The 40979-nt window shown below is 69.8% G+C and carries 37 protein-coding genes; 13 read left to right on the top strand and 24 right to left on the bottom strand.

Annotated elements, in window-relative coordinates; all coding sequences use genetic code 11:
• Positions 1–46 precede the first annotated feature (46 nt).
• From D7W82_RS16785 to D7W82_RS16710, 15 genes are all read right to left on the bottom strand, one after another.
• On the bottom strand, positions 47–1957 hold the full coding sequence (locus D7W82_RS16785; protein WP_120619320.1) for an ATP-binding protein: 1911 nt from the start codon (positions 1955–1957) through the stop codon (positions 47–49).
• 101 nt (positions 1958–2058) lie between these two features.
• Positions 2059–2457 (bottom strand): 50S ribosomal protein L19, encoded by a 399-nt coding sequence (gene rplS / locus D7W82_RS16780; RefSeq protein WP_120553445.1) that lies wholly within the window; start codon positions 2455–2457, stop codon positions 2059–2061.
• Positions 2458–2576: 119 nt separating this feature from the next.
• Positions 2577–3314, bottom strand: a complete 738-nt coding sequence (gene trmD / locus D7W82_RS16775; RefSeq protein ID WP_120619319.1) for a tRNA (guanosine(37)-N1)-methyltransferase TrmD — start codon at positions 3312–3314, stop codon at positions 2577–2579.
• Entirely contained in the window at positions 3311–3859 is a 549-nt protein-coding gene (rimM, locus tag D7W82_RS16770) for a ribosome maturation factor RimM (RefSeq protein WP_120619318.1), read from the bottom strand. The genes trmD and rimM overlap by 4 nt, the downstream gene beginning before the upstream one ends.
• Entirely contained in the window at positions 3856–4140 is a 285-nt protein-coding gene (locus tag D7W82_RS16765; protein WP_120619317.1) for a KH domain-containing protein, read from the bottom strand. Before D7W82_RS16765 ends, rimM begins: the two co-directional genes overlap by 4 nt.
• Before the next feature lie 23 nt (positions 4141–4163).
• Positions 4164–4424 carry a 30S ribosomal protein S16 gene (rpsP, locus tag D7W82_RS16760; RefSeq protein ID WP_014397299.1) on the bottom strand — a complete coding sequence of 87 codons (261 nt, stop codon included), beginning with the start codon at positions 4422–4424 and terminating at the stop codon, positions 4164–4166.
• A 103-nt stretch (positions 4425–4527) separates the two neighbouring features.
• Entirely contained in the window at positions 4528–5658 is a 1131-nt protein-coding gene (gene rlmN / locus D7W82_RS16755; RefSeq protein ID WP_120619316.1) for a 23S rRNA (adenine(2503)-C(2))-methyltransferase RlmN, read from the bottom strand.
• Positions 5659–5947: 289 nt separating this feature from the next.
• Positions 5948–6370, bottom strand: coding sequence for a nucleoside-diphosphate kinase (ndk, locus tag D7W82_RS16745; protein WP_014397302.1), 423 nt, complete (start codon positions 6368–6370; stop codon positions 5948–5950).
• A gap of 42 nt (positions 6371–6412) precedes the next feature.
• Positions 6413–7309, bottom strand: coding sequence for a succinate--CoA ligase subunit alpha (gene sucD, locus D7W82_RS16740; RefSeq protein ID WP_120566134.1), 897 nt, complete (start codon positions 7307–7309; stop codon positions 6413–6415).
• 32 nt (positions 7310–7341) lie between these two features.
• Positions 7342–8502, bottom strand: a complete 1161-nt coding sequence (sucC, locus tag D7W82_RS16735; RefSeq protein ID WP_120619314.1) for an ADP-forming succinate--CoA ligase subunit beta — start codon at positions 8500–8502, stop codon at positions 7342–7344.
• Positions 8503–8770: 268 nt separating this feature from the next.
• Positions 8771–9577, bottom strand: a complete 807-nt coding sequence (gene sdhB / locus D7W82_RS16730) for a succinate dehydrogenase iron-sulfur subunit (RefSeq protein WP_120619313.1) — start codon at positions 9575–9577, stop codon at positions 8771–8773.
• Positions 9578–9664: 87 nt separating this feature from the next.
• A complete protein-coding gene (gene sdhA / locus D7W82_RS16725; RefSeq protein WP_120619323.1) occupies positions 9665–11542 on the bottom strand; it encodes a succinate dehydrogenase flavoprotein subunit in 1878 nt (625 codons plus the stop codon).
• A gap of 228 nt (positions 11543–11770) precedes the next feature.
• Positions 11771–12712: a malate dehydrogenase gene (mdh, locus tag D7W82_RS16720; RefSeq protein ID WP_120619312.1), complete on the bottom strand. Its 942-nt coding sequence runs from the start codon at positions 12710–12712 to the stop codon at positions 11771–11773.
• Positions 12713–12741: 29 nt separating this feature from the next.
• Entirely contained in the window at positions 12742–14037 is a 1296-nt protein-coding gene (gene icd, locus D7W82_RS16715; RefSeq protein WP_120619311.1) for an NADP-dependent isocitrate dehydrogenase, read from the bottom strand.
• Between the two features lie 178 nt (positions 14038–14215).
• Entirely contained in the window at positions 14216–14767 is a 552-nt protein-coding gene (locus D7W82_RS16710) for an ATP-binding protein (RefSeq protein ID WP_120619310.1), read from the bottom strand.
• A gap of 402 nt (positions 14768–15169) precedes the next feature.
• Here D7W82_RS16710 and D7W82_RS16705 point away from each other — a divergent pair, with 402 nt between their 5' ends.
• Together D7W82_RS16705 and D7W82_RS16700 are read left to right on the top strand one after the other, a co-directional pair.
• Complete coding sequence (locus D7W82_RS16705) at positions 15170–17317, top strand: hypothetical protein (RefSeq protein WP_171424819.1); 2148 nt, start codon at positions 15170–15172, stop codon at positions 17315–17317.
• A gap of 11 nt (positions 17318–17328) precedes the next feature.
• Positions 17329–18072, top strand: coding sequence for a hypothetical protein (locus D7W82_RS16700; protein WP_120619308.1), 744 nt, complete (start codon positions 17329–17331; stop codon positions 18070–18072).
• 7 nt (positions 18073–18079) lie between these two features.
• Here D7W82_RS16700 and D7W82_RS16695 read toward each other — a convergent pair whose 3' ends face one another.
• Complete coding sequence (locus D7W82_RS16695; protein ID WP_120619307.1) at positions 18080–19720, bottom strand: bifunctional 3-(3-hydroxy-phenyl)propionate/3-hydroxycinnamic acid hydroxylase; 1641 nt, start codon at positions 19718–19720, stop codon at positions 18080–18082.
• Positions 19721–20164: 444 nt separating this feature from the next.
• On the opposite strand from D7W82_RS16695, the gene D7W82_RS16690 reads away from it, so the two are divergent.
• Together D7W82_RS16690 and D7W82_RS16685 are read left to right on the top strand one after the other, a co-directional pair.
• Positions 20165–20959 (top strand): class I SAM-dependent methyltransferase, encoded by a 795-nt coding sequence (locus D7W82_RS16690; RefSeq protein WP_147439358.1) that lies wholly within the window; start codon positions 20165–20167, stop codon positions 20957–20959.
• A 107-nt stretch (positions 20960–21066) separates the two neighbouring features.
• Complete coding sequence (locus D7W82_RS16685; protein WP_120619305.1) at positions 21067–21267, top strand: hypothetical protein; 201 nt, start codon at positions 21067–21069, stop codon at positions 21265–21267.
• Positions 21268–21337: 70 nt separating this feature from the next.
• Here the strand turns inward: D7W82_RS16685 and D7W82_RS16680 are convergent, their stop codons facing one another.
• The 7 genes from D7W82_RS16680 to D7W82_RS16650 form a co-directional block, all read right to left on the bottom strand.
• Entirely contained in the window at positions 21338–22663 is a 1326-nt protein-coding gene (locus tag D7W82_RS16680; RefSeq protein ID WP_120619304.1) for a cytochrome P450, read from the bottom strand.
• Between the two features lie 105 nt (positions 22664–22768).
• Positions 22769–24232 carry an o-succinylbenzoate--CoA ligase gene (menE, locus tag D7W82_RS16675; protein ID WP_120619303.1) on the bottom strand — a complete coding sequence of 488 codons (1464 nt, stop codon included), beginning with the start codon at positions 24230–24232 and terminating at the stop codon, positions 22769–22771.
• A 42-nt stretch (positions 24233–24274) separates the two neighbouring features.
• Positions 24275–25429 (bottom strand): o-succinylbenzoate synthase, encoded by a 1155-nt coding sequence (gene menC, locus D7W82_RS16670; RefSeq protein WP_120619302.1) that lies wholly within the window; start codon positions 25427–25429, stop codon positions 24275–24277.
• Positions 25430–25438: 9 nt separating this feature from the next.
• The gene (locus D7W82_RS16665) at positions 25439–26359 is read right to left on the bottom strand and encodes a 1,4-dihydroxy-2-naphthoate polyprenyltransferase (protein WP_120619301.1); all 921 of its coding nucleotides are present in this window, start codon (positions 26357–26359) and stop codon (positions 25439–25441) included.
• On the bottom strand, positions 26356–27207 hold the full coding sequence (gene menH, locus D7W82_RS16660; protein ID WP_120619300.1) for a 2-succinyl-6-hydroxy-2,4-cyclohexadiene-1-carboxylate synthase: 852 nt from the start codon (positions 27205–27207) through the stop codon (positions 26356–26358). The genes D7W82_RS16665 and menH overlap by 4 nt, the downstream gene beginning before the upstream one ends.
• Positions 27198–28967 (bottom strand): 2-succinyl-5-enolpyruvyl-6-hydroxy-3-cyclohexene-1-carboxylic-acid synthase, encoded by a 1770-nt coding sequence (menD, locus tag D7W82_RS16655; protein WP_120619322.1) that lies wholly within the window; start codon positions 28965–28967, stop codon positions 27198–27200. Before menD ends, menH begins: the two co-directional genes overlap by 10 nt.
• Entirely contained in the window at positions 28967–30262 is a 1296-nt protein-coding gene (locus D7W82_RS16650; RefSeq protein ID WP_120619299.1) for an isochorismate synthase MenF, read from the bottom strand. The genes menD and D7W82_RS16650 overlap by 1 nt, the downstream gene beginning before the upstream one ends.
• Before the next feature lie 147 nt (positions 30263–30409).
• On the opposite strand from D7W82_RS16650, the gene aroF reads away from it, so the two are divergent.
• From aroF to D7W82_RS16610, 8 genes are all read left to right on the top strand, one after another.
• Positions 30410–31306, top strand: a complete 897-nt coding sequence (gene aroF / locus D7W82_RS16645) for a 3-deoxy-7-phosphoheptulonate synthase (protein ID WP_120619298.1) — start codon at positions 30410–30412, stop codon at positions 31304–31306.
• Entirely contained in the window at positions 31303–31992 is a 690-nt protein-coding gene (ubiE, locus tag D7W82_RS16640) for a bifunctional demethylmenaquinone methyltransferase/2-methoxy-6-polyprenyl-1,4-benzoquinol methylase UbiE (RefSeq protein ID WP_120619297.1), read from the top strand. Before aroF ends, ubiE begins: the two co-directional genes overlap by 4 nt.
• A 103-nt stretch (positions 31993–32095) precedes the next feature.
• On the top strand, positions 32096–32572 hold the full coding sequence (locus D7W82_RS16635; protein ID WP_233587670.1) for a shikimate kinase: 477 nt from the start codon (positions 32096–32098) through the stop codon (positions 32570–32572).
• On the top strand, positions 32572–33819 hold the full coding sequence (locus D7W82_RS16630; protein ID WP_370451014.1) for a shikimate dehydrogenase: 1248 nt from the start codon (positions 32572–32574) through the stop codon (positions 33817–33819). The genes D7W82_RS16635 and D7W82_RS16630 overlap by 1 nt, the downstream gene beginning before the upstream one ends.
• Positions 33816–34835, top strand: a complete 1020-nt coding sequence (aroC, locus tag D7W82_RS16625; protein WP_120619294.1) for a chorismate synthase — start codon at positions 33816–33818, stop codon at positions 34833–34835. The genes D7W82_RS16630 and aroC overlap by 4 nt, the downstream gene beginning before the upstream one ends.
• Positions 34832–35902: a 3-dehydroquinate synthase family protein gene (locus D7W82_RS16620; protein WP_120619293.1), complete on the top strand. Its 1071-nt coding sequence runs from the start codon at positions 34832–34834 to the stop codon at positions 35900–35902. Before aroC ends, D7W82_RS16620 begins: the two co-directional genes overlap by 4 nt.
• Positions 35899–37194, top strand: coding sequence for a 3-phosphoshikimate 1-carboxyvinyltransferase (locus tag D7W82_RS16615; protein WP_120619292.1), 1296 nt, complete (start codon positions 35899–35901; stop codon positions 37192–37194). The genes D7W82_RS16620 and D7W82_RS16615 overlap by 4 nt, the downstream gene beginning before the upstream one ends.
• A gap of 86 nt (positions 37195–37280) precedes the next feature.
• On the top strand, positions 37281–38576 hold the full coding sequence (locus tag D7W82_RS16610; protein WP_014397329.1) for a citrate synthase: 1296 nt from the start codon (positions 37281–37283) through the stop codon (positions 38574–38576).
• Positions 38577–38653: 77 nt separating this feature from the next.
• On the opposite strand, the gene D7W82_RS16605 is transcribed toward D7W82_RS16610, so the two are convergent.
• Positions 38654–40474, bottom strand: coding sequence for a long-chain fatty acid--CoA ligase (locus D7W82_RS16605; RefSeq protein WP_199727768.1), 1821 nt, complete (start codon positions 40472–40474; stop codon positions 38654–38656).
• A 95-nt stretch (positions 40475–40569) separates the two neighbouring features.
• Here D7W82_RS16605 and D7W82_RS16600 point away from each other — a divergent pair, with 95 nt between their 5' ends.
• Positions 40570–40926, top strand: a complete 357-nt coding sequence (locus tag D7W82_RS16600; RefSeq protein WP_233587668.1) for a hypothetical protein — start codon at positions 40570–40572, stop codon at positions 40924–40926.
• Positions 40927–40979: the final 53 nt, after the last annotated feature.

Below are 40979 nucleotides of genomic sequence, written 5' to 3'. Positions count from 1 at the left end.
GCACCGTTAACGTCTAGCCGCCGCCCCTCGCGCTTCTTCGCGGCGGCTAGACGTTAACGGTGCCATCCGACATCTGGCCGAAGCCGGGGTGGGCGGTGACGTGCAGCACCTGCGTGAGCGTGCCCAGGTGCTTGAGCATGCGGGCGACGAGGGGCAGCTTCGCCTCGTCCACGCCCGTCAGCACGTCATCCAGGAGGAAGGGGCGCTTCACCCGGGCGCACGTCTTCTCGACCACCGTCAGGCGCAGCGCCAGGTAGTAGAGGTCGATGTCCTTCGGGGACAGCTCGCCCACCGGGATGCGGCTGTTCGGCGCGAGCAGGAAGGCGTTGCCCTCGCGGTCCCACTCCACGCCCTGGTAGCGCTTGTCCGTGAGCGCGGTGAGGTACTGCACGCAGCGGTCCTTCAGGAGCGCCTGCACCGACAGCATGTCGAGCGTGAGCACGTCCGCGGCCTGCGACAGCACCAGGGGGGACGGGTCCTCCAGCGGATCCACGGGTGCGGGCGTCTGGCCGGGGGCCACGGCCACCGGCACCGGGGGTGCCTTCGCCAGCGCGATGGACTCCTTCAGCCGGGACAGCTCCCGCTCCACCTCGCGCAGGTCGCGCACGTAGGTGCCCTTGGCGGACAGCTCCGCGTTGAGTTCCTCTTGCTGCGCGCGCATCTCCTGCCCGTCGCGCAGGGCGCCCTGGTACTCGGCGGAGGCCTCGAACTCCTCCAGCTGCGTCTGCAGCTCCCCCAGCCGGATGCCGAGCAGATCCTTCTGCTCCAGCGCCCCGGGGATCTCCGTGTAGTCCTCCAGGTTCAGGGCCTTGACGGCCATGCGCACGGGGGCGTCCTCGAGCTCGAACTCGTCGAGGATCTTCTTCTGCCGCGCGTCCTTGCGGTTGTCCTTGGAGCCCTTGCGCGTGGCGTGCTGCAGGTCGTCCACGTAGCGCAGCGCCATCAGCGCGGCCGTGCCGAAGGCGGGGATGTTGAGCAGCGCCAGGTAGCGCCACATGGGCTGCGCCGCGGCGATGCCCAGGCCCACGCTCAGGCCCATGAAGAGCACGCCCGCGCCCAGGCCGCCCCAGAAGTAGCGGTTCTGCGTGAGCGGCGGCACCTTCAGCGACGCGTCCTCCTGCTCCGGATCCCGGTCCGTCTCCAGCCGCGCCAGCGCCTCGTCCCGCCGGGCCACCGCCTTCGGGTAGCGCTTCACGCGCGTGAGGATGTCCAGCGGCAGGCCCAGCGACTCCGGAGAGGGCGCCGCGCGCCACGCGGCCTCCGCCTGCGAGATGGCTTCCTTGAGCCCCTCACCGCCCTTGAGCTTCGAGTCCGCCTCGAAGATGAGCGACGCCAGCTCGTCCACCTTGAACTGGAGCTGATCCACCGCCTTCGCGGTGACGAGCTCCTTCTCCAGCACCTTCACCTTCGCTTCGGCGGCCGGGACGTCCTCCGCCGGCAGCACCTGGGTGGCGGCCGCCAGCGACGGCGTGGCCCCGGAGGCCTTCGCGCCCGCGGCCGCCGCGGCCTTGGCCAGGCTCTTGCGGGGCCGGCGCGACGGCAGCATCACCAGCTGCAGGCAGTACACCTGCTCGAAGGTGGTGCGCGGCGGCAGGCCCGCCTGGCCGCGCAGGTACTGGTTGATCTCCGAGACGTCCGTGGAGACCAGCTCCGGCTGGCTGGTGGCCGGGTTGAGCCGGTGCAGCGAGCCGGAACCCCCGAGCTCGCGCAAGATCCGGTACGTCATCCCGTCCTGCCCCACGAACGTCAGCGCGGCCTTGCCAGAGCGCCCCGCCGAGCCCACCAGGCTCGAGTCTCCACCCCGGCCATCCGCGAACAGCAGGGACAGCGCCAGGTTCCCGAGCGGCAACATGTCCGCCGTGGGCGGCTTGAGGATGAGGTACCCGGTCTTCAGCGGGAAGCGTCCGGTGGGAGAGAACCCACGGACGTTCTGGATGGCGACCTCGACGAAGTGCATGGCGCGCGCAGTCTAGCCCGAACGAAAAAAGGAGCGTCCAATGAAGGACGCTCCTTCTCTCACGCGGCCGCGAAGGCCGCGAGAGGGTTTCTGCGGACCTACTAGCCCTGAGCGGCGGCGGCCTTGGCGGCCTTGGCGGCGGCCTTCTCAGGATCCACCAGCACGTCCACGCGCGAGGCCTTGCCCTTCAGCTCGCGGAGGTAGAACAGGCGCTTGCGGTTCACGTCGCCGCGGGTGAGGACTTCGATCTTCTCGTAGCGCGGGCTGTGGATGGGGAAGATGCGCTCCACGCCGACGCCGAAGGACATCTTGCGCACGGTGAAGGTCGCGCGGTTCGTGCCCTTGGTCTTGCGGATGACCACGCCCTCGAAGGCCTGCACGCGCTCCTTCTCGCCTTCCTTGACCTTCCAGTGGACGCGAACGGAATCACCCGTGCGGAACTCGGTGATGTCCTTGCGCAGGAACTTGTTTTCGACGTGCTCGATGAGGCTGCGGCGCATGACGGACTCCAGAAAGCGGAACTTGACGCGTAGGACGCGTGGAAAAGAGCGGGCCGTCCTAGCAGAGACCGCCGGGACGAACAAGCCTGCAACAAAAGGTTCCGCGAGAACACGCAGGGTTACAACGCTTCTTCTTCCCTGGCGAGCAGTTTCTGATCCGCTTTGCTGAACACCAGCCGCGCGAACAGGTCTGGCCGCCGCTCCTGCGTGAGCTTGATGGCCTTCCACCGGCGCCAGCGGGCGATGCGGGCGTGATCGCCGGACTGGAGGGCGGCAGGCACCTCGGCCCCCCGGAAGACGGGCGGCCGGGTGTAGTGCGGGTGCTCCAGGAGGTTCTCCTCGAAGCTCTCCGACACGGAGGACGCCTCGTTGCCCAGGACGCCCGGCACCAGCCGCGCCACCGCGTCCACCACCGCCATGGCCGCGACTTCCCCTCCGGTGAGGACGAAGTCGCCCAGGGACAGCTCCCCGTCCAGGAAGGGCATCACCCGCTCGTCCACGCCTTCATACCGGCCGCAGACGAGGATCAGCCCGGCCTCGTGCCGCGCAAGCTCGCGCGCCGTCCCTTGCGTGAACGTGGGCCCGCGCGGGCTCATCAGGAGCGCCTTCGCGCCGGGCTGACGGGCCCGGGCGGCCTCGATGGCGGCCACCAGCGGCTCGGGCTTCATCACCATGCCGGCGCCGCCGCCGTAGGGCGCGTCGTCGGTGACGCGGTGCTTGCCCTCGGCGTAGTCGCGCACGTCGGTGAGCGTGACGGAGAGCAGCCCCTTCTCCTGGGCCTTCCCGAGGATGCTCGCGCCCAGGTAGCCGGACACCATCCCGGGGAACAGCGTGAGCAGCTCCACGCGGTAGCTCACCCGCCGTCTCCAGAGCCTTCGGGCCCGTCCGCCTCCAGGTACTCCGGAGGCCGGATCACGATGCGCCCCGCGGGCACGTCCACCGCCGGCACGAACTCATCCGCGAAGGGCACCACCAGCTCCGGCCGGCCCTTCGCGCGGATCACCAGGTTGGGCACTTCACCGGTGGCCCAGACCTCCTCCACCGTGCCCAGGGAGGCGCCCTGCTCGTCCACGGCGTTCAACCCCACGAGGTCGCCCTGGAAGAACTCGCCCTCCTCGGGCGGCTCCAGGTCCTCGCGATAGACGAACACCTTCGCGCCCACCAATGCCTCGGCGGCCGCGCGGGACGCCACGCCCTCGAAGAACACCAGGTCCTCCTTGTTGGCAGGACGGAAGGTCTCCAGGGCGTACTCGCGCTCTTCACCCGAGCGCAGGCGCAGCCGGACACGCTCGACGGTGCCGAGCGTCTCCGAGGCGGGGTCGAAGCTCTTGACCGCCACCTCGCCGCGCAGCCCGTGCGCACGGGCCACGTAGCCCAACTCCAGACAGGCCTGCGCGCTCACCGCGCGGCGTCCGGAGCGGGCGGCGCCGGGGGAGAACCCGGGGCGCGGCGATCGTCGAGTATCTCCAGGCGGACCTTCTGGCCCTGCTTCTGGGCGGCGGCGTTGATCAGCGTCCGGAGGGCGTTCACGGTGCGCCCATCACGTCCGATGACCTTGCCGACGTCCTCGGGGGCGACCTTCAGCTCATAGAGCTGGCCGCCATCCGCCTCGGAGATGCGCAAAGTGACCTGGTCGGGTTGATCAACCAGGGCCTTCGCCAGATACGTGAGCAGCGGCTCCACGTCTTGTCCAGACGGGGGCGTGCTCAGGCGGTGGTCGCCGGGGCCTGCTTCTTCGCCGTCTTGATCAGGTCCGCGACCGTCTCGGAGGGCAGCGCGCCGCTCTTCAGCCAGTAGTTCAGCCGCTCCTCGTTGAACTGCACCTTCGCGGGGCTGTGGTTGGGGTCGTAGGAGCCGACCTGCTCCAGGAACTTGCCGTCACGCGGGCTGCGCGAGTCGGTGGCAACCACGTGGTAGTACGGCATCTTCTTGGCGCCCGCGCGGGCAAGACGGAGGACAACGGCCATGGATCGCTCCAGCGAAATCGTGAGACTTCTACGGTAACAGTGCGGAGGGGGGCGCTCTTAGCGCCCTGCCGACTGGATTGTCAAGGAAGCTCGGGTGCTTATGTCACGTCGGGGCTTCCGCGGCCGTCTCGTCGCGATTGGCGAGCTGGCCACAGGCCCCGGCGATGTCCCGGCCCCGGTTCTTCCGGATGTATGCCGCGACGTGCGCCTCGGCAAGGATGGCCCGGAACTCCTCGGCCCGCTGCTCGCCCGTCGTCTGGAACCCCAGGCCGGGGTTCTCGTTGTACGGGATCAGGTTCACCTTCGCGGGAATGTCGCGCAAGAGCTCCTTCAGCCGGTGCGCGTCCTCGTCGCTGTCGTTGAACCCTTTGAGCAGCACGTACTCGAAGGTGATGCGGCGGCCCTGGCGCAGGGGGAACTTGCGGCAGGCCTCCAGGAGCGCCTGGATGTTCCACTTGCGGTTCACCGGCATCGTCTGGCTGCGCTGCTCGTCCGTGCTGGCGTTGAGCGAGATGGCCAGCTTGACGTCCGTCTCCTGGCCGAAGCGCTCAATCATGGGCACCAGACCCACGGTGGAGACGGTGATGTGCCGGTGGCTGAAGTTGGGCCCCTCCTCCGACTGGAGGATGGCGAGCGCCGTCTTGAGGTTCTCGAAGTTGTGGAGCGGCTCGCCCATGCCCATGAACACCAGGTTCGTGAGCGGACGCAGCGTCTCCAGGCTCTCGTTGCGGCGCACCTCGCGGTTCACCGCGTGCACCTGGGCGACGATCTCTCCAGCCGTGAGGTTGCGCTTGAGGCCCAGCGTGCCCGTCATGCAGAACGAGCACGCCATGGCGCAGCCCACCTGCGTGGACACGCAGAGCGTCTTGCGGTCCTCCGCCGGCATGTAGACGGACTCGATGAAGCGCCCGTCGCGCGTCTTGAAGCGGTACTTGATGGTGCCGTCGACGCTGCGCTGCTCCAGGTCCTTCACCAGCGGGACGATCTCCGCCTTGACCCTGAGCTTCTCGCGCAGGGCCTTGGACAGGTCCGTCATCTCGTCGAAGGAGGTGGCGCCGCGCTGGTGCAGCCAGCGGTAGAGCTGCGCCGCGCGGAACGGGCGCTCGCCCAGCTGCTCGCTCAGGAACAGCGCGAGCTTCTCGCGCGACAGGCTGGCCACGTCGACCAGCTTCGCGGGGGCCGGCACCGGCAGGGGCTCGGTGACTGGGAGGGCTGTGGCGGTAGGCTCGGACATCGTTCAGTCGGGGCTAACGGAGGGCAATGGGGCGTGCTTCCCACAAGAAGGCACGGCAAGTCAAAGGAGAGCCCGCCCCCTTCCCTGCCTACCCCTTCGAGTCGTGGTGCTCGGCGGCGCCGCGCTTCCAGTCGCCCGTCACCCGCACCCAACTCTTCCGCGTCCGCGACCTCGATGGAGGCGAACGCGCGCCTGCCCGCCGGCAGCTCCTTGCTGGAAATGACGACGGCCCGGGTCCGCGCCGCGTGGGGCGTGGACACCGGGCCGCTGTCACCAGGCTGGAAGCTGCTCAGCCCTGGATTTCGGTCTCGCGGAAGAAGTACGCGACCTCGTTCTTCGCGTTCTCCAGGCTGTCCGAGCCGTGGACCGTGTTCGCGTCGATGCTCTGGGCGAAGTCCGCGCGGATGGTGCCCTTGTCGGCCTTCTTCGGATCCGTGGCGCCCATCAGCTCGCGGTTCTTCAGGACGGCGTTCTCACCCTCCAGGGCCATCAGGACCACCGGGCCGGAGATCATGAAGGACACCAGGTCCTTGAAGAACGGCCGGGCCTTGTGGACGGCGTAGAAGCCCTCGGCCTCCGCCTGGGACAGCTGCTGCCGGCGGATGGCGACAGGCTTCAGGCCCGCCTTCTCGAACCGGGCGATGATCTCGCCGACGTGGTTGTTCTTCACTCCGTCGGGCTTGATGATGGACAGCGTGCGCTCGATGGCCATGGTGTTTGGCTCCTCGTGTGTGTGTCGTGTGAAGGGTTCGGCTCAGCGCTTCGGGGGGCCGCGCTTGACGGCCTCCTGCAGCGTGGTGCCCAGCTCGGCGGGGCTGGCGGCCATCAGGATGCCCGCGGCCTCCATCGCCTTGATCTTCTCCGAGGCCGTGCCCTTGCCGCCGGAGATGATGGCGCCCGCGTGGCCCATGCGCTTGCCCGGGGGCGCGGACTGACCGGCGATGAAGCCGGCGATGGGCTTGGTGAACTCGCGCTTGACGTACTCGGCGCCCTCTTCTTCCGCGCTGCCGCCAATCTCACCGATCATGATGACGGCGTCCGTCTCAGGGTCGGCCTGGAAGAGCTTCAGCACGTCCACGAAGTTGGTGCCGTTGACGGGGTCGCCGCCGATGCCCACCGCGGTGGACTGGCCCAGCCCCAGCTGCGTCAGCTGGTGCACGGCCTCATAGGTCAGCGTGCCGGAGCGGGACACCACGCCGATGCGGCCCGGCTTGTGGATGTGGCCCGGCATGATGCCGATCTTGCACTTCGCGCCGGGGGTGATGACGCCCGGGCAGTTCGGGCCGATGAGGCGCACGCCCGGCTTGCCCTGCAGGTAGCGCTTGGCGCGCACCATGTCGTTGACCGGGATGCCCTCGGTGATGGTGATGATGAGGGAGATGCCGGCGTCCGCGGCCTCCATGATGGAGTCAGCGGCGAAGGGCGGCGGCACGAAGATGACGGACGTGTTCGCGCCCGCCTGCTTCACCGCGTCGGCCACCGTGTTGAACACGGGGACCTTGCCCTCGAAGGAGGTGCCGCCCTTGCCCGGCGTGACACCGCCCACAATCTTCGTCCCGTACTCCAGCATCTGCTTGGCGTGGAACGAGCCCGCCGAGCCGGTGATGCCCTGGACGAGGACCTTCGTGTTCTCGTTGACGAGGATGCTCATGGCGTTCTTTCAGGAAAGAGGGAGCGAAGGCCCTACTTGATGGCCGCCACGGCCTTCTCGGCCGCCTGGCGCAGGTTGTCCGCGGGAGTGATGGCGAGGCCCGAGTTGCGGAGCAGCTCCTTGCCCTGCTCCACGTTGGTGCCTTCCAGGCGCACGATGAGCGGGATCTTCAGCTGCACTTCCTTCGCCGCCGCGATGATGCCTTCCGCGATGACGTCACACTTCATGATGCCGCCGAAGATGTTGACGAGCACCGCCTTGACCTGCGGATCCGCGAGGATGAGCTTGAAGGCCGCCGTCACCTTCTCCTTGCTCGCGCCGCCGCCCACGTCCAGGAAGTTGGCCGGAGCGCCGCCCACCAGCTTGATGGTGTCCATGGTGGCCATGGCCAGGCCGGCGCCGTTCACCATGCAGCCGATGTTGCCGTCCAGCGCGATGTAGGCCAGGTCGTACTCCTTGGCCTGCGTCTCGCGGGGCTCCTCCTCCGCCAGGTCGCGGTACTCCAGCAGGTCCTTGTGCCGGTAGAGCGCGTTCTCGTCGAAGGTCACCTTCGCGTCGAGCGCGACCACGCCGCCGCTCTTGCGGATGACCAGCGGGTTGATCTCCACGAGGGACGCGTCCGTCTCCATGTACATCCGGTAGAGCGCGGAGCAGAACTGGACGAACTTGTTCACCGTGGGGCCCGTCAGGCCCAGCCCGAAGGCCAGCTCGCGGCCCTGGAAGTCCGCGAAGCCCACCGCGGGGTCCACGACGGCGCGGAGGATCTTCTCCGGGTGCTTCTCCGCCACTTCTTCAATCTCCACGCCGCCCTCGGTGGACGCCATGAAGGTGATGCGGCTGGTGGCGCGGTCGAGCGTCACGCCCAGGTACAGCTCCTGGCCGATGTCGAGCCCTTCCTCGATGTAGACCTTGTGGACCTTCTGCCCTTCCGGGCCGGTCTGGATGGTCTTGAGCATCATGCCCAGCATCTGCCGGGCCAGGTCCTTGGCCTCCGCGGGGCTCTTGGCCAGCTTCACGCCGCCGCCCTTGCCGCGGCCGCCCGCGTGGATCTGCGACTTCACGACGACGACGGGCGTCGCGAGCTCCTTCGCCGCGGCCTCCGCCTCGTCGGGAGAGAGCGCGAGGATGCCGCGCGGCGTGGGCACGCCATACTTCCGGAAGAGTTCCTTGCCCTGGTACTCGTGGATCTTCATCGAATCTCCGGGTGGGACGAGGGGAGACGAGGACAACCCCTACACGGGGCGTCAACGCGGGCCCTCATTGCGCAGAAAACGACGGATGGCAAGGCCGTTTGGCCTCCAGCGTCGCGACGGGACACAGGCTCCGCCTCTCAGCAATAACACCCGGTGTCCGGGCGGATGAGGCGGTCTTCACCCTAATGGACACGGCCCCGCCCGGCGCCCCAACGACAGGGGGCGCAGGCACGGGGCCGCGAGCAAGCCAGGTCAGCGTCCGGGAGGGTCAACCCGGACCGGCGGAGGCCTTCTGCTCCTCTTCCTTGAAGAAGATGTCCTTGATGATCAGCTTGCTCACCTCGCGGTTCATCACCGCGATGGAGGTCGTGAGGGGGATCTCCTTCGGGCAGACCTTCACGCAGTTCTGCGCCTTGCCGCAGTCCTGGATGCCGCCGGGGCCCATGAGGGCGCGCGTGCGCTCCTCCGCGTTCAGCTTGCCCGTGGGGTGCATGTTGAACAGGCGGGCCTGGCTGATGGGGGCGGCGCCGATGAAGTCGTTGTCCAGCGTCACCTGGGGGCACGCCTCCAGGCAGCTGCCGCAGGTGATGCACGTGGACAGCACGTACATCACGGAGTGGTCCTTCTGCGACTGGCGCGGGCCGGGGCCCAGGTTGTACGTGCCGTCGACGGGGATCCACCCCTTCACGCGCTTGAGCGACTCGAACATGCGGTCGCGGTCCACGGTGAGGTCGCGCACCACCGGGAACTTCTTCATCGGCTCCAGGGTGATGGGCTGCTGGAGCTTGTCCACCAGGGCGGAGCACGCCATGCGCACCCGGCCGTTGATGTTCATGGCGCAGCTGCCGCACACCTCCTCGAGGCACGCGGAGTCCCACACCACGGGGGCCACCTTCTTGCCCTCCGCGGTGACGGGGTTGCGCTGGATCTCCATCAGGCAGGAGATGACGTTGGCGCCCTTCGCATAGGGAACCTTGAACTCTTCGAAGTGCCCGGGCTTGTTCGGATCATCCTGCCGCCAGATGCGGAAGGAGATGGTCTTCGAGCTGACGGCGCTGGCCTGTGCGGTGTCCATGGTGCGGCTGCCCTTCCCTTCACTGCCAAATCAGGTGGCGGAAACCCGCGCCTGGAAGCGCGCGGGCCCGGAAAGAAAACGAACGCCTTACGCGTACCAGCGGGGCTCGGGCTCCAGCACCGGCGTGGGCAGGTCCTGGTAGGAGATCTGCGGGCCCTGGGCGGCGTAGGTGGCGATGGTCGTCTTCGCCCACTTCTCGTGGCGCTGGCGCCACAGGGTCATCCACTCCGGATCCTTTGTCGGGTCCTTCACCTTGGGCTCCGGCAGGGAGAAGTCCGGCTTGTAGTGGGCGCCGCGGCTCTCGTCGCGCAGGAGCGCGCTGGTGGCGATGACTTCGCCCAGCTCCAGCATGTTCCACACCTGGTTGGTGTACGACAGCGCGCGGTTGGCGACGACGCCCGTGTCCAGCACGTTGACGTTGTTCCAGCGCTGCTTGAGCTCGCGGACGCGCTCGATGGTCTTCTTCAGGCGGTCGTTGTAGCGGACGACGGTGCAGTTCTCCGTCATCACCTCGCCCAGCTCCTTGGCGATCTGGTACGGGTTCTCCTGCCCGTTCATCGCCTTGATGGTGGCGAAGCGGTCCTGCCAGTACTTCTTCGCGTCCGCGAAGTACTTCTCCGGCATCGCCGCGGCGCTGGTCGTCTGGTTCTTGGCGAAGGCCGCCATCGCCGGGCCGCCGATCATGCCGGAGTAGATGCAGGACAGGAGCGAGTTGGCGCCCAGGCGGTTCGCGCCGTGGAAGGCGTAGTCCGCCTCGCCGGCCGCGTAGAGGCCCGGGATGCGCGTGCTCTGGTTCACCGGGCTGCCGTCCAGCGGCGTCTGGGTGCGCGAGTCCGCCTCGAAGGAGACGTGCAGGCCGCCCATCGAGTAGTGCATGCCCGGGAAGATGACCATGGGCGTGTGGCGCGGATCATCTCCGACGAACTTCTCGTAGATCTCCATCACGCCCTTGATCTTCGCGTCGAGCGTCTTGGCCGGGATGTGCGTCACGTCCAGGTACACGCCGTCGCGCCCGCCCAGGCCCATGCCCAGGTCGCGGCAGACCATGAAGATCTCGCGCGTCGCCACGTCGCGCGGCACCAGGTTCTTGTACTTGGGGTACTTCTCTTCCAGGAAGTACCAGCGCTCGCTCTCCGGGATCTCCCGGGGGTTGCGCGTGTCACCCTTCTTCTTGGGCACCCAGACGCGGCCGCCCTCGCCGCGCACGGACTCGCTCATCAGGCGCAGCTTGTCCTCGCCCGGGATGGACGTGGGGTGCACCTGGATGAACTCACCGTTGGCGTACAGCGCGCCTTCCATGTACGCGCGGCCCGCGGCGGTGCCGGTGTTGATGATGGAGTTGGTGGAGCGCCCGAAGACGATGCCCGGGCCGCCCGTGGCCAGGCACACCGCCTCCGCCGGGAAGGTGCGGATCTCCATGGTGCGCAGGTCCATGGCCACGCTGCCGATGCAGCGGCCGGACTCGTCCTTCACCGTGCCCAGCCACTCCCAGTACTCGTACTTGGTGACCTTGCCCTCCGCCTCGTAGCGGCGGACCTGCTCGTCCAGCGCGTAGAGCAGCTGCTGTCCGGTGGTGGCGCCCGCGAACGCGGTGCGGTTGTGCAGGGTGCCGCCGAAGCGGCGGAAGTCCAGCAGGCCTTCCGGCGTGCGGTTGAACGTCACGCCCATGCGATCCAACAGGTAGATGATGCCGGGCGCCGCGTAGCACATGCCCTTCACGGACACCTGCTCCGCGAGGAAGTCGCCGCCGCGCAGCGTGTCCTTGACGTGGATGTCCGGGTGATCGCCCTCACCCTTCGTGTTCACCGCGCCGTTGATGCCGCCCTGGGCGCAGACCGAGTGGGAACGCTTGACGGGGACGAGCGAGAGCACGTCCACTTGGTGACCCGCCTCCGCCAGCTTGATCGTCGTCATCAGCCCGGCGAGACCGCCGCCCACCACCGTGAATCGCGCTGCTGCCGCCATCATCGTCTCCTTGAGCACCGGCTGCCGGGGGGGTGCCTTCACGGGGGGCCGCTGAAGTCCTGCTTCGCGACGCTGCCCCGCACCCGTGCCAGGTACGAGTCCAACACGCTAGTTAACTTGGAAAAATACCGCCGCAAGGACGGGGGGCCGGGGGATAAGCCCGGATCATTCACGGCATCAGGCGGGGCCCGCCAGGAGCATTCAGGCGGGCCCGCCGACAGCCGGGGACTACAGCTTCACGAGGTCGACGGTGCCCTTGACGGAGGTGAAGGACTTGTTCAGCTCGGCCTTCTCCGCGTCGTTGAGCTCCACCTCGATGATCTTCTCCACGCCGTTCGCGCCGATCTGCGCGGGGACGCCGAAGAAGAAGTCCTTGATGCCGTACTGGCCCTTGAGCAGGGCGGCGGCCGGCAGCACGCGCTTGCGGTCGAAGAGGTAGCTCTCCGCCATGGCGATGGCGGAGGAGGCCGGGGCGAAGTAGGCGCTGCCCGTCTTGTACAGGCCCACCAGCTCCGCGCCGCCCTTGCGGGTGCGGTCGATGATGGCGTCCAGCTTGTCCTTGGCGATGAGCTGGGTCAGGGGCACGCCGCCCACGGTGCTGTGGCGCACGAGCGGGACCATATCGTCACCGTGGCCGCCGAGGACGAGCGCCTCCACGTCACGGATGGAGCAGCCCAGGGCCTCGGCCACGAAGCACTTGAAGCGGCTGGTGTCCAGCACGCCCGCCATGCCCACGACCATGTTGTCCTTCAGGCCGGCGATCTTGTGGAGCGCGAACACCATCGCGTCCAGCGGGTTGGCCACGTTGATGACGAAGGCGTCCGGGGCGTGCTGCTTGATGTTGCCCGCCACGTCCTTCATGATCTTCAGGTTGACCTCGAGCAGGTCCTCGCGGGACATGCCGGGCTTCCGGGGCACGCCGGCCGTGATGATGATCACGTCCGAGCCCGCGACGTCCTTCCAGTCCGTGGAGCCGGTGACGCGGCTGTCGTAGCCATCCACCGCGGACAGCTGGTTGATGTCCAGCGCCTTGCCCTTGACCAGCCCCTCCGCCGCCGGGATGTCGTAGAGCACCACGTCGCCCAGGTTCTTCTGGACCGCCAGCAGCGCCAGGTTGCCGCCGATCTGACCGCCACCGATGAGGCCGATCTTCTTCTTCTTGTGAGCCATGGTTTCGCCCTCCTGCTTTGGGGTGGGGACTACATGTGCTTGATGATGGCCTGACCGAACTCCGAGCACTTCACCTCGGACACGGTCTCCTTCGTCTCCAGCTTCATCAGGCGCGCGAAGTCGTACGTCACGGTGCGCGCCGCGATGGCCTTGTCCATGCCCTTGATGATCAGGTCCGCGGCCTCGTGCCAGCCCAGGTGGCGGAGCATCATCTCGCCGGAGAGGATGACCGAGCCCGGGTTCACCTTGTCCAGGTCCGCGTACTTCGGCGCGGTGCCGTGGGTGGCCTCGAAGACGGCGTGGCCGGAGACGTAGTTGATGTTGCCGCCCGGCGCGATGCCGATGCCGCCCACCTGCGCCGCGAGCGCGTCCGACAGGTAGTCGCCGTTGAGGTTGAGCGTGGCGATGACGTCGAACTCGTCCGGACGGGTCAGCACCTGCTGCAGGGTGATGTCCGCGATGGAGTCCTTGATGATGATCTTCCCGGCGGACACCGCGGCCTTCTGCTCGGCGTTGGCGGCCTCCTCGCCCTTGGCGGCCTTGGTGGCCTCCCACTGGTCCCAGGTGTAGACCTTGTCACCGAACTCACGCGCCGCGAGGTCGTAGCCCCACTTGCGGAACGCGCCCTCGGTGAACTTCATGATGTTGCCCTTGTGGACCAGGGTGACGCTCTTGCGCTTCAGGTTCACCGCGTACTGGATGGCCGCGCGCACCAGGCGCTCCGTGCCTTCCTGCGACACGGGCTTGATGCCGATGCCCACGTTCGCCGGGAAGCGGATCTTGCCCGCCTCCTTGGGGAACTCCTGCTTCAGCCAGCCCAGGAACTTCTCCGCCTGCGCGGTGCCGGCCTCGAACTCGATGCCCGCGTAGATGTCTTCCGTGTTCTCACGGAAGATGACCATGTCCACCTTGTCCGGCTGCTTCACCGGAGAGGGCACGCCCTTGAAGTAGCGCACGGGCCGCAGGCAGACGTACAGGTCCAGCATCTGGCGCAGCGCCACGTTCAGGGAGCGGATGCCACCGCCCACCGGCGTCGTCAGCGGGCCCTTGATGCCCACCAGGTACTCGCGGAACGCGGCGACCGTCTCGTCCGGCAGCCAGTTGTTCACCTGCTTGAAGGACTTCTCGCCGGCCAGCACCTCGTACCAGGAGATCTTCTTCTTGCCGCCGTAGGCCTTCTCCACCGCGGCGTCGAACACCGCCTGCGAGGCCTTCCAGATGTCGCGGCCGGTGCCGTCGCCCTCGATGTAGGGGATGATCGGGTTGTTCGGAACGGTCAGCTTGCCGTTCTGCAGGGTGATCTTCTCGCCAGAGGGAGGCGCCATGAACGCAAACTCCTGATTGAGACCGGGGTCTTGAGAGGCGGCGGATAGTCGGGAACCCGCCCCCGGTCGTCAAGGAGTTTGGCCGCACGCCCCCTGGGTTGGACGCACCCGGGGGGTGCCGCGCTTATCGCAGCCAATGGTCCGGAAGCAGGATCGTCTTTCCGGATTTGGATGCGGGCTAGAAGCTCGCGAGCCCCGGCGCCGGCAGGACGACGCTCACGGCCGTCCCCTCCTCCAGGCGCTCCACCGCCAGCTCACCGCCCATGGCGTCCACCAGCTCCCGCGCGCGGGCGAGCCGCCGCTGGGTGCCGCCCACGCGCAGGGGCGACAGCACCACCGAGCGCGTCTCCCGTTCGGAGAGGCTCACGCCCGGCATCACCACCTGGAAGCGGGGCCCCGCGTCGCCGAAGTCGTCCGGAGGATCCACCACCACGCGCACGGAAGGCGCCACGGCCGGGGCCACGTCCGCCGCGTGGGCGACGAGCAACAGCAGCACCTGCTCCAGGCGCCGCCGGCTGACCCGGGCGATCACCGGATCCTCGGGGAGCTCCAGCGCGACCTCCATGCCGCGCAGCCGCCGCGTCGCGCCGAGCAGCCCCAGCGCGTCCCGCACGCACACCGCCACGTCCACCTGGAAGACGTCGGGAAGGTCCACGGACTCGAGCCCCTGGCCACCAGAAGAGGCTCTCGCGTCCCCCGGCGATCCCGTCACATCCAGCGCTGCGCTCATTCGCGGCTCCCTTCCCCAGCCAGTCCCAGAAGTGCCGACCATAACGGCCCCCCCTGACACGGTCCATTGCCCGTCAGCCCCGGACCGCCACCCCTTATTCACGTGAAGGAGGGTTACAGCCCCGCGCCACTTTGCTGATAAGGATGCGCACGCTGGGTCCGGGTAACTCCTCGGAAAACCCGTATATGCCAGGTCGAATGCGACCCACGGTGAGTCAGGCGTCGAGGCAGAAAAACAGCCCAGGCATATAAATTCGATTTGACTGTTACGGCCGAGATCTTCAATATGTCTTCCCAGAATCCAGAGCCGTCAGCGTCTCCAGTGAATCAGGGAGGAAGTGTTGTGCTCGCAACATCGCCGACCACCAATGGTGTCGCTGCCCGCAAGAGGGGAGTCCTGACGATGGATGGAGGGATCCCGGCATCCTCGAAGTTCCGGCATGCGATTGAATTCGGCAGTGGCGACGCGCTGCGCAACGTGATTCCCCTTCCCCCCGCTGAAGCCGCCCTGGATGACTCGGGCTATTCGCTGCACGGCAGCGGTCCCACGGCCATCACCTGCGCGGTGGGCCGGCCGGACGCGGTGCTGGGGGAAGTGACGCGGCTGTCTCCGACGGTGGTGTGGGTGGCCCCGCGGCAGCCGCTGGCGGACCCCACCGAGTCGCGCACCTTCCCGGTGTACCTGGCGTGCAACGGCGCCACGATTGGTCCGCTCAATGGCGCCTTCATCCGGACGGACATGGACGTCCCGAACGCGCCGGTGGGCCTGCAGCTGGTGGGCGTGACGCTGGAGCAGGGCCGGCAGATCCTGGGCTTCCTGGCGGACGCGCTGCGCCAGGGCGTGGCGGTGCCGGCGGCCTCCGCGCTGCCCGTGCAGGACATCATCACGGACGGGGAGCGGATCCGCTCCATCTTCACCGCCATCTGCGCGTCCGGGAACAAGGGCGTGCTGCGCCGCCAGGGCCGGGTGGTGCGCATGGTGCTGGAGCGCTTCCACTCTTCTTCCGGTCAGCTGGAGTGGCGCACGGAGGAGTCCACCCCGGACTTCGGCGAGCCGGCGTACGACATCGACGTCATCGGCTACAACTCCGCGTACCGCCTGCGCGTGGAGACGGGCCGGATGGAGGGTGACCGCCTCTTCACCCCGCTGCCCGAAGAGCTCTTCCGCATCCGTCACCGCTGGCACCGCCGCGTCACCGCCCCCGAGGGCGTGCACGCCCGGTTCCACCACCCGCTCTGGCGGGAGCAGGGGCTGATGCGCCGCGAGGTGCTGGATCTGTCCTTCTCCGGCCTGTGCATGCGCTGCCAGCCGCAGGACCTGCTCTTCCCCGGCCTGCTGCCGCCCCTCATCGAGCTGGAGCTGGGCGACGGCCAGCGGGTGAGCGTGCGCGGGGAGATCCGCTACGTCAGCGGCCTGCGCGCGGACGGCACCGTGCTGTGCGGCCTGAGCGTGCTGCCCTACTCTTCCGACGAGGCGCGCTGGGTGCGCTTCGTGTCCCAGACGATGTCCCCGGCCACGCGCACCAGCGAGGGCCTGGTGGATGAGCTGTGGGACCTGTTCAACCGCTCCGGCTTCTTCAGCCTGGGCGGCAGCACCCCGGCGGAGTTCGAGGAGCTGAAGCAGAACTTCGCGTCGCTCGCGAAGCGCGCCGCGGAGGTGCCGCAGCTGTTCTGCAACGCGGTGTGGCCGTCCGAGCGCGGCATTGAAGCGACGCTGTCCTTCACCAAGCCGTACCGCAACGCGTGGCTGGGCCACCAGGTGGCGAAGCGGCCCGGCAAGCCGCCGGAGGGGTTGAAGGAGGCGGGCGCCATCATGCGCGACCTCTACCTGCGCACCTTCGAGCACCCGCAGAGCGACCCGGACTTCCACTGGGTGGTGGCCTACGTGGAGGCCCTCAACCCGTGGATCAACAAGGCGCACGTGAAGTACGCGCAGCGCCAGATGGAGGCCGGTTCGTCCCTGGCCTTCACGCGGAAGATCCAGAAGATGAAGGCCTTCAGCAACGAGCTGACCGGCCGCGTGCACCCGTACACGGTGGGCCCCGCCACCGCGAGCGAGCTGAGCCTGCTGGCGGCGACCATCGCGCAGCAGTTCCCCGAGTGCTACGTGCAGTCGTTGGACCTCACCCGCGACCGGCTGGACATGGGGCCCGTCACGGCGAAGTGGAAGAGCTTCGGCATGGAGCGCGAGCGCACCGTCCTGGTCGCCCGCCGTGACGGCGTCCCCCACGCCGCCGCCGTGGTGGAGCTGGGGCAGCTGGGCGCGAACCTCTTCCGCCTGCTGGACAACACGCGCCTGTTCTCCCTGCTGGGGGATGGAACGCGCGCGTACTCGGCGCTCCTGGACGCGGCCCGCCGCTGGTACGCCGCGCGCAACCGCCCCTCCTTCCTCTATCTGCGCGAGGACGCGGGCGGCGACTACGTGCAGGAGTGCGGCCTGCACGACGGGCCGGATCCCTACCTGTGGATCATCTCCGCCAAGCTCGTTCCGGACTTCCTGGAGCACATCAGCGAACTCACCATCGGGCGCCGTGGTGCCCACTCCCGTTGAGGATTCCCCCCATGACCAAGCCCCTCGTCGAAGAGCAGTACCTCCCCCACGTCACCGACGTCCGCCACCTGCTGGCGACCGGCCCCCACGTGACGACGCTGCTGGACCCCAACGTGGAGCCCGCCCTGCTGGAGGCCTTCCTCATCCAGTTGTGTGCCCTGGGCGTCTACATGACGGAGCCCGTGGACGGGTGGATCCGCCGCGCCGGTGAGGCGTGCGTGAAGGCGGGGATGGTGGACGTGGGCGAGAAGCTCATCACCCACGCCAAGCACGAGGCCGGTCACCACCTGATGATGGTGGAGGACACGAAGAACCTGGTGGCGGGCTGGAACGCGCGCCGCTTCCCCAAGCTGGACGCGGAGGCCCTGATGGCGCAGGCCCCCACCCGCGCCATGCAGGAGTACCGGGAGATCCACGAGGAGACCATCGCGGGCCCCATGCCGGGCGGCCAGGTCGCCATCGAGTACGAGATCGAAAACCTGTCGGTGGTGTTCGCGCCCCGGCTGATTGAACAGTGCAAGGCCGTGCTGGGCCCGGACGTGATGAACTCGCTGTCGTTCATCAAGGAGCACGTGGAGCTGGACGTGGGCCACACGGCGCTCAACGAGGTCATGCTCAACAAGCTGCTGGGCCAGAAGCCCGAGCACGCGACGACCATCGCGAAGACGGGCGCCCGTGCCCTGGACATCTACCTGCGCTTCTACGGCGACTGCATGGCGAAGGCGAAGCAGCTGCTCCAGTCCGCCTCCGCCTGAAGACGCCTCAGGCCCCGAGCTGCGCCGCCCGCCGGGAGCCGCGGTTGCCCCAGCGGGTGAGCGGGCGGACGGCCTGCTTCAGCGAAGCATGGACCTGCGCGACGCCCGCGCTGTTCGTGGCCGCGTAGACGTAGCGGTCCGGGCGCAGGACGACCAGGTCCGAGCCGTGCTGGGCGAACCACTCGCCCAGCTTGCCCTCCAGGTCCACCACCTCGCCGGAGCGGCCCGCGCCCGAGCGCGCCGCCGGCGCCACGGACAGCCACACGCCGCCGATGTCCTCCGCCAGCGCCCTGGCGGCCTGCTGCACGTCCGCGGGCGCACCCGGCCGCGTCAGCACCGCGAAGCGCTGGCCGATGACGTCATCCAGCGGGCGCTCCCCTTCTTCACCGTGCTCCACGCGCGGCTGCGGGAAGAAGGCGCCTTCCGCGGCCTGCTTGGACTTGCCGCGCTTGCCGCCGAAGAGGAACCCCTCCGCGTGGAAGAGGTTCGGCTTCATCTTGTACTCGCGGATGAAGGGGCCGGTGACGGGCATGTGGTACAGCAGCTTGATGAAGGCGTTGCGCGCGCGGGCCATGAACGGGCCGCCCGACGCCAGCATCGAGCCGAGCGAGTCCGACAGGCGCATCATCTCCGCGGCGTGCGGCCGGCGCTCCACCTCGTAGGTGTCCAGCAGCGACGCGTCCGCCGCGCCGCCCAGCACGTGCGCCAGCTTCCAGGTGAGGTTCGCCGCGTCGCGCAGGCCGGAGCACAGGCCCTGCCCCAGGAACGGCGGCATCAGGTGCGCCGCGTCTCCGAGCAGGAACACCCGGCCCACGCGCCACTTCTCCGCCATGCGGCTGTGGTAGGCGTAGAGGTTGACGCTCTTCACCTTCACGGTGTCCGGGTCCATGAAGGGCGCGATGATGCCGCGCACGTACTCGGGCGTCTTCACGTACTCCAGGTCCTGCCCCGGCTTCACCACCGTGTCGAAGCGCACCTCGTCGTGCGCGGTGCGCGTCACGATGCCCACGCGCTCCGGGCCGCAGGGGTAGTAGGTGAAGTCCGGCGCGGACGACTGCGTCTCCACGGAGATGGCCAGCGCGTGCTCCAGCGCCGTGGTGCCCTCCAGCTTCAGGCCCAGCCGGCGGCGGATGCCGCTCTTGGCGCCGTCGCACGCGAGCAGGTAGCGCGCGCGCACCGTCATCGTGCGGCCGTTGACGTGGTCCTTCACGCGCACGGACACGCCTTCGTCGTCCTGCATGAAGGATTCGACTTCGTGTCCGCGCCACATGCTGACGTGCGCGAAGCGCTCCATGCCGCGGTGAAGCGCCGCCTCCATGCGCGGCTGGTTGAAGAGCGAGCCGATGGGGTGGCCGTTGGGGCGCTCCACCTTGGTGAAGTCCACCTCGGCGAGCATCCGCATCTCGTCATCCACGTAGGTCATCTTCAGGCACGGGTGGAAGCCCGGCCCCAGCTCGCCCGTGAGACCCGCGGCCTGGAAGATGCGCTGCGCTTCGTCGTCCGCGTTGATGGCGCGGGACTGGGTGTGCGCGGTGGTCTCCTTCTCGATGACCACGGTGCGCAGGCCGTACTGGCCGAGCAGGTTCGCTGCCATGGCACCCACCGGGCCGCTTCCGACGACGATCACATCAACAGATTCCGGAGCCATTACTCCCTCCCGTTGTGTGCCAGCTGATCCGTTTTGAACCGAGCGACCGAGCGACCGATGCCCCCCTCGGTCGTAAGTAATAATACCTATAAATTCTGGCAACCCCACTCCAGTTACGCGGGTTCAACGCGTTTCTGGCTGCCTCCCCCCGAGTCAGAAACACCCGGTCCGCGTCATCCCGACCGCCTGATAATGAAACGCACCCCTCCTGAAACCTTGCAGGGCTGATCAGCACTCGCGGTCCGCTGTCTGCCTTTCGTGCAGTGATTTCCTGCAAGGCTTCAAAGTTTCGTGGAAGCGGCAGGAATTGGGCGGACTGTTGGGATTTCCGAGGCGGCGGATGTGTGCCAATGCCCCTGGAAGGCGCCTCTTGTACGTCGCTCGGGACTGGGCGACAGTGCGGGAGTTGTCTCCCCCCTGAGCCCCTTGGAGTGCCCAGCGATTATGCCCAGACTGCAACTTTTTGAATTGGAGGATCAGCCCTGGTTCCCGAAGGTGCTGCGCCGGGGGGTGACGGACTTCCTCGCGTACGTGTGGAGCCTGTCGGATGACCGCTATTCGGAGTTCGTGAAGCGGCTCAAGGGCGCGATGGCGGCGATGGGCGAGACGCAGCTGTTGGACATGGCGTCCGGCAGCGCGGGGCCGGTGCCGAAGCTGCTGGAGATGCTGGAGTCGCAGGAGGGCTACCAGGCGACGGCGCTCCTGACGGACCTGTACCCGGAGGTCTCCGCGTTCGAGAAGGCGAAGGCGGCGAACCCGGGCCGCATCGACTACGTGACGACGCCGGTGGACGCGACGGCGGTGCCCGCGACGTACAAGGGCTTCCGCATCATGTGCAACTCGTTCCACCACCTGCCGCCGGACCTGGCGCGCAAGGTGCTGGCGGACGCCGTGGCCCAGCGCCGGGGCATCGCCATCATGGAGCTGGTGGAGCGGCGCGGGCCGGCCATCGCGATGACGGCGGCGGCGCTGATCAACGTTCCGCTGACGACGCCGTTCATCCGCCCCATTCGCGCGGACAGGCTCGCCCTCACCTACCTCATGCCGCTCATCCCCATCGCGGCGGCGTTCGACGGCGTGGTGTCCTGTCTGCGCACGTACTCCGTGGAGGAGATGCGCGAGCTCACCCACGGCCTGAGCGACGACTACATCTGGGAGATCGACCGGCTCACCAACCCGGGGAACCCCTTCGGCCTGATGATGCTCATTGGCCGACCCGCCACCCCCTCGAAGGCCTGAGTGGCCTGTCAGCAGGAGGTCACTGACGCCCCGGGCCGACGCGGGGCGTCGTGATTTCCAGGTTTGAAGGGGGTTCAATGGCCGCTCCTTCAACGAGGAGCAGGCTCATGGAATGGCTTGAATTCAAGCGCTGGTCTCCCGAAGTCCAGCACGCGCTGGCACTGCAGGCGGCCCGGTTGGGCCAGACGGCGATGCACGCGGAGCCGCCGCGGCCGTCCGCGACGATGGTCGCCGCGCACCGCCTGTGCACGCTGCTGCGCCAGTATCCGCGCAGCAACCCCTGGGGACACCCCGCGTCGGAGTGCTGAGACGCGGGCTGAAGCACCCGGCCCGTCCGTGGGGGCACCACGGGCGGGACGGGAGCATCGAGGGTGGCTTTCAGGTCCCGGTGGGGGTCCAGTTCACCCGCAGGTGCTGGATGGTGCGGATGGTCAGCGACTGCGTGTGGCCGAAGTCCGGGTTCTCCTCCAGCTTCAGGTCCGGGAGCTGATCCAGCAGCAGGTTGGTGGCGATGAGCGCCTCCAGCCGCGCGAGCGGCGCCCCGATGCAGAAGTGGATGCCCCGGCCGAAGCCCAGGTGCGTCGGGTGGTGCCGGGAGATGTCGAAGTGGTCGCCGTCCGCGAGCAGCGCGGGGTCACGGCTTCCGGACGCGTAGAGCAGGAGCAGCCGCGAGCCCTTGGGCAGCGCGACGCCCGCGAGCTCCACGTCCTCCAGGGTGGTGCGGATCATCCCGTGCGCCACCGAGTCGAAGCGCAGCGTCTCCTCGATGAGGTGCGGCACCAGCGAGCGGTCCTCGCGCAGCTTCTGCCAGAGGCCGGGCTGGAGCAGGGCCTGCTTCCAGCACTGGGCGAGCAGCGCCGTGGTGGTTTCGTGGCCCGCCGCCAGCATGCTTCCGGCGATGGCGATGATCAGCTCCGGCAGCGTGAGCGCTTCGCCGTCCGCGTCGGTGGTGACCAGGTAGCTGATCAGGTCGTCGCGGGGTTCGTCCGTGCGGTCGCGGATGAGGCGGGCGACGTAGTGCTGGAAGGTGACCCAGCTGCGGGCGAGCGGCGGCTGCTCTTCCGCGGGGACGCGGGTGAAGATCATCCGGAAGAAGTCGTCACACCAGCGCTTGATGTCCGCCATGTCCTCCTGGGGAACACCCGCCATGCCCAGGATGACCCGCACGGGCAGCGGGTACGCGAACTCCGTCACCAGGTCCGCGTGCCCCCTGCGGGCGAAGGCCTGGATGAGCTCCTCGGAGACGGCGCGGATGGGGGCTTCCTGCGCGGTGATGCGCTGGGCGGAGAAGCCGCGCCCCAGCAGCTTGCGCAGCCGGGTGTGCGCGGGCGGATCCGAGTTGATCAGGCTGTCCGCCAGGGGATAGCCCTCGGCGAGCACCGCGAGCGTCGCCGGGGACAGCACCGAGCCCATGTTGCCCAGGTCCGCCGACGAGTAGCGCGTCGGATCCTTGAGCACGTGGCAGATGTCGTCGTAACGGCTCACCAGCCACATCCCCAGCATGGGGTTGTAGCTGACGGGCGCGTCCCGCCTCAGCTCCGCGTAGAACGGATGCGGGTCCGCGACATGGGGGCCCGCGAACGGGTTGTACTGGGCGCCCAGATGGGGGCACTTCATCGCGCCAGCGGCTTTGCTGGCGTGCGCATCGATGTGGAGCGACTCGGACTGCCCTTCCACCTTCACTGCTTCCACTGCGGTACTCACCGTGAGCTTCCTCTCAGGATCCCCCCACAGTGGAATATTATAACCCAACCTGACAGGTCTTCTCAGCGAGTCCTGCGAACCCCATCCATCTGGAATTCAGGGTTGCTAGGACCCAGGCTGATACGGGGGATGAGACAGGGCGTGGTTCCTCAGGACGGGGCGCTCCACCTTGCTCATGGCGTTCCGAGGCAATGTTTCAATCGCAACAAAGCGGGTGGGCACCTTGAAGCGCGCCAGGGAGTGGCGGCACCAGGCGTCCAGGTCCTCGGGGAAGGCGTGGCCGGGGCGCAGGACGACGAAGGCCACGGGGACCTCGCCCCATTGGGGCTCCGGCACGCCGACGACGGCGGACTCCAGGATGGCCGGGTGGTTGGCGAGGACGGCTTCGATTTCGGCCGGGTAGAGGTTCTCCCCTCCCCGCACGATGAGGTCCGTGCGGCGCGACAGGAGGGTGAGGCGCCCCATCGCGTCCAGGACGCCCACGTCGCGGGTGCGCAGCCAGCCGTCATGGAAGGCGTCGCGCGTGGCCTCGCGCTGGCGCCAGTAGCGGGCCATGAGCGTGGGGCCGCGGACCTCCACGTCCCCTTCCTGGCCTTCACCGAGCGCCGCGCCGTCGGTCCCGACGATGCGGACCTCGAGCCCTGGCAGGGGCGGTCCGGCGGTGCGGCCATCCGCTTCCGAGGGGCGCTCGGTGGTGACCTGGGAGCAGGCCTCGGTGAGGCCGTAGGTCTGGAGGGCCAGGAGTCCCGCGGCCCGTGCCCGGGTGAGCAGGGCCGTGGGGACGGGACCTCCGCCGATGAGCGCGCACTGGAAGGTCGCGGGCAGCCGGCGGTCCCGCCGCGCGTCCAGCACACGCTCCAGCGTGGTGGCGACGAAGCTGGCGTGGGACGCGCCCTCCGTGTCGATGGCGTGGTTGACGGCGTCCGCGTCGAAGCGCTCGTGCAGGAGGAGGCAGCCGCCTTCGTAGGCGGTGCGCGTGAGCATGGCCAGGCCCCCGACGTGGAACAGGGGCAGCGTGCCCAGCCAGCGCGGCGCGGGGTGCGCGCCCAGGTTCGCGGCGGAGGCGCGGCATGAGGCACGGAAGGCGCCTTCCGTGAGCACGGCGCCCTTGGGCCTCCCCGTCGTTCCGCTGGTGAAGAGGATGACCCGGGCCGTGTCCGCGTCCCAGGCGCGCTCGGGCACGGGGCTGGCCGTCACGCCGTCGGGGAAGGACTCCAGGACCTCCGCTTCCGGGAGCCGGTCGCGCAGGGCTCCAAGCGCCAGCGTGAGCCGGGGCTCGACGTCTTCCAGCAGGGGGCGCAGCTCCGCCGGAGTGAGCCGGGCGTTGAGCGGCGCGAATATCGCGCCCAGGCGGCCCAGCGCCCAGAAGAGGAAGGTCACCGCCGGATGGCTCGTGGACAGCAGGGCCACGCGTTGCCCCTGGTCCACACCTCGCGAGGCCAGGGCCTCCGTCCAGCGCGTCACCTCTTCATCCAGCGCGCGGAAGGTCCAGGCCTGTCCCGCGAAGCGCAGGGCGTCCGCGTGGGGATGCAGCCGCGCGCCTTCGCGGATGGGGCAGTCGTAGATCATGGCCTCGCTCCTCCGAAGAGTGGGAGCCGCCGCGGCGATGGCTCAGTGTTCCCGGCTGAAGTCCGGGCTCAGTCCCAGCCCGGGCAGGTCGCGCAGCCGCACGAGTCCCCGCCGGGGTTGATACGGATGATCCTTCGGCTCGTCCGCGAAGAGCCGTCCCACGGCGAGTCCGGAGGCCAGGTCTCCCGACGGCAGCGCGGAGGCCAGGTGCGCGGCGCCCGCTCGGGCCACCACGCCGTCAATGGAGCTGGTGACGTACGCGTGCATGCCCAGGTGGGCCGCTCGCAGCGCCACCACCATGGAGGGCAGCAGCCCGCCGAGCACCATCGGCTTGATCACCACCGCGCCCACCGCCGGCCCGCCGCCCAGGTCCATCGTGAGGAGCGTGCGCACCGCGGCGGGCGTGGCGAGCGTCTCGTCCGCGGCGATGATGCACGGGGCCCGGCGCTGCACCCGCCACAGCGCCTGCAGATCCTCCGGCGGCGTGGGCTGTTCCACCAGCTCCAGGTCGTACCAGCCCAGCCGATCCAGGGCGCGGTTGGCTTCGGGCTCCGTCCAGCCACCGTTCGCGTCCAGGCGCAGGCGCACGCGAGGCCCCACCGCGTCGCGCACGGCCCGGACCCGGGCTTCATCCGCGTCCAGCGAGCGGCCCGAGACCTTCACCTTCAGCGTCTGATAGCCCTCCTCCACCGCCGCTCGCGCTTCCTGGGCCAGGGCCTCCGGCTCCTCCGCGCTCAGCAGCGCGTTCACCAGGACCTCCTGCCGCGCCTCCTCCGCGAGCAGCCAGCACAGGGGCACGCCCTTGCGCTGGGCCACCAGATCCAGCAGCGCCAGCTCCAGGCCATGCTGCGCGGCGGGCACGGGCTCCTCCGGGTCGATGCCGCGGATCCGCGCGCCGCGCTGGCGCGACTCCTCGCTGGCGGACGGGACGAGCGTGGCCTCGATGCCCTCGATGCTGTCCTCCAGCGTCTGCCCCTTGAGGGAGCTCAGCCACCCGCGCAGCACGGTGTGCGTGAGAGCCAGGGACTCCGTGCCGAACTCGGGCAGCGGCATGGCTTCACCCTGCCCGATGCGGCCCTCCTCGTCGCGCAGCCGCACGAGGAAGCCGTCGCGCGTGGCGTAGGTGCCCCTCGCCGTCCGCAGGGGGTTGGCCAGCGTGAGGTGCAGTGGGGTGAGCGTCGCTTCGATGATGCGCATGACGCCCCTTCAGCGCAGGTACAGCCCGACCGCGAACAGCAGTCCGAACACCATCTGAAGCTTCGCCGTCCCGCCCAGCGCGGGGTTGAGCGCCGCGCCCTCGGCCTTCAGCATCAGCTTCAGCGGCGGCACCACCAGCGGCAGGCTCAAGAGCGGCAGGAAGACCCAGGCGCTCGCGTAGCCCCTGGCGAACAGCACGAACGGCGTGACGTAGGAGGCCACCAGCAGCAGCACGTACTCCGCGCGGCCGAAGCCCTGGCCGAAGCGCACCGCCATCGTTCGCTTGCCGGCCTTCACGTCCGTGCTCGCGTCGCGCTGGTTGTTCACCACGATGAGGCACGTGCCGATGGCGCCCACCGGCACCGACGCCCACCAGGCCGCCGGGCTCACGACGCCGGCCTGCACGTAGTACGTGCCCGTCACCGCGACGATGCCGAAGAAGATGAGCACGAACAGGTCGCCCAGGCCCAGGTAGGCCAGCGGAAACGGGCCTCCCGTGTACGCGTAGCCGCACAGCAGCGAGGCCACCCCGATGGCCACGATGGGCCAGCCGCCCACCGCCACCAGGTACAGCCCCACCAGCGTCGCCAGCGCGAAGCACCCGAGGCCGCCCAGCAGCACCGTGCCCGGCGCGATGAGCCCGCTCTGCGTCACGCGCTTGGGCCCCAGGCGCTCCTCGGTGTCGGCGCCCTTCTTGTAGTCATAGAAGTCGTTGATGAAGTTGGTGCCGATTTGAATCAGCACCGCGCCCACGAGCGCCGCGAGCGCGGGCAACCAGCGCCCCACGCCGTTGCTGTACGCGAGCGCCGTGCCCACCAACACCGGCACCGCGCCCGCCGTCAGCGTCTTCGGACGCACGGCCATCAGCCACGTCTTCAGCGTGGGCCGGGGACGCGCCGCATCGGGAGGAGTGCTCACCAGGGTCGTCACGAGTGGGTCGCCTCTCGCGCCAGGATGGCGTGTTCGAACTGCGGCGCTTCGTACCAGGGCGTCTGGAGGAACGAGAGCACTTCGCGCACGTACTCCTCCGGCGCCTCCAGGTGCGGGGCGTGGGTGACACCGGCGAAGGCGTGGCGCCACACCACCGGCAGCTCCGCCGCCATGCGCCTCGCCAGGGTCGTGAACTTCACGTCCTGCTCACCGGTGAGCAGCAGCGTGGGCAGCCGCTGGCGGTGCAGCGCCGGCCAGTAGTCCGGCTGCACGCCCAGGCCCAGGGTCTCCAACGCTCCGGCCAGGCCCTCCGCCGTGCATGCCTTGCGGCGCTCGCGCAGCGCGGCCTGCTCCGGCTCGGGCAGGCGGCGCAGCCCGTCGAAGAGGGGCAGCGCTTCCCACCGCTCCACGAAGGCGTCCACGCCCTTCGCGCGGATGAAGTCCACGAGCTTCGCGTCGGCCTCGCGCCGCTCGGAGCGCTCCTGGCGGCGGTGCAGTCCGGGCGAGCCGCTCTCCATGATCAGCCGGCCGAAGCACTCCGGCGCGCGCACCGCGGCGCCCAGCGCCACCCGCGCTCCCTGCGAATAGCCGAGCAGATCCACGTGGCCGCCCAGCTCCCGGGCCAGACGGACCACCGCGTCCACCGTCTCCAGGAAGCCGTCGCGCCCCGCCTTCTCCGGCAGCGGCGTGCGGCCGTGGCCGGGCAGGTCCACCGCCACCACGCGCACGGAGCGGCCGAGCAGTGGACGCAGGTGCTCGAACGTAGCGCCGCTGCCGGTGAAGCCGTGCAGCGCCAGGAGCGTATGGGGGCCATCCCCCCAGATGTCATAAGCGAGCGTCACGCCCATGGTCCTTCTCCCAGTGCGGCGGCCATCCGCGCGAAGAGGTGTCGGTGCACATCCACGTTGGTGGCCCGGTCCACCAGGACCTCCACCACGTGGAGGCCTCCCTCCAGCCCGGTGCGCACCGCCGCGCGCAGGGCCGTGGGCGTCGTGGGCCGCTCGAAGCGGGCGCCCGCGAGCGCCGCCGCGTGCGACAGGTCCACGCCGTGCGGCGTTCCGAAGAGGGCCTCGAACTCGTCCGGCTTCGCCACCTGCGCCAGCGGCAGGAAGGAGAAGATGCCGCCGCCGTCGTTGTTCACCACCACGACCGTCAGGGGCACGCGCGCCCGCGCCGCGGAGACGAGCCCGCCCACGTCATGCAGGAGCGCCAGGTCGCCGGACAGGAGCACCGCGGGCCGTCCCGCCGCCGCGGCCATGCCCGCCGCGCTGGACACGATGCCGTCGATGCCGTTGGCCCCGCGGTTCGCCAGCACGCGCAGCGGCACGCCGCCGCCATGGGCGAACGCGTCCACCGCGCGGATGGGCATGCTGCTGGACACGAAGAAGAGCGCGTTCGCCGGCAGCGCCGCCACCACCTCGCGCGCGATCCGGGGCTCGGTCAGCACGTCCGGCTGTTCTCCGAGCGCCGTCTCCAGCGCGCTGCGCGCCACCCGCTCCGCGTTGACGAAGTCCTGCGCCCAGCGGCCGGGGCCTCGCGACAGTCCTTCCGTCAGCGCGCGGCACGCGAGCACCGCGTTGCCCTCCACCACCCGCGTGGCCCGGTGCGCCGGGTCGTACAGCGCGCCCTCGTCGCTGAACACGGTGATGTCCGCGCCGGAGGCGTCCAGCCACTGCTGCGGCGACTTGGGCGTCAGGCCTCCGCCGAAGCGCAGCACCAGCTCCGGCGTGTGGCCGCGCACGAAGGGCTCATGGCGCAGGAGCGCGTCGTAGAGCGACACGGTCAGCGGGCCGCCGCCATAGCGCGCCTGCGACGTGGCCTCGGCGAGCACCGGGTAGCCCGTGGCCAGGCTCAGCGCGGTGATGGCGTCCGCGAAGCCGTCGTCCTCGTCGCGGGGGCCACACACGATGACGCCGCGCTCGGTGGCGGCGACGCGCGCGCGCACGTCCTCCAGCACCGCCCCATCCGGAGCCCGCGACGACTGCGCGATGCGGGTGAGGGGCGCGTCCGTCCGCCCTTCCCTCGCGAGCGCCGTCAGCCTCTCCGCGCCGAAGTCCTGCGCGATGGGCGCCAGCGGTTCGCGGAACGGCACGTTGAGCTGCACGGCGCCTCGGGGGGCGCGGCACGCGGTGCTCACCGCGCGGGCGGCCGTGGCGCGCAGGTGCGCGATGGCGGGGCTGCTCGCCTCGGGCATGCCCACGTCCGCGAACAGCCGCGCGAAGTCACCGTAGAAGCGCGCCTGGGGCACCGTCTGCGGCGCGCCCCAGCCCTGCAGCTCCAGCGGCCGGTCCGCCGTGAGGATGATCAGCGGCACCTGGGCCATGGCCGCCTCGATGACGGCCGGGAAGAAGTGCGCGCCCGCGGAGCCGCTCGTCGCGACCAGCACCACCGGATGACGCGACTGCTTCGCCATGCCCAGCGCGAAGAAGCCCGCGCTCCGCTCGTCGATGACGGACCAGACGCGCAGGCCCGGCGTGTGCGCGCAGGCGAGCGCCAGCGCGGACGAGCGCGAGCCCGGACACACCACCGCGTGCCGCACGCCGCCCCGCACCAGTTCCTCCAGGAGCGCTCGCGACCACAGCACGTTGAGGTTGGCGTCCAGGGACATCACCGCCCCCCCAGCGCGCGCAACATCGCCAGACTCTTCATCTCCGTCTCCCGCCACTCGGACTCCGCGCTGGAGCCCGCGACGATGCCCGCGCCCACGAAGAGCCGGGCCTTCGCCCCGCGCACCAGCGCCGAGCGCAACGCCACCACCAGATGCGCGCGCCCGGGGCCCACCCAGCCCACCGGCCCCGCGTACCAACCCCGGTCCAGCGACTCGTGCTCCACCAGGAACGACAGCGCGCGCTCGCGCGGCGTGCCGCCCACCGCGGGCGTCGGGTGCAGCGCCGTGACGACCTTCGCGGTGTCCACGCCGTCCGCCAGCTCCGCGCGGATGCCCGTGCGCAGGTGCACCACGTTCTTCAGCGCGAGCACCGACGGCTGCGCGTCCGCGGACACGCTCGCCGCCACCGGCGTCAGCGCCTGGAGGATGTAGCGCACCACCGCTTCATGCTCGCGCCGGTCCTTGTCGCTCGCGTCCAGCGCCTCCGCGCCGCCCGGCGCGGCGGACCCCGCGAGCGCCTCCGTCTCCAACTTGCGCCCATCCACCCGGCACAGCGTCTCCGGCGTCGCGCCCAGGAAGCCCGTGCCGTCCGGCGCGCGGAAGAGGAACGTCGCGCATCGCGGGTTCTGCTCGCGCAGCCGCGCCAGCACGTCCACCACGTCGAAGGGCTCCGGCCCCTCCGCCTCCAGCGCCCGCGCCAGCACCACCTTGTGCAACTGGCCCGCGCCAATGGCCTCCACCGCGCGGTCCACCAGCGCCTCGAAGTCCGGCCGCGACGAGGCCGTGCGCAGCGCGACCGGCGCGCCCACCGGGTGGCGGTAGGACTGAGGGAAGGACGCTCGCACGCGCTCCAGCCGCGAGCGCACCACGTCCTCCGCGCCCGCGCCCTCCGGCGCGAAGACCGCGACCGCCAGCGCGCTGCCCTCGCGCCACACCAGCACCTCCGGCAGCGTCCAGCGCGCCAGCCCATGCGAGCGCCACTCGCCCTCCACCGGTTGCGTGGGACTGAAGCGCATGCCGCCGAACCAGGGGCCCGGCAACTGGGGAGACACCGCGTCCAGCCACCGCACGCTGTCGTGCCCGAGCGCGCCCAGCACCGCCGCCAGCTCGCCGGGCGCATGCGCTTCGAGCACGCCCGCCTCGCCCCACCCCGCCACCGCCTCGCGCGCCACCGGCCGCTCCCAATACACGGAAGGAACGCCGAGGCTGCCCGCCCCAGCCAACGGATCCACTCCGGGCAGGGGCATCATCCCGGCGACCCATCGCGGGCCCTCAGCGGGACTGAGCGGCGTCATCAGCCATTCTCCTGAACCTCGGGGGATGCGAGTGACATCACCTTCGATTGTCTTCTAAGCGATCTCGGCTATACATGCACCAAGGAGTTCAAAACCGCTTGAACTCCATGGAATCTGAATTCCAGTAACTCCAGCGAGGGAGCCGCCGTGGGAGGCCAGCAACCAGACGACCCAGCCGCGCGGCGCGACCCGGGCGCACACCGCGTCCTTCGCGCAGCGCGTCCAGCCGGCACCCGCGTCCAGGTGGGGGCGGTGGAGGTGGGCGGGCCCGGCTTCGTGGTGATGGCGGGGCCGTGCGCGGTGGAGGGCGCGGAGCAGCTGGAGCTGGCGGCTCGCGCGGTGGCGCAGGCGGGTGCGCACCTCTTGCGCGGTGGCGTGTTCAAGCCACGCACCAGTCCGTACGCGTTCCAGGGCATGGGGGAGCCGGGGCTGAAGCTGTTGGTGGACGCCGGACGGCGCCACGGGCTGCCCATCATCAGCGAGGTGATGGAGACCGAGCAACTGCCCCTCATGGCGCAGCACTCGGACATCCTCCAGGTGGGCGCGCGGAACATGCAGAACTTCGGGCTGCTGCGCGCGCTGGGAAAGCTGCGCAAACCGGTGCTGCTCAAGCGCGGGCTGTCCGCCACGGTGCAGGAGTGGCTCAACGCGGCCGAGTACATCCTCGCGGGCGGCAACGAGCAGGTGATGCTCTGCGAGCGCGGCATCCGTACCTTCGAGACCGCGATGCGCAACACGCTGGACCTGGCCGCGGTGGCGTGGGCGAAGGAGCGCACGCACCTGCCGGTCATCGTGGATCCTTCGCATGCGACGGGCATTCCGTCGCTTATCGCTCCCATGTCGCTGGCGGCAGCGGCCTGTGGGGCGGATGGATTGTTGATTGAAGTCCACCCCCGGCCGGAGCAGGCGTTGTGCGACGGTCAGCAGGCGATGTCGCCCGGGGATTTCGCTACGTTGATGCAACGGCTGCCAGGCGTGCTCGCCGCGGTGGACCGTCACCTTTGGACGCCGGCAGGGCCGGCACAGATCGCGGGGGCGCGATGAGCACCGAAGTCCGTCAGATGTTCTCCTCCATCGCCACGCGCTACGACGTGACGAACGAAGTCCTCTCGCTCGGCGTCCACCGGCTGTGGCGGCGCTCGGCAGTGAAGCTCAGCGGCGCGAAGGAAGGCAGCCACGTGCTGGACTGCGCGACCGGCACCGGCGACCTGGCGCTGGCGTTCAAGCGCAAGGTGGGCCCCACGGGCCGCGTGGTGGGCACGGACTTCTGCCCGGAGATGCTGGAGAGCGCGCCGGCGAAGGCGGCCAAGGCGGGCCTGGAGGTGGAGTTCCAGGTGCAGGACGCCATGGCGCTCACCCTGCCGGACAACAGCTTCGACGTGGCGTCCATCTCCTTCGGCATCCGCAACGTGGATGATCCGGTGAAGTGCCTCCAGGAGATGGCGCGCGTGGTGCGCCCCGGAGGCCGCGTGGTGGTGCTGGAGTTCGGCCAGCCCACGGGCCCGTACGGCGCGCTGTTCCGCTTCTACAGCAAGACGGTGATGCCGGCGATTGGCGGCCTGCTCACGGGCAACCGCGCGGCGTACCAGTACCTGCCCCGCACCGCCGCGGCCTTCCCCGCCGGCGAGCGCTTCCTCTCCCTGATGGACCAGGCCGGCGCCTACTCCGAGCGCGCCGCCCACCCCCTGCTGTTTGGAACCGCCTACGTCTATGTCGGCACCGTCCGTTGAGGCCCGGCGCCTCCTCGTCTCGCAAGTCGTCGCGTCGGTAGATCCCAGACTCCAGCAGGCGCTCCAGGGGGCCCTCTCGTCCCCGGGGCCCTGCCCCCGCCCCGTGGGCGCGCAGACCGTCGTCATCGCGGGCCACCGCGCGGCCGGCAAGACGCGCCTGTTGCCGCTCGTCTCGAAGCTGCTCGGACGCACCGGGCTGGACCTGGACGCGGAGCTGGAGCGCCGGCATGGGCGCCCGCTCCGCGCCTGGGTGGCGGAATCCCCCACCACCTTCCGCGCCGCCGAGCGCGAGACGCTGGGCCTGCTGCCCCAGGGCAGCGTGGTGGCGGTGGGCGGCGGCTTCCTGTCGCACCATCCGGAAGTGCTCGCGGGGCACTTCACGCTCGTCGTCCCCGTCACCTTCGACACGTACCGCGAGCGGCTGCTGGCGGACACCACGCGCCCACGGCTGCGCACGGATGTGTCGCTGGAGGAGGAGCTCCACTCGCTGTTCCATGAACGCGAGGCGATGCACGCCCGCGTCCCCACCATCACCCTGGCGGACTTCCTCCGGGGCTGTCTGGCCCAGGAGCCCGAGTGATGGCCACCCGGCGCATCATCACCCTGCCCCCCACCCTCACCGGCGCGGACGCCGTGACCTTCGCGCGCGATGGCCTCGAGCGTGGCGCGGACGTCATTGAGGTGCGGACCGATCTGCACGCTCCCGGCGACATCGACCCGGAGGCGCTCGCCCGCGTGATGCCGCTGCTCGTCTCCGAGCGGGGCAAGCCGCTGCCCGCGACGTGGGTCCAGGCCGCGTGGCGCGTGGACCGCGACGTGGAGCGCGCGCAGGACATGGACGCGCCGCCGGGAAAGCTGCTCGCGTCGCACCACGCGGAAGGTCCGCTGACGACGGCGGAGGCCCTCAAGCGTTGGTCCCGCCCCATTCCGCCGGACGCGCTGGTGAAGCACGTGGAACCCATGGACGGGCCCGCGCACCTGGACGTGCTGCTTGAGACGCAGGCCGCGCTGTCCCAGCGCTTTGGCGCCGAGCGCGTCACCGTGCTGGGCATGGGGCCCGTCGCCATTCCGGCGCGCGCGGTGCTCTCGCGCAGCAACGGCCTGGAGTACGTGGCCATGGGCGGCCCGTGGACGGCGGCCCCGGGACAGCGCCTGTTGGACGACGTGGTGCGCGAGCACCGCAAGGCGAAGGACCCGCACGGCTTGCGCCTGGGCATCCTGGGCACGGCCATTGCGCACTCGCGCTCGCCGCGCATCCACCGCCAGCCGTTCGATCGCATCGACCTGGCCGAGGACGCCCCGGTGGAAGCGGTGGTGGACGCGATGCTGCCGCACTACGCGGGCTTCGCCGTGACGAGCCCGTTCAAGATGCGGCTCGCGAAGCACACGGGCTCATCGCTGGACGCCATCAACACGCTGGTGCGCCGGGGCTCGCGGTGGGAGTCCTTCAACACCGACACGGAAGGAGCGCGCGCCGTGCTGGAGCGCCTGGGCGCGAAGGACGTGGCGGTGCTGGGCGACGGCGGCTCCACGCAAGCGCTGCGGCTGGTGGCCGCTGAACACGGACTTGCCCTGCGGGTCGTCAAGCGCGCGGAGATACAAGCCCCGCTGTCCGGGGATTGGGTCTGGACGTGGCCGGACCGCGTGGCCGCCCCTGAAAACCTGAGATTCGAGGGGGCACGCGTGGCGGTGATCGCATACGGTGCTCCCGGCCGGCGCGTCGCCGCGGAGATCGTTCGCCGCGGGGGCACCCCTCTCCTGCTAGGTGCGGCGTGGTTCGTCGCCCAGGCCCGGCGGCAGCGACAACTCTGGGAAACGGCGACATGAATACCTTCGGCACCCTCTTCCGGTTGACGACCTTCGGCGAAAGCCACGGCCCCGCGCTGGGCTCCGTCATCGACGGCTGCCCCGCGGGCGTTCCGCTCACGCGTGAGATGATCCAGGCGGCGCTGGACCGTCGGCGTCCCGGGCAGTCCGCCCTGGTGACCCCGCGCAACGAGCCCGACACCGTCGAGATCCTCTCCGGCGTCTTCCAGGACAAGACGCTGGGCACGCCCATCGCGGCCATCGTGCGCAACGCGAACCAGCGCTCGCAGGACTACAACCAGCTGGCCAGCGTGGACCGGCCGGGTCACGCGGACGCCGTGTGGCGTGAGCGTTACAAGCACCGCGACCACCGGGGCGGCGGCCGCACCAGCGGACGTGAGACGCTCTGCCGCGTCATCGGCGGCGCCATCGCGGAGGCGTACCTCGCGCGCGACCTGCCTTCGATCAGCACCGTGGCCTACGTCTCCCAGGTAGGTGAGCTGGTCGCTCCCGTTCCGGCGCCGGGCCTCACCCGCGCCATGGTGGACGCGCACCCCACCCGCTGCCCGGATGAAGCCGTCCGCGAAGAGATGGCCCGTCAGATCCTGGCCGCGAAGGAGGCCGGGGACAGCCTGGGCGGCTCCATCGACGTGCGCGTGGAGGGCCTGCCCGTGGGCCTGGGCGAGCCCATCTTCGGCAAGCTCAAGGCGCTCATCGCGCAGGCGCTGGGCAGCATTGGCGCCGTCACCGGTGTCGTGTGGGGCCCGCCGGATCTGCTCCAGCGCCTTGGCCAGCCCGGCACGAAGTTCCACGCCGTGAAGGACGCGTACGGCGGCATCCAGGGTGGACTCGCCAACGGTGAGCCCATGCAGGTGCGCGCCTTCTTCAAGCCGCCCGCGACGCTGGCGGATCACGCCAAGGGCGGCCGTCACGACCCGTGCATCATGCCCCGCGCCGTCCCGGTGCTGGAGGCCATGGTGTCGCTCGTCATCGCCGACCTCGTCCAGCAACTCAACGCCCGCCCCCACTCCGCATGAGCCCGCTTCCTCCCGGTTCCTACAGCCCCCCCAACGACCGCTGGGGTTCCTTCACGAAGCTCGCCGCCCGGCTGCCCGAGGGCAGCGTCGCCGTGGTGGACCGCACCGTCGCGCGCTTCCACCCTACGCTCATCCCCACCATCGAGGCCCGCAAGCCGCGCGCCATCATCCAGCTGGTCGGCGGTGAGCGCGCCAAGAGCCTCATCTCGCTCCAGAAGGTGCTCGCGGGCGGCATCACGCTGCCGCGCTCCGGCACGCTCGTCGCCGTGGGCGGTGGCACCGTGGGCGACGTGGCCACCGTGGCCGCGCACCTGCTCAAGCGCGGCGTGCGGCTGTTGCAGGTCCCCACCACGCTGCTCGCGGCGGTGGACAGCAGCCTGGGCGGCAAGGGCGCGGTGGATCTCGTCGTGCGCGGCCGCGTGGTGAAGAACCCCGCGGGCGTCTTCCACTACGCGGATGAGACGTGGCTGTGCCCGGAGCTGTACGCCACGCTGTCCGATGCGCAGGTGCGCGAGGGCTCCATCGAGGCGTGGAAGATGGTCGCGTCCCTGGATGCGTCCCTCTTCAAGCGCTACGTGCGCACGCCGCCGAAGCTGGAGAAGCTGGTGAAGGACGCGCGCGGCCTGAAGGAAGGCGTCTGCGCCAAGGACCCCTACGAGCACCAGGGCCTGCGCCGCGTGCTCAACTTCGGCCACACCTTCGGCCACGTGCTGGAGAGCCTGTCGCGCTTCAAGCTGTCGCACGGCGACGCGGTGGGCCTGGGCATCCTCTGGGCCCTGGACGTGGGCCGGCACCTGGGCATCACCCCGGAGCCCGTGGCGCACGAGGTGGAGCGCGCGCTGGCCCGGGGCCCCGGCGTGCTCGGCCGCGACCGCGCCGCGGAGATTGCCCGGCGCGCGCCGTTGAAGGACGTGGTCGCGCTCCTGGACGCCGACAAGAAGGCCGGCGCCAACGGCGAACTGCGCATGGTGCTGCTCACCGCCGTGGGCACCGCGGAAGTCGTGGATGTGATGCCGAAGACGTGGCGGACCCTGTGGCCCGCCTGGACCCGAGGAGCCCGCCCTTGAGCCACGCCTCGCCGAGCCGCCTCACCGTCGACCCGAGCGCCTTGAGCGCCTCACCGCTCACCCCGCCCGTGTCGAAGTCGGACGCCCAGCGAGCCCTGGTGTTGGGACACCTCACGGGCGCCTGGCCGCTGCCGTCGGTGCAGGCGGAGTCGGACGAGGACCTCCCCGCGGACGTGCGCGTGCTGCGCCGGGGCGTGGAGGCGCTGCGCCTTCCCGCGGGCCCCGTGCGCGACGTGGACTGCGCGGACGGCGGCGCCCCCTTTCGCATCCTCGTCACGCAGGCCGCGGTGACGCCCGGCGCGCGCGTACGCTTCACCGGCACGCCCCGCCTGGGCGAGCGCCCGCACGGCCCGCTCTTCACGTCGCTCAAAGAGGCCCTGGGCCCCTCGGGCCTCACGCTCACCGAAGGCACCCCGTGGCCGGTGGAGCTGCACGCGCCCCGGGACACAACCAAGGCCGCGCCGGTGTTCCGCGTGCCGGGCGCGCAGAGCAGCCAGTACGCCTCCAGCCTGCTGTTGGGCTGCGCGGAGCGCTTCCTCCGGGAGCAGCGCGCGTGGAGCGTGGAGATTGAGGGCACGCTCACCAGCGCCGGCTACCTGGACCTCACGGTGGCGTGGCTGCGCCGCTTCGGCTTCACCGTGGAGCAGTCCGAAGGTCTCTCCTCCGTCACGGGTTATCAGCCGCCCGAATCCGTCCCATCACTGCCGGGCGACTGGTCGTCGTTGGGCTACCTGGTGCTCATCGCCTGGCGCACGGGCGGCACGGTGGAGCGCGCGGAGCCCCAGAGCGCCCACCCGGACCAGGCGATCCTCCGGCTGGCCGCTGAAGTGGGCCTGAAGATGCTCCCGTCGGGCGCGCCCAACACGTGGCGCTTCGAAGGTGAAGCCACGGGCGAGCTGCGCGCGACGGGCAAGGAGTGCCCGGACCTGCTGCCCACGCTGGCGGCGCTCGCGTGCGTGCTGCCCCGGCCCACCACGCTTGGCGACGTGGGCATCCTGCGGGTCAAGGAGAGCGACCGGCTGGAGGGCATCCGCACGTTGGTGGCGGCCTACGGTGGCACCACGGAACTGTCGGCCGGAGCCGACAGTGAGTCGCTGCGCATCCTCCCGCCGAAGGTGAAGCCCGCGCGCTTCGCCATGGACAGCCGGGGTGACCACCGCCTGGCGATGTCAGCGGCCACCCTGTGTGTGCTGTCCGGGGTGCCTCTGGATCTGACGGGGCCGGAGTGCGTGGAGAAGAGCTTCCCGGGCTTCTGGCGGCAGCTCGCGCGGGCCGGCGTCCGCTATTCCTGAGCGGGCGCGCGGACCGGAAACTTCGCCTCTAAGACTTATCGTTCTTTTTTGTTGAAAGCGTCCGCCGCCCTGTGAAATCTCCGCCCATGCCCAAGGACACGCTGACCGTCACCGACAATCGGACCGGGAAGACGTACGAGATCCCGATCGAGAACGGCTGTATCCGCACCCCCGACCTGCGCCAGATCAAGACCGGCAGCGACGACTTCGGTCTGATGGGTTATGACCCCGCGTTCCTGAACACGGCGAACTGTAAGAGCGCCATCACCTTCATCGACGGCGACAAGGGCATCCTCGAGTACCGCGGGTACCCCATCGAGCAGCTCGCGGAGAAGTCCTCCTTCCTGGAGGTGGCCTACCTGCTGCTGAAGGGCGAGCTGCCCACGCAGAAGGAGCTGGAGAACTTCACGTTCAACGTGACCCACCACACGCTGGTGCACGAGAACATCAAGTCCTTCATCGACGGGTTCCGCTACGACGCGCACCCCATGGCCATGCTGGGCTCCACGGTGGCGGCGCTGTCCGCGTTCTACCCGGACGCGAAGAACATCAAGGACGCGCGCAGCCGTGAGATCCAGATCACGCGCCTCATCGCGAAGATGCCCACCCTGGCCGCGTTCTCGTACCGCCACGCGATGGGCCTGCCGTTCGTCTACCCGGACAACGACCTGTCCTACGTCGCCAACTTCCTGGCGATGATCAAGCGCATCGGCACGAGCGCCTTCAAGGTGCACCCCACGCTGGAGAAGGCGCTGGACGTGCTCTTCATCCTGCACGCGGACCACGAGCAGAACTGCTCCACCACGTCCGTGCGCACGGTGGGCTCCTCGCAGGTGGACCCCTACTCCGCGGTCGCCGCGGGCGTGGGCGCGCTCTACGGCCCGCTGCACGGCGGCGCCAACGAGGCGGTGCTCCGCATGCTCCGCGAGATTGGCAGCAAGGCCAACATCCCGGAGTTCATCAAGCAGGTGAAGGGCGGCGAGGGCGAGAAGAAGCTCATGGGCTTCGGCCACCGCGTCTACAAGTCCTACGACCCGCGCGCGAAGGTCATCAAGCGCGTGGCGGACGAAGTGTTCGACGTGACGGGCAAGAACCCGCTGCTGGAGATCGCGCTCGAACTGGAGCGCATCGCGCTCGAGGACGAGTACTTCGTGAAGCGCAAGCTGTACCCGAACGTCGACTTCTACTCGGGCCTCATCTACGAGGCGATGGGCTTCCAGGCGGAGATGTTCCCCGTCCTGTTCGCCATCCCCCGCACGGTGGGCTGGTGCGCGCAGTGGGAGGAGATGGTCACGGACAACGAGCAGAAGATCGCCCGTCCCCGTCAGGTCTTCACCGGCGCCGCGCGCCGCGACTACGTGGCCCAGGACAAGCGCAAGTAGCCAGCGGCTGTCACAGCCGCTGAAGCACGAAGGGGCGCGGGACTCGAAGCTCGAGTCCCCCGCCCCTTTCGCTTTGCCTACCCGTGGGCGGCGGCGGCGCCCCCCGGTTCGCGGTAGAGCGCTTCGATGACGTCCGCGTACTTCTGCTCCACCACCTTGCGGCGCATCTTCATGCTGGGCGTGAGCTCCCCGCCGTCAATGGAGAACTCCCCCGGCAGCACGCGGAAGCGCTTGATGGTCTCGAAGCGCGACAGCTTCGGGTTCACGTCCTGCTCGAAGGCCTCCTGCAGGTGCTGCTGGAGCCGCGCGTCGTTCACCAGCGTGGCCAGGTCCTCCGGCCAGCCCTTCTCCCGCGCCAGCTTCCGCACCCGGTCCGGCTCCAGCGTCACCAGCGCCACCAGGTAGTTGCGCCGGTCGCCCACCACCAGCGCGTGCCCCACGGGGGACACGGCCTTGAGCAGCTCTTCGATGTTCGCCGGGGACGTCTTCTTGCCGCCGGAGGTGACGATGATCTCCTTCTTGCGCCCGGTGATGCGCAGGAAGCCCTCGGAGTCCAGCTGTCCCACGTCCCCCGTGTGCAGCCACCCGTCCGCCAGCAGCTCCTGCGTGGCCTGCGGGTCGCGGTGGTAGCCCAGGCACACGTTGCCGCCCTGGACGAGGATCTCCCCGTCCTCCGCGATGCGCACCTCCACGCCCAGCATGGGGCGGCCCACCGAGCCCATCCGGGCGCACTCGGCGGTGCTCACCGTGGCGGGGCCGGACACCTCCGTCATGCCCCAGACCTCCAGCAGGACGACGTCGATGGAGGCGAAGAAGTCCAGCACGTCCCGGCCAATGGGCGCCGCGGAGGTGGCGAACAGCTTCGCCTTCTCCAGGCCGATGCGCGTCTTCAACGGATGGAACACCAGCCGCTGGGCCAGCGCGAACTTGGCCTCCATGAGCGACGGGACGCGCTCCTGGCTCAGGACGCGCGTGTTGCGCTCCAGCGCCGTGGCGCGGGCCCACTCCACCAGCCGGCGCTTCAGGGGCGGCTGCGCGGCCAGGCCCTCCTCCGCCTTCGTCTTGAACTTCTCCCAGACGCGCGGCACCGCGAAGAAGAGCGTGGGGCGCACCTCCGTGAGGTTCCTGCCCAGCGCGTCCAGCGAGTCCGCGAAGTACACCTGTATGCCCAACAGCAGCGGGCTGTGCAGGGAGACGATCTGCTCCGCGACGTGCGACAGGGGCAGGTACGACAACAGCCGCTCGTCCTCCATGTCCCGGAAGCCCAGGGTGTCGCCCAGCTTCTTCGCCGTCCAGACGAGGTTGCGGTGGCTCAAGGCCACGCCCTTGGGCTGGCCGGTGGTACCGGACGTGTAGATGAGCGTGGCCAGCGCGTCCGGGTGGAGCGCGTGGACGCCGTCCCAGTACGGGGCTTCATCCGCGTTCGCGCCGGTGGTCAGCACGTCCGCGTAGCGCAGCACGCCCTCGGGCAGCGGCGTGGGCGCGTCCACCACGATGAGGTGCTGGAGCGCGGGCAGCCGCTTCTGGACCTCCAGGGCGGTGGCCAGGTGCTTCGCGTTCTCCACCAGGAGGAAGCGCGCCTCGCAGTGCCCCAGGATGTAGACGAGCTGGTCCACGCTGCTGGTGGTGTAGAGCCCCACCGGCACGCCGCCCAGGGCCATGGCCCCCAGGTCCGCGACGTGCCACGCCTCGCGGTTGAAGCTCAGGATGCCCAGCGGGTCGCCGTCCCGGAACCCCAGCGCGTGCAGCCCCAGGGCGAAGCGCTTGACGCGCTGGGCATAGTCGAACCACGAGGTGGGGACATAGGCGCCTCCATGCCGGGACCAGAGCGCCGGGCGGTGTTCCAGCCGCGCGGCCTGGTCATGGAGCGCATGCAGCATCGTCTTGGGCAGGTCCATCTGGCGAAACGTAGTGGAAGCTCCCCGCCCGTTCCACGTCCCCCCGTCTCAGGCGTTGACAGCATGTTCACCGGCTTTGTATGCCGCGCCCGACCATGAGCATCGACTTCACCTGCCAGAAGTGCGAGGCCAGCTTCGAGTTGGAAGCCCAGGACCTCATCGAGGGGACGGAGAAGATTGTCTGTCCCCACTGCGACGCGAAGGCGCCCGCCAACCTCTCCGAGGACTTCGTCGCCGCGCTCACGGAGATGCGCGCGCAGATCGCCGCCCTGAGCAAGAAGTTCGCGGTGACGATGACGCTCGAAGCCGAGGAGCTGGAGGACGAGCTCGACGAGGAGGACGAAGACGAGGAGGAGGCCGACGAGGACGAGGACCTCGACGAGGACGAGGACGACGAGGAGTCCGAGGACGACGAGGACTACGACGACGAAGAGTCCGAGGACGACCGCTAGTCGGCTCGCGCCCCTTCTTCCCGGCTGCCCGCCCGCCCTCCAACCGGGTGGGC

Source organism: Corallococcus sp. CA049B (assembly GCF_003611685.1).
In the GTDB taxonomy this organism is placed as follows: Bacteria; Myxococcota; Myxococcia; order Myxococcales; family Myxococcaceae; genus Corallococcus; species Corallococcus coralloides.
Note: the sequence above shows the minus strand (reverse complement) of the source record. Positions and strands in the feature narration are given on the sequence as shown.

Excerpts from the sequence above, each read along its gene's own strand:
- menC (WP_120619302.1), bottom strand. The coding sequence starts at position 25,429 with ATGCGCATCATCGAAGCGACGCTCACCCCACTGCACCTCACGCTGGCC.
- menD (WP_120619322.1), bottom strand. The coding sequence starts at position 28,967 with ATGTCCCTGGACGCCAACCTCAACGTGCTGTGGTCGCGAGCGCTCCTG.
- menH (WP_120619300.1), bottom strand. The coding sequence starts at position 27,207 with ATGGGCGTGACGCTCGCTTATGACATCTGGGGGGATGGCCCCCATACG.
- aroC (WP_120619294.1), top strand. The coding sequence starts at position 33,816 with ATGAATACCTTCGGCACCCTCTTCCGGTTGACGACCTTCGGCGAAAGC.
- D7W82_RS16630 (WP_370451014.1), top strand. The coding sequence starts at position 32,572 with ATGGCCACCCGGCGCATCATCACCCTGCCCCCCACCCTCACCGGCGCG.
- sucD (WP_120566134.1), bottom strand. The coding sequence starts at position 7,309 with ATGAGCATCCTCGTCAACGAGAACACGAAGGTCCTCGTCCAGGGCATC.
- D7W82_RS16700 (WP_120619308.1), top strand. The coding sequence starts at position 17,329 with ATGACCAAGCCCCTCGTCGAAGAGCAGTACCTCCCCCACGTCACCGAC.
- sdhA (WP_120619323.1), bottom strand. The coding sequence starts at position 11,542 with ATGGCGGCAGCAGCGCGATTCACGGTGGTGGGCGGCGGTCTCGCCGGG.
- D7W82_RS16785 (WP_120619320.1), bottom strand. The coding sequence starts at position 1,957 with ATGCACTTCGTCGAGGTCGCCATCCAGAACGTCCGTGGGTTCTCTCCC.
- sucC (WP_120619314.1), bottom strand. The coding sequence starts at position 8,502 with ATGAAGATCCACGAGTACCAGGGCAAGGAACTCTTCCGGAAGTATGGC.
- rlmN (WP_120619316.1), bottom strand. The coding sequence starts at position 5,658 with ATGTCCGAGCCTACCGCCACAGCCCTCCCAGTCACCGAGCCCCTGCCG.
- menE (WP_120619303.1), bottom strand. The coding sequence starts at position 24,232 with ATGATCTACGACTGCCCCATCCGCGAAGGCGCGCGGCTGCATCCCCAC.
- D7W82_RS16620 (WP_120619293.1), top strand. The coding sequence starts at position 34,832 with ATGAGCCCGCTTCCTCCCGGTTCCTACAGCCCCCCCAACGACCGCTGG.
- D7W82_RS16710 (WP_120619310.1), bottom strand. The coding sequence starts at position 14,767 with ATGAGCGCAGCGCTGGATGTGACGGGATCGCCGGGGGACGCGAGAGCC.
- D7W82_RS16610 (WP_014397329.1), top strand. The coding sequence starts at position 37,281 with ATGCCCAAGGACACGCTGACCGTCACCGACAATCGGACCGGGAAGACG.
- D7W82_RS16695 (WP_120619307.1), bottom strand. The coding sequence starts at position 19,720 with ATGGCTCCGGAATCTGTTGATGTGATCGTCGTCGGAAGCGGCCCGGTG.
- icd (WP_120619311.1), bottom strand. The coding sequence starts at position 14,037 with ATGGCGCCTCCCTCTGGCGAGAAGATCACCCTGCAGAACGGCAAGCTG.
- rplS (WP_120553445.1), bottom strand. The coding sequence starts at position 2,457 with ATGCGCCGCAGCCTCATCGAGCACGTCGAAAACAAGTTCCTGCGCAAG.
- D7W82_RS16685 (WP_120619305.1), top strand. The coding sequence starts at position 21,067 with ATGGAATGGCTTGAATTCAAGCGCTGGTCTCCCGAAGTCCAGCACGCG.
- mdh (WP_120619312.1), bottom strand. The coding sequence starts at position 12,712 with ATGGCTCACAAGAAGAAGAAGATCGGCCTCATCGGTGGCGGTCAGATC.
- ndk (WP_014397302.1), bottom strand. The coding sequence starts at position 6,370 with ATGGCCATCGAGCGCACGCTGTCCATCATCAAGCCCGACGGAGTGAAG.
- sdhB (WP_120619313.1), bottom strand. The coding sequence starts at position 9,577 with ATGGACACCGCACAGGCCAGCGCCGTCAGCTCGAAGACCATCTCCTTC.
- D7W82_RS16605 (WP_199727768.1), bottom strand. The coding sequence starts at position 40,474 with ATGGACCTGCCCAAGACGATGCTGCATGCGCTCCATGACCAGGCCGCG.
- rpsP (WP_014397299.1), bottom strand. The coding sequence starts at position 4,424 with ATGGCCGTTGTCCTCCGTCTTGCCCGCGCGGGCGCCAAGAAGATGCCG.
- D7W82_RS16705 (WP_171424819.1), top strand. The coding sequence starts at position 15,170 with ATGGATGGAGGGATCCCGGCATCCTCGAAGTTCCGGCATGCGATTGAA.
- D7W82_RS16600 (WP_233587668.1), top strand. The coding sequence starts at position 40,570 with ATGAGCATCGACTTCACCTGCCAGAAGTGCGAGGCCAGCTTCGAGTTG.
- D7W82_RS16690 (WP_147439358.1), top strand. The coding sequence starts at position 20,165 with ATGCCCAGACTGCAACTTTTTGAATTGGAGGATCAGCCCTGGTTCCCG.
- ubiE (WP_120619297.1), top strand. The coding sequence starts at position 31,303 with ATGAGCACCGAAGTCCGTCAGATGTTCTCCTCCATCGCCACGCGCTAC.
- D7W82_RS16650 (WP_120619299.1), bottom strand. The coding sequence starts at position 30,262 with ATGACGCCGCTCAGTCCCGCTGAGGGCCCGCGATGGGTCGCCGGGATG.